Source organism: Streptomyces sp. NPDC007808, assembly GCF_042868655.1.
In the GTDB taxonomy this organism is placed as follows: domain Bacteria; phylum Actinomycetota; class Actinomycetes; order Streptomycetales; family Streptomycetaceae; genus Streptomyces.
In genome coordinates, this window is record NZ_JBIAEQ010000001.1 from 1372839 (window position 1) to 1430509 (window position 57671).

Genomic DNA, 57671 nt, shown 5'->3' on the forward strand with positions numbered 1-57671 from the left:
GCCCAGGCACTGGCCGAGACAGGCGGACCCGCGGCGCCCGTCACCGCGAACGCGGTCACCTGGGCACCACCCGCGTCTTGCACGGGCTTCGCCGCCGTCGGCGATGTGAAAGACGCTCTGGACAAGCTGGTGCTGAGGGCGGAGTTGCGGCTGTTGGGGGGTGACGGGCAGCATCTGCGTGCTCCGGCGAAGGTGTTGCCGCAGCCTGTGCGGGTGATCGTGGACAGTGCGTGTGGTCCGGTCGGGGGCCGGACGGTCACTGCGTCTTCGGTGGGTCAGGGCGGGATCGTGAAGGCCAAGGCGTCCGGGGAGTCGACGGCCCCGGCGGAGCTTCAGGGGGGTGCGTCGGCGGACGCGGTGACGGCGGGGGACGGTTCGGCGGCCTTTTGGTGGCAGCCGGATCCGGCGGCGTTGAGCAGCACGCTCACAATCGCTCTGCAGGGCGACACCACCCGGGCACCCGTCACCGTCACCGCCCAGGCCCATCCGACGACCGTGTCGGCGAACTCGGTCACATGGACACCTCAGGGGGCCTGCGCCGGCTTCAGCGGAGTTGGCAACGTCAAGACCGCGCTCGACACGCTGGTGGCCAAGGCGGAACTGCGGCTGCTGGGAGGCGACGGGCAGCAGCTGCGCTACGGCCTTCCCGTCCTGCCGGAACCGGTGCGGGTCGTCGTCGACAGCCCCTGCGGCCCGGTCTCCAATCAGACCGTGACCGCGACGGCGGGGCCGGGAGCTCTCGTCCGGGCCAGGAGTTCCACGGAGACGACCGCGCCCTCCGGCCTCCAAGGCGCCGCCGCGACGGCGAACGCCCCGACGGGCGCCGACGGCTCCGTGGCCTTCTGGTGGCAGCCGGATCCCAGCGTGCCGACGGACACCCTCAGCATCGGTATCGCGGGCGACACGTCGCGGGCCCCTGTCACGGTCACCGCACAGACATCGCGCACGCCCGGCGTGCACATCGCGAAGATCGCCTTCGTCGACAACACGGTTTTCGAGAACGACAAGGAGATCACCTGCGCACAGCTTGCTTCCGGCATCAGGGTGACATTGGACGGGGACATCGATCCCACCAGCGTCACCGGCAAGCCGGTCCTGCATGTCTTCCTGGATCTTCCCTGGCCCGTCTCCCAGGAGACGACCGGGTGGACCGTCGACAAAGAGATCGCCCTCCGGGCCGTGGAGATCACACAGCGCTCCAAAATCACGGCTGAATCACGGAAGCTCACCTGGTCGCCGCCGGTCAAAGTCTCCAATTGGATCAAGAACGACGTGCGGACGAAGCTGCCCAACCTCCATGACCAGGTGATTCAAGGAAGGCTCGTGATCGACGGGTGGGCCATCACGACCACCGGAGCCTCCCCGAAGCGGTACCTCAACTGCCATGCCGCCGCTGAGACGACGGACGCGGGAGGGCAGGCGGTCACCCGACTGGTACTGCCCACCGACAACGAGGTCATGGGAGGCACGTTCGTTCAGTGGTTCACCTTGAAGGCATAGCCGACGTTCGCCGGGAGAAACAGCCGGTGGCGCAAGGAGCGGGACATGAAGTGGATCGCCCCATTCATCAGTTCCCATGACATCGACGGCCCTGTGACGTTGGGCGGTTGGGGTCCGGACAGCAGTTGGCTTGCCGCGACCGGGGGCGGCGTCGTGACGGTGGTCGAGGCGGACACCGGAACGGCTCTCTGGACCGTAGGGCGTCCCGACAAGATAACCTCCGTCGCGCTCAGCGGCGACAAGAAAACCCTGGCATCCGCCAGCAGCGACGGTGCCGTCCAGGTCTTCGACACGGCCACGGGCGGGTTGCGCCGTTCCATCAAGCGGGCGGCACCGGTGAACGCGGTCGGACTCGGCCCGGACGGCGCGTGGGTGGCCATCGGCGGCATGGACGAGACCACATCGGTGTTGGAGGTCGCCTCGGGTGCCGAGTGGTTCCGGCTCCTGCACGACGGTCCGGTCAACGTCGTGGCCGTCAGCCCGGACGGCCTGTCGGTCGCCAGCGGCGGTGACGACCCCGAGGTGCAGTTGGTGAACGCCCGGACGGGGGCCGTGCGTTCCGTCCTCTCACACACCGGTGCCGTGACCGCCCTGACCTGGTCCCGCGACGGCACGATACTGGCCACTGGCGACGACAGCGGGGTCGCCCGCGTTTTTGACGCCGGCTCCGGGCGACCGCGTTCCGCCCTTGAGCACACCGGACCTGTGAACGATGTGGCAATCAGTCCCGACGGCATCTGGGTGGTGACCGCCTCACTCGACAGGACGGCACACGTCTTCCATGTGGATTCCGGCGCCGAGCGCTTCAGCAAGACCCACGACGGCGCGGTCCGGGCGGTGGCTTGGAACAAGAGCGGAAAGTGGGTTGGGACGGCAGCCGACAGCGGTGCACTGCTCTTCGACCCCGACACCGGCGAGGAGCGCTTTCGTATCGAGGACGGCCAAACGGTCCATACCATCGGCTTCAGCCCCGACGGACAGCGGGTCGCCCTCGGAGGCGGCCGCGGCACCGCACGCGTCCACAGCCTTGCCACAGTGCGGGAACTGTATTCGATCACCCATGAATTCCCTATGGGCGGTGTATGCCTCAGCTCGGACGGGCGGTGGCTGGCAAGCGATTACAACAAAGTCTTCGACGCTGTGGACGGGTCTCTCCGTTGCCGGCTGGAGGAAAGCAGTCGTTCGCTGAAATTCTCCCCGAACGGGAACTGGGTATCAGCTGGCCCGTTCGTGATGGACGCGAAAACCGGTGCGCGGCGATGTTACGCGGAGAATGGTGACATTAGTCTTGCGAAATGGAGTCCGAGAGGACAGTGGATTGCCACGTACGGAACCCGAGGGACGGATATTTCTGACCTTATTATCAGTGGATGCCTGCAGGTGTCCAATGCGAGGACAGGCGCCAAGCGTTGGCGGATATTCGAAGAGAACGGTAGGTCGATATGGGTAGATCTGCCGACCCCGTTCGCCTGGAGTCCGGATGGCCGGAAAATTGCTGCCTATACACCGGATCTCGGAAGGCCGTACTTCGACCCCGCGGGTCCTGTCCCGCCGTGGGACAACCCCCTCCTGCTGCTTGACGCCCGTACGGGAGAGGTGAATCTCCGTATTCCACACGGCGACGCCAAAGTGCTGTCGTTGGCGTGGAGCCCGGACGGCACGCTCGTCGTCACCGGTAGTGACACATCGGCTCAGGTTTTCGACGCCACCACCGGAGTTCGCCGACGGCTCCTCGTCGCAGACTTCCCGGCACGGTGGGTGATGTGGAGCGCGGACGGACACACGGTGGGCGTCGCGGGGGGTGCGGCCGACGGGGGCGGCGGACGGGCCTTCGCCTTCGATGCCCAGTCCGGGGCTGAGCGTTTCAGAGCGGACTTCCCTGGACTCCGGCTGGTCGAGTGGAGCCCGAACGGGAAACGCCTGGCCGTCGTGGGTCATCAGGGCGTCTTCGTACTCGACGCCACAACCGGATCCATGCTCCGCCGTCTCGGCGCGGATGAGGCGGCTGCCGCCCTCTCGTGGGACGGGGACGGCCGCTGCCTTGCCACGGTTTCGGATCCCGCTACCGAGGGCGCGCGGCCCACAGGCCGCGTGTACGACCTGGACGCCGTTCAGCCCGACTGACCAACCGGGAGGAGCACACCATGAGATGGCTCGCGAAATTCATCAGTTCCTACGCATGCGATGGCCCGGTGTCCGCCGTGGACTGGGGGCCGGCCGGCCGTTGGCTCGCAGCAGCCGGAGGCGCCTACGTGAAGGTGTTCGATACCGAGGCGAAGAAGATCGTCTGGTCCGCCACGCATGGCGGTGTGGTCAGTTCCGTCGCCTTCAGCAGGGATGGGAGCCGCGTGGTGTCAGCGAGCGGGAAGTCCGTTCAGGTCTTCGACGCGGCGACCGGCATGCTGCGCCGACGTCTTCCTCACACCGCGACGGTGAACGCCGTAGCCATCAGCCGCGACGGATCCTTCATCGTCAGCGGGGGCGGTGACGAGACCACACGTGTGTTCGAAGTCTCCTCGGGGGTCGAGCGTTTCCATGTCCTGCACGACGGTCCGGTGAACGCCGTCGCCGTCAGCCCCGACGGAAAGTCGGTCGCCACTGGGGGCGACGACCCGAAAGCCCAGGTCCTGAACGCCCAGACGGGAGCGGTGCGTTCCGTCCTGACGCACAACGGCGCCGTCAACGCCCTGGTGTGGTCCGGCGACGGCACTCGTGTGGCCACGGCCGCGGACGACGACGTCGCGCGGGTCTTCGACGCCGGCTCCGGGCAACTGCGATCCCAGCTGAGGCACGAAGCGCCCGTGAACGATGTGGCGATCAGCCCGGACGGCGCATGGGTGGCCACCGCTTCCGCCGACGGCACGTCGCACGTCTTCAACATCCACAGCGGAGCGGAACGCTTCAGCTGGAGCCAGGAGAGTCCGATACGGGCGGTGGCTTGGAGCAAGAACAGTAGATGGGTCGGCACTGCTTCCGACAGCGGCGCACTCCTCTTCGATCCGGTCAACGGTCAGGAGCGCTGCCGGATCGAGCAACCCGGGAAAGTGCACACCATCAGCTTCAGCCCCAACGGTCAGTATCTGGCCACAGGGGGAACCGACGACATCGCCCGCGTCCACAGCGTCGCCGCGGTGCAGGAGTTGTGTCTGATTCCCCTCGGGCAAGGGAACAATGGTGGTGCAGTGGCCTTGAGTCCGAACGGAAGATGGCTGGCATATGCCGCCAGTAACCGGGCCGCCACGGTCACGGACGTCCTAGACGGGTCGATCCGTTGTGTGCTCGCCGGCGGCGGCAAAGACGAGGCGGAGTTCTCGCCTGACGGAGAATGGGTGCTCACGGTTTCAAGGTCCTTCAACGGTACCGACGTCTGCGATGCGGCATCCGGTGCGCTTCGCTGCACGCTGGTGAGCAGTGGGGGCCGGCCCCTGGCTCGCTGGAGCCCCGATGGCCGGTGGGTGGCCATGTTCACCAATTTCAGCGGTGAGGCCTGGTCCTCGCAATGGGTGTCGGTTAAAAACGCCAAGACGGGGACCTCGCGTTGGGTGATCGAAGCACCGATGACCACGGATCTTGCCTGGAGCAGAGACGGAAAATGGCTTGCCGTCGGAAAATGGGACTCGACTGTGTGGATACTGGACGCGCGGAATGGAACGGAGCGTATCCGCATCGACCAGAACGACCACGTCAATTCATTGGCCTGGAGCCCTGACGGCGCACTCTTGGCCACCGCCACTTTCACGTCGGCGCAGATCCTGGACCCGGCCGACGGGGCCGAAGTTGCTCATTTGGCCAACGGCGTCTCACGGCAGGGGGTGTTGTGGAGCGAGGACGGACGTTTAGTGGCAGTGGTGGCCCAAGGGGTTGCGACCGAGGTTGGCTCGTGGCTCCATGTGTTCGACACCGAGACCTGGGACCGACGGTTCGCCATGAGACTCAGTGCCGCGTCCCAAATCGATTGGGGTGGGAACAGCCGTCGGCTGGCGGTGACGGCGGGCTACGGCCACGGAGTCACTGTACTGGATCCCCTGACCGGCGTCGTCGACTGCCATCTGGGACAAGGCGACGGCGTCATATCGACGAAATGGAATGCCGACTGCCGGGTCCTGGCGACGCTCTGCTCGCCGTTGTACGCGGGCCTCGGCAACAAACCGGACAGTATCCGCGTCTACGACCTGGATGCGGTCCAGCCCGACTGACCGGAAGGACCATGTCATGAGATGGCTGGCCACCTTTATCAGTTCCCACCAGTTCGACGGTCCGGTCACCGCAGTGGCCTGGGGACCGGACGGCCATTGGCTCGCTGCAGCCGGAGGCCGCGACGCGGCGGTGCTCGATGCCGCGTCGGGGAGGCCCGTCTGGTCCGCCCCGCACGACGGCGTGGTCGGCGCCGTCGCGGTCAGTGGCGACGGGAACCGCGTGGTCTCGGCCGGCGGGGACAATGCGGTTCACGTCCTCGACGCGTCGACGGGTGCCGTCCTGCGTCGTTTCCCGCACACGGCGGCGGTGAACGCCGTCGCGATCAGTCGTGAGGGGTCGTTCGTCGTCAGCGGGTGCAAGGACGAGACGACGCGTGTGTTCGAGGTCGAGACGGGTGACGAGCGCTTCCGAGTTCTGCACGACGGTCCGGTGCAGGCCGTGGCCGTCAGCCCGGACGGTTCGGCGATCGCAGCGGGCGGCGACGACACCAAGGTCCGGCTGGTCAACGTGCAGACGGGCACCGTCAGTTCCGTTCTCTCCCACAACGGTGCCGTCAACGCGCTGGAGTGGTCCCGTGACAGCGCTCGCGTGGCGACGGCGGCCGACGACGACGTGGCCCGGGTCTTCGACGCTGGTTCGGGGCAGTTGCTCTCCCGGCTGGAGCACGAGGGGCCGGTGAACGATGTGGCGATCAGCCCTGACGGCAAGTGGGCCGCCACCGCCTCCGCCGACAGGACCTCACACGTGTTCAACGTCCGTTCCGGCGCCGAACGCTTCAGCAAGACTCACGACGGCGTGGTCCGGGCGGTGGGCTGGAGCAAGGACGGCAGATGGGTCGCCACGGCCGCCGACAGCGGAGCGCTCCTCTTCGATCCCGAGAACGGTGAGGAACGCTGCCTCATCGAGCACACCAAGGCGGTGCACACCCTTGGGTTCAGCCCCGACGGACAGCACCTGGCAACCGGTGGGACGGATCGGACCGCACGCGTCCACGGCCTCAGCACCGTGCAGGAACTGTGCCTGATTCCCTTCGACCGGTCGCACCGGGGCGTCGTGTCCGCGAGCCCGAACGGGAGATGGCTGGCGTTCACCGCAGCCAGTACCGGCGCCGTGGTCAGGGACGTCCTCGACGGGTCGGTCCGCTGCCGGCTCGCGGGCACCGGCGACTCCGCCGCGTTCTCGCCGGACGGTGAATGGGTGCTCACGTCGTCGTCGAGCCTTCTGGCACCGATGACCGGCGCCTCCGTGTCGGACGCGGAAACCGGCGAACTCCGCTGCAGCGTCGTCGACGGCGCCGCAGCGCTGTTCGCCGAGTGGAGCCCTGACGGTCAGTGGGTGGCCGCGTGCACGACGACGGGCGAACTCCACCCGAGGAGGCTGCGGGTGTCCAACGCCAAGACGGGGGATCAGCGCTGGTCGATCGAGGCGAACGGAGCCCTGGCGTTGGCGTGGAGTGCCGACAACCAGTCTCTCGCCGTCGGCATGGCGGCCTCAGCGGTGCGGGTGCTCGATGCGCGGAACGGCGCCGAGCGGATCGAGATCGCTCAGGATGGCCCCGTGGAATCAGTGGCATGGAGCCCCGACGGAACGCGCCTGGCCACCAGCAGCCTCTCATCGGCGCAGATCCTCGACACCGCCACGGGGGCCGTGCGACACCGTCTCGTCCACGACGTCATCCCGCTGAAGGTGATGTGGAGTGCGGACGGGGAATCGGTGGCCGTGGTGGCCATCGTGCCGCTGGAGAATCTCTGGCGGATCCTCGTGTTCGACGCTGACACCGGAGCCCCGCGGTTCACCAGGGACTTCGGCCACAGCTTCAGGGACGCGGCATGGAGTGCGAATGGCAGCCGACTGGCTGCGGCGGACGAGCACGGCGTCGCCGTACTGGATTCCTGGACCGGTGCTGTCGATGTCCGTCTGGGACCGGACGACGATGTCTCCGTCACGTCCTGGGACACCGACGGGCGGGTTCTGGCCACCTTCTCCTCGGCGAGTTTCACGGCGGGCAAGCCCACCCACATCCGTGTTTACGATCTGGACGCGCGCCAGCCCGACTGAACGCAGGCCCGACTGAAACGAAGGGACGCTCAGAGAAGGTGGGTGACGTGCCGTCCCGCGGCATTCACGATGTCGATCCCGTCGGCAGCCAATGCGCTCGCCGGCGGCTCGGCCGTATGCAGGGACACGGTCGTCGTGGCCGGCGGCCTGCCCGGCAGTTCCAAGGTGATCTCGTACTTGGCCTCCTGGAGGAAGCGGGCTCCTCCCGGCGCTCGGAATCCGGTCTTCGGCGTGGGGTCCGGCCATGAGACACCGGTGGCCCGGAGTCGTACCTGCCCGCCCTCCCGGCTTGCCGTGTCGCGCAGTTCCCGGATGAACTTCTCTATGCCACGGTTCTGCCACTGCTGGTTCACCGCGCGAGGGCCGACCATGATGCCGGCGGCCGCTTCGTCCCCGAACCCCGGCCCCCACAGGTGCAGAAGCTGCCACTGCTTAGGACTGGGCAGCCCCATGCTGCCCAGTTCCCGGACCGACAGGACGGACGAATGCACGTTGAAGTTCGGTGCGAGCACTTGGTCGGGCCGGGCCCGTTGCGCCGAACGCGCGAGGGAGGGCTGGAGTGTCCCCTCTATCGTCACGACGAGGCTGCCCTGACGGTCCATGTGTGCCCTGATGCTTCTGATCGCGCCCGTTGACGCGATGCGCCAGTCGAACTCGGGAAGCACGCGCCGGGTCGCCTCGTCCATGACGGATCCCGACGCGATGCGGTAGCGGGCAGGCCGTCCGCGGGAGAGCGGCTCCCCGTAGGTGTCCATTTCCCGGATCACGGTCGTGACCGGTGTGCCCTGACGGTCGGCCCACGACAGTATGATGTGGTCGATCTCGTCGGGGCGCAGCCCCAGCGATTCGCCCCGTTGGACGACCTGCGCGACCTCGTCATACATCCGCCGTACCCCGGCCTGGGCTCCTGGAGCCAGGGCGGTGAACTCGCTGCGGAAGAGGTTACGGGCTTCGCGGGTGTGCAGGAACTGCCGGAAACGACGCACCCCGTACAAGTGCGTCAACCAGATGGCCTCGATGGTCGGCGCCCAGAACGCGCCGATCAGGAAGGGATCCGAGTAGAGTGCGCCGCCGGGTCTGAGGACCCGGGCCCATGCGGCCCACACCTTCTTCTGGGCCGCGGCCGCCTTCTCGATCGCGTCCCGCACCTTTGGACTGGCGTGTGCCGCCTGTTCGGACAGCCGAGCCAGGTCCCCCGTCTCGTGGAAGGTCGCGACCGCCTTCCCCAAGGAGACCTTCGCAGGCCCGACCGATCTCAAGGCGGCGCCGACAGCCGCCATATCGAGGCCCGCGCCGACGAGAGCCACGACCGCCCAGGCGATCGAGGGATCGTCCGAAAGGAGTCCCGCCTCGTGCAGCGACCGGCTCTCCTCGTAACGTCGGAATTCCTCGAAGGCCTGGTAGGCACTCAAGGCGAAGGCACCGGACGCCGCGACGACGGCGACCCCGCCCGTGCCACCGCTCAGCAGACCGAGCGCTATCGCCACGACCCCGACCAGGAACTGGGTTCCGACGTCGTCCAACTGGAGATCCAGAGCGTGATCGCGCACGATCGAGTCGAATACGGAACCGGCCTCGACGCCCTGCGCCGCATAGGCCTGCTTCAACAGGCCGTCCAGCGAGAAGACCCGGTCGGGGTTCTCCCGCAGCAGCCGATGCGCGCGGGCCACGTCCGACCGGCGCCTCGCGATGTAATCCTGTGCCGTACGTTGAGCTTGGTGCGGGCTGCCTTCCGCGAACGCCTTGCGGTCGAAGGACTTCTGCTCCAGAACGGGAAGATCCTTGGCCTCCTTCCGAACGAGGTCCTCCGCCTCGGCCCTCTTCGCCGCGGCCGAGTCGCGTGTCGCTGGATGAAGTGCCATGAGATCGGCGGCCTTGAGGGCCTCACGGGCGGGCCCCAGCCGACGGTGGATGTCCGTGGCGACCTGCGTCGAAGCGAGAAGGCGTTCCTGTTCCCACAGCGTGTGCTCGAACCTGTCCAGCAGTACGTGCCCCAGAGCGACTGCCTGCGCCCGGAAAACAGACGTGTAGGAACGCACCAGCCCCGCGAACTCCCCGATGCCGGCGAAGCCCTGGACTTTGAGGTCGTCGTCCAGTTTCCTCCGCTCGTCCTCCACCTGCTGTGTTCTCTGCGACGCCCCGAGCGGGCCGAGGGCCAGGCCGCTCACGGCGGAGAGGGCGTCTGAGAGGACAAGCTGGCGGTACCGGGCGTAGAGCTGTTCCCGACCGTGCAGACGAGACTCCAGCGAGCCCTGCTCGGCCTCCATGCGCCGCCGTTCGGCGACCTCCTCCTCGAAGCGGCCGACGGACGTCTCCAATGCCTCTAGGTCTGCCGCGCGCCCAGTCGAACGTTTCAGGAACTCCTCGCGCTGCTGCGGCGTGAGACGGGTGAGCCGCTCCGCCAGGGCGAGCACGCGCCCGTACTCTCGGAACTGGACCGGCTTGCGCTGATCCTTGGGGTCCGCTGTGAAGAGGATGGCCCGGACGTCCTCGGGGATCCTCTGCAAAGCCTCCCTCTGACGCAGCAGTTCGAACGTCAGCTCTGCTCGGTATTCCTCCAGCACACGGTCGTCCAGCGTCTTGGAGGAGGGCCCGCCGATGTGGGTCCGCTCGCGGAGCAGTCGGGTCGCCTCCGCGTCCAGCGCCCGGCGCTCCTCCTCGCCGAGCCCTTCGCGGACTGCCGTCAGACGGGTCCGCTCCTTCTCCGGTGTCGCCTGCAAGGACTGGTCGCGTACCGCGACCAGCACCATGCCCCGCGCGACGGCAGCGGCATCCGCCTTCGGAGGCGTGCCGACCCACTGCCAGTGTTGCTGCTCGCGCAGCCTTTTGGCCTGGGCATCGGTGGCCACGCCTCGGTATTGCTTGATGAATTCGACGAGGAGCTGATCCGAGTCCATCGTGCGGTTGATCTTCACGGCGAACTTCATGCGCACGGGCCGGGCGTCGACGTCCGGCTCCTCCGCCGACGCGTCATCGGGGTCCTCCTGATGCTGCACGAGCACCGTGCGCGCCGCACGCTGCTGCGCCACGTGCGCCAACTCGTGGGCGAGGAGACGCTCGTCCCCGGAGCCGCCGGTCCCGCGGCGGTCCTCCCGGACGTAGATGTGCTCGCCCACGGTCAATGCAGACGCTGCTTCCGCACGCGCCTGGCGGTCCGCTGTCGCGTCGTCGTGCACACGCACGCGCCCGAAGTCGTGTCCGAACCCGGCCTCCATCGCGCGCCGGAAGCCTGGTTCGAGCGGGGTGCCGCCTGCTCGCGGGGCCGCCGTGCTGCGGCGCTCCCGCCTGCGGTCCGGCAGCCCTGCCCGGGCGGGGGAACCGTGCAACGCCTCGGACGCCGCCCGTTCGGCCCTGATCTCGTCGGGGCGTGCGCTGCGCCGGGAACGGGCCGGCTCGGGGGCGGGGTGGCTCATCGCTGTTCCTCCCTGGTGATCGCAGATCTGCCGGCCTTGGCCAGTTCCCACCGCATCGCGGTGCGCACGTGCGCGGAGCTGACGGCGCTGCCCTGCGCGGCGGCGAGGTAGGCGGCGGACCTGGCGACAGCGGCGATCGCACCTCCCGTGAGATCCGTACCGGCCAGCTGCGTGGGGTCCAGGCCGTCGACCGGGACGTGCGGGGGGAAGGCGACCCGCCACAGAGCGGCACGCATGGCCCGGTCCGGATACGGGAAGTCGATCACCGTGCCCAGCCGCCGAGTGAATGCCGGGTCCAGGGCCGCCCGGGCGTTGGTCGTGAGGATGGCCAGGCCGCTGAAGGTCTCGAGTCGCTGAAGCAGGTAGCCCACCTCCAGGTTCGCGTACCGGTCACGGGCGTCACGCACCTCGGTCCGTCGGCCGAAGAGTGCCTCTGCCTCGTCGAAGAGCAGCACGGCGGAACAGTTCTCCGCTTCGGCGAAGACACGTCGCAGGTGCTTCTCCGTCTCGCCGATGTACTTGCTCACCACGCCGCTGAGGTCGATGTGGACCAGGTCCAGTTCGAGTTCGCCCGCCACGACCTCGGCCGCGAGCGTCTTGCCCGTGCCGCTTGGCCCCGCGAAGAGCGCGGTCGTGCCGACGCCGCGTGATGTGTGACCCGCGAAACCCCAGTCGTCGAGCACCTTGGTGCGGTGACGGACGGAGCCGACGAGAGCCCGCAGCTGCTCCCACTGGTCGACCGGCAGCACGAGGTCGTCCCAGGAGGCCCGTGGCACCACGACCTTCGCCAGCCCGGTGAAAGACGGCCGCGCGCGTTCCCTGCACGCCCGCCACAGCGGAGTTCCCCCGGCCGCTTCCCGCGCTGCGGCCTCCACGTCCGGAACCGCCAGGTCGAACACGCCCGCGGCGGTGTCGGAGTCCTCCACCGGAGCCCCCGCCCGCCGCAGGGCCGAGCTCAGCAGTGCGCGGCGGTCGGCCACGGGCAGGCGGGGGACGCGCACGAGGACTCCGCCCGCGTGGGCCACCGCCCGCTCGTCTTCGGACAGCAGCGTCGCGGGTGCGTCCAGTGCACTCAGCAGACGGGTGACCCGGCCAGTTTCCACCTCGTCGAGGCCGGTGACATCGATCGCCCAGGCCTGTCCGCTCAATACGGCTTCGCGCTCCATCAGCCGCAGCAGCCGCTCTCCGTCGAGCGGGCCGACGGGTATGTCCTCCCCGGCGATGACCAGCAGCCCCTGATTCCTTGAGGCTGCGGCGGCCGCGGCGATTGCGTCCAGGTTGGCGCGCTGGGGACCGTGCAGGAGCACGAGACGTCGCACTTTCCATCCTTGTGCCACGGCATCGGCCGGGCCTCGCAGCGGGCCCGGCAGTTCGGGTGGAGGCTCGACGGCGTGGGACACGGCCGCGAGCGCCGGATCCAAGTCGCCGGTGCCGGCCAGATGGTGCAGTACCCGTTCGTCGACGACCAAGGCGCTGCGGGTGGGCGAGCCGGCATCGCGCAGCTGAACCAGTCCCCACCGGCGCAGCGGTGCCGAGGGAGTAAGGGCGCTCCAGTGTGCCTCCGGCAGCTGAGCCAGCGCCGTACCGAAGCACATTTCCGGACTGCCGGATACCGCCTTGAGCTCCTCGGAAACGGCCGCCACGAACTCCGCACCGGCCGTCAGCAGCAGCACGGATCGTTCGAAGGCCGACAACCCGAACCCGTCCGTGAGCTGATCGAGGGCACAGGGCGAGGTCAGCCGGAGCCGGGCGGCCGCAAGAGCACGCTCGGTATCGCGTCGCTCGGCGTCCTGTACGTCAGCCCGGAGCAGCAGCCGCAGCACGGCGAGTTCCGCGATGAGGTACTCGCGGTTGGACTCCTTCCATGCCTGGGTAGGCGTCGGCTCCTTCATGACGGGGGGAGGGTGACCGAAGGAGCGCCGTAGGCCTCGCCGACAAGCTCGGGGATGCTCTCGACCCCGTCTACCTGGACGCGTACCAACCACTGGCCCTGCGGCACGCCCTCGCGGGACATTTCGAACGACGGCTGCGGGGGTGCGCCCTGGGCCGGCGGCGGTAGAACGAACGAGTACGCATCGGACTCGCCGCCGGTTCGGGACAGCAGAACCGTGGCGCGCTGTCCGGCCGCCAGCGGCGGGTTCACGATGACGGTGATGTGGTCGGCATCGGCGGTGGCCCGGGCGACGGTGGGCCGGACTGCGACGGCAAGCGCTTCGGAGGAGGCGACGACACGCGTCGGAGGCCGTCCGTCGGGACCGGGACGGGACAGATGCACCACCTGCACGCTGTGCAGGCCGGAAGGAACCGTGTCGTCGAGACGCACGGTGAGCGCGGCGGCTGTCGCACGGGGCAGGGGCGCAAGCAGGGCTGGTCCGACGCGCACCTTGGTGAGCGGGCCCAGCAGATTGCTCCCCCGCAGGGACAGCTCTCCGCCCGCCGCTGCGGGGCCGGCTCCGAGCGCCGGTCCGGCCGACGACAGACGTGGCCTACCGGCGGGGGACACGGCGAAGACCCGCTGCCGCGCCGGCAGGGCGGTTGTGGTGTTCACCTCGGCCTCCAGCAGGACCACGGTGGCCGTGTACGCCAGTGAGAGCTCGTATGGCGTCTGGGTGAACATGGACCACAGGCGGGAGAGTTCTTCCAAGGACTGCGAGGCCGCGGTGACCTTCACGGACTCGATCTGGTCCACCAGGTCCGCTTCCTTGAGGAACGTCGTCTCGACGGCATCCCCGTACGCAGCCATCGCCGCCCTGACGACCGCGGGCGTCAGCACGGGCGTACGAGCGAGAGCGGTGACGGTCCGACCCAGCAGGCGTTGCGCGTCAAGGGACGGTCCCTCGCCGTAGCTGGTGATGAGGTAATGCAGGTCCAGCGCGCAGACGGGGCGGCGGAGATACGAGCCGTCGTCGCCGCGAGTGGGCAGGTCGGAGAGGTTCCACGCGTGGTTCGGGGTGACCTGGTAGAGGAAGACGTTGATCCCCGCCGGGTGGACGAGATCGCTGACGCTCAGGCGGTCGGGACGCAGCGTGGTGACCCGGGTATTGCCCACCGCGCCCGGGTGCGGTGCCTGAAGCGCCCGATCGAGCACAAAGCGCACTGTGGACGTGACCGCGGCGATGGCGAGCGAGTTGCTCATCCGTACTCCTTCCTGCGCCGGTCCAGGTACCCGTCGAGGTCGAAACCCTCCGCGTCATGGCGGCGGCCGGGGGCTTCCGGAGCGGGCCGCACCACTTCCACCCTCTCGATGTGCACGTGAACGTCGGACGTGCTGGAGCGCTTCACCTCGTCGGCGCTGGGGCCGCGCATCCGACCCGGCACCACCAAGGCGTGCCCCGCTCCGGGCGGAGCGAGGGACGTGTCGTCCCGGGGATCGGGGAACTCGGGGCGCTCGGACGGCGGGATCACCCCCGAGGCGGTCAGAGCCGGTGCCACATGATCTCTGATCAGCTCCTGGAGTCCGGGCACGCGGCCCGTGGAGTGCCGTGCCTCGTCGCCAGGACCGGTGTCGGCGGCCGGGGCGACGGGTGGGGGCGGAGGAGGTTCGGCGTGGGGCGTTCGTTCGGAGAGATCGTCCTGGGAGCGCGGCCGGCGGTTGCCAGGGTCAGGGACGGTGTGAGCGTCCGGTACGACGGCCGGTGGGTTCGCCGTCCGGGCCCAGTGGGCTACTGCTGCGGTGCCCTCCGGCACCACCGTGGCGGGCAACTGCGCTGCTCTTTGCGGGATTTGCCCGGTGTCGGTGGTAGGGCCCGGGGCACTTGCGGTTGGGTTCTCTTGCGCCCTCGCTGGCGAGGTGGTGGGTGTGGGTGATGGGGGAGTGGGTGAAGCTGTAACCGGGCGCGGCGCGGCCACCTGGTCGTGTGGAGCGGGGCGCGCCCTTCTCGTCGCCGGAGTGGCCGACTGCTCCGCAGGACGGCGTCGGATGTCTTGAGACGTCGTCTGCTCCGGCCCGGCCGGGGTGGCGGCCGACCGGTGACCGGGGAGGAGATCCATGCCGGTACCGGTAGTACCAAAGGCCTCGTCGCCTGGCCCGGCCGCCACGTCGTGCACGCGGGGTGGCGCCGACGCCGTAGGGGCCGATGCCACGGCGTCCGTGTTCCCGGGCGCCGGCTCCGTCTCGGGTTCGACGGCGGGTCCGGTCGGCACGGGGGTTTGTGAGGCTGACCTGCCGATGGCCCGGAGGGTGGGGGAGTTGGCCGTAGAGGGGGAGGGAGCCGGCGTGTCAGCGCGAGAAGCAGAGTGTTCCGCGTCGTCGGGTCCGGTCGGACGCGGTGGCGGCGGGCGTGACTCCGCTGGAACCTGAGGCTCGTATCGCGGAGCGGGCTCCTGTTCTGCCGGGTCTGCGCGGCTGGACCTTCCCGTGGGTCGAAGGGCAGGGGCCGGGGGAAGCGCCTCGCTCGCGGCTTCCAGGGCACCGGGTGCCGGCGGCGGGGCCGGTCGGTCGTGTGGCAAGGAGCCCCACTCGACTGGCTGTTCCGTGGTGCGTTCGCCGTCGCTCGGGGCGTCGTGCTCCGGACTCCGAGACGCAGCGGCTGACATCGCTCCTATGTTGCCCCGCGTCTCCTCCGTCTCGTCAGCCCACGGCACTCCGGTACGGGTATGCGGCCCTGTCCTCCCCCACCTTTCGTCAGGCTCAGCGCCTAGGACGGACGGAGGCGGTCGGTCCGCGGACCGGCTGGGCGGCTCGAATCGTGAACGCCGATGCAGGCTCAACCGAGGCTCGGCGTCATGGGCTCGCACCGCCATGCGCGCGAAGAAGCCGTTCATCCCGGGCTCACCCTTCGGGCCTTTCATCCCGTCACCAGCGCGAGGTACGCGGTCCGTCTCACCGCCGTCATGGCCAGCACATCGCGCTCGCTCCAGCCGAAGGCGGCGGCCAGGGCCGCTACTTGTGACAGCAACAGGGGGGCCGCCGCGTCCACCTGGTCCCACAACAGAGCCCCGGGATCGAGAGCGACTCGCACCTCGCTGCCGCAGTCGGAGCACGCCATGCAGACCTGGGCGGCGGCGAACCCGGCCAAGTGGTCGGCGGCCGCGTCCACATCGGCGACCAGCTGCGGGGAGAGTTCGCCGGAAACCACCGGTGACCCGTCGGCGTGCCGCACACAGCGGGCGAACAACGCGGCAACCGCGTCGTCGGGCGGCACTTCGGCAACGGCTAGCAGATCACGGGCCGTCGGCGCGTTCACGGTGAAGGCCTGCACCTGCGCGGTCTTCCCGCCCTGCACGACAGCCGCCCCCTCTGCGTCGGCCAGCCGCTCGGTCAACTCGAACTCGGTCTCCAGGACCGCCGCGCACGCCTCGCACCGAGCAAGGCAGCGGACATGCCTGCCGAAGGCGGCTACGTGGGCTCGCACCGCCAGAACGGCACACGATCCGATGTCGAGGTCCAAGGCCGTGTCGAGATCCGGCGTGAGCCCCGCCCGGTGCACGAGTACGGCCACTCGCGCGGCCGGCGAGACCTCTGCCGCTTCGTCCCAGGCCGCGAGGAGAACGAAAGAATCACCCAGCATGCACGTCGAACCGGACGGCGGGACCCGATCCCCGCCCAGCGGGTGGTGGTGGGCCGTCACGGTTCGACGAACGAGAGCTCTGTGGGTTCGGTCACGGCGTAATCCCGTTCCCAGCCCTCGTTTTCCAGCTTGATGGTCTGGATCGCCACGGCGTTGGCGTTGGCATCGAGATCAGGAAGGGCCTGAAACTCCGAGACCCAACAGCGATACACCTTGTAGGCGAGAGTCACCTGCCCGGCTTCGTTGTACACCTCGATGATCACGTCCTTGCGGAAGTCTCTGAGAGCGGTCTCAGCGCCGAGACCGGAGCCCCAGTTCCACACCTTGTTCGCCCACTGCTCGAAGTCCACGTCGTGGGTCACACCGCGCTCAAGGGTGATCGCCTCGTACTCGGTGCGCCCAGGGGACTTACGACTGCTGCTCGGGTCGCCCCCGTGCCGGTGCTTGACGACCTCTGTGGTCCTCTTGAGCGCGCCGACCTTGCTCACGCCGGCGACGTATCTGCCGTCCCACTTCACACGGAACTTGAAGTTCTTGTAGGGATCGAACCGACTTGCGTTGACCGTGAAGTCGGGCATGGCACTTCCCTCCGCGCGTCACACCGCCGCCGCGGCTGTCTTCTGCTGAATGGCAATGACGACGAACTCCGTCGGCTTGAGCGGAGCAAATCCCACGACGATATTCACGATGCCCCGGTCGATGTCGTACTGTGTGGTCGTTTCCGCATCACATGCTACGAAATAGCCTTCGCGCGGTGTGCGGCCCTGGAAGGCGCCCTGCCGGAAGAGGTCCTGCATGAACGATCCCAGCGATGCGCGGATCTGACTCCACAACGATTCGTCGTTGGGCTCGAAGACCACCCATTGCGTGCCCCGGTAAAGGGATTCCTCAAGGAACAGCGCGAGCCGTCGGACCGAGACGTACTTGTAATCGTCGGCGAAGAGGTCGGCACCTCGGAGTGTGCGGGCACCCCACAGAACCGACCCGATCTGCGGGAACGTGCGCAGGCAGTTGATCCCCTGCGGATTCAGGGCGCCGCTTTCGCGATCCGTCATGGGCTGCGCGAGGCCGCCGACGCCGACGAGCGCGGCGTCGATGCCCGCAGGCGCCTTCCACACGCCGCGACTGGAATCGGTGCGCGCCATGGTCCCGGCGATCGCCCCGCAGGCGACGAAGGTACGGGTTGCGCCGCCGAGCAGGGGATCGAGGCTGCTGGTCCGGGGGAAATACAGAGCGGCGTTCCTCGCCGCTTCGCCCGCCAGGCCGAGGGCGCGCACCCATGAATGGACATCGGTCGCGGTCCTGGCTGCGGGAGGATCCACGATAAGGAACGCTCGCTTCCGCTGGCAGAGCGTGAGGGCCGACGCCCACAGGGCGTCTGGAAGGTCAGCGCCCGGCGACGAAGGGGGGAGGCAGAGGATGTTGAACAGGTCGGCCTTGTTCAGGCTGAACAGCCCCCTGTTGGCGGCGTCGAATGTCCTCGTGTCGTCGTCGTATTCGGCGATCGTCAGGTTCTCGCCGTCCGCTCCTTCCTTCGCGGCGTAGGTTTTCGCCTCAGGCCGCGCCGAGGCCTCGGGCGGCCTCTCCTCTCCGGGTTCGTCGCCCCCAGGCTCCGGGACGTCGACCTTCAACAGACGCGAAGCGCCGAGTACGGAATTGATCTTGCGGGGGGTGTCGTTGAGAGTGACGTTGAGGAAGGTCTCCCGGACGGTGGAAGCGGTGCCCTCAACCTCGTTGATCTTCAGATGGAAGAATTGGGAGGGGTCCGCCCCGGCACCCGTCAACTCGGTCGCTTCTTCGGCGCTCGGATGCGTCACGTCGACCCTCAGCCGGTTGCCCCACCCGCCCGGGCTCATCGCGGCCAGCGTCACCGTGTCGGTGAGTTGCAGCTTCGCCGGCTTCGCATCTTTGGTCAGGCGGACGACAAGAGCCGCCCCGCCCCCGTTCAGGTAGAAGTCCCGGACGGCATATCCGAGCGCACTCTCCCGCCACAGACCCCCGAATTCCTGCTGGAACTGAGAATAGGAGGTGATCAGGACCGGCTCTTCCACCGGCCCCATCAGAGCGCGGCCCACGAAGGCGGTCACGGAGGTCGAGACACCGGTGATCGCTCTGTTGCCGCTGGGAATCTCGGTGACGTAGACGCCGGGCGAACTCAAGGGAGGCAGTGGCATGATCACTCCTTCGGCAATGCCGCTGCAGCCAACTGTCTTCGTCGATGTGTCACCCGTGCGTCACTGCGATGTCACAGGGATGCGCTCCAAAGCGGCTGGTGCGTTTTGTGCTGGTCAGCGGCCTGTTTCGCCGCAGAGGTCTGTGTGTACGGATGTCTTGAGAGGGTGAAGAAGGCGGCGTCGTCGATTGTGTCGCGTAGTTGGTAGCTGTGGGTCGCCCGGCCGAGGAGACCCGCACACAGGGAGGCCCGGCTTTCCTGCCACAGCCCCACGACCGTGACACAGAGCCCGACGGCCCGTACGCCAGGAGCGCTCCTGCCGAGGGCGTCGACCCGCGCACCCGCCAGCCCCGGGTCAAGGGCTTGAGATCGGACGCTGAGAAGGCGGCCCGCCTTCCCGCGTCGTGCATGAACTCGGCATACAAGTCCCGCTGTGAAGGCCGGGGCGCTCTGTCTTCAAGGACGGCGCGGCGCCCTACGCACTGGTATCTCGTGTCCTGCCACCGCTTCGAGGTGGAGCGGGAGTCCAAGTCCTCGTTCGGAGCGAGGGTCGTGCCGGCCCTCGGACGGAAGACGGCCGCGCACCTTCACCACGGGGGTCAGGCCGGCGGAGTTCGCTTCGCGCGGCCGCGTTGCCACGGTGCCGCAGCGGGGAGATGGCCCAGCGGGGCCGACGTGCTCTGCGAAGCGCTCACCGTCTCGACGAGGGCGCCCGGGAGGGCGACGTCGGGGTCCGCTCCGAGGCCACCGCCGCCCTGCTCCGCATGGCCGAACTCCTCCACCGCATTACCGGATGGAAGCCGAGACCCCCTCGGCGCCGCTCCCGCACCGGTAGCGTCCGCGGGCACATCGGACACGTCCCCCCCGAGAAGACAAGGACTGCAACGCGTGTTTCTGTGATCGGCTGTGGTTACCTCGGCATCCCGCACGCGACCCAGGCGTAGGTCCCCGTAGTCGCGCATTGTCCGCTTCACCGCGTGGGCTCCGTAGCCCCGGTGCTGCAGACACACCTCCGCCCCGACCGCCCAGGAGCAACGCAGAACAGTGGCCTCGAAGGCCCTGTCGCCTCGCGCGACGCAGCATCGCACACCCGACGCCCGTTGTCTGGCCGTGGAAGCGGTTCAGTGGGTGGTTCAGTGGGTCCGTCGAGGGGCAGGGGCGTGGTGGTGGCGGACGTCCACCACGGACGGCGGCGTCGTTGCGGCGCACGCTTCGGCGCGGTGTCCGGCAGGGCGGTCAGGGCCGCAGCAGGGGCGGTAAGGCTGAGGCAGCAACCGCTGTGGTTCCTGGGTCCCTTCCGCACGGACGAGTGGCTGCTGCACGACCAGGTCTCCCCTTCGGCCGAGCACGGCCGGGCGCTCACCTGCGGAAGGCTGCTCGACAAGGGCTGGCGTCTGGTTGCCGCGCTCGCACAGGAGGGACCCATGCGCTTCGACCGGCCCCGGACGGCCCCCGGTCGGCGGCGCTGATCAGCCTCGGGGAACACGTGTAGGAGATGCGACCGCGCTGCGCAGTCCGCGCGGTGGATGCACGATGGTCGGCTGTCGGTCGGCTGCGGCCAGTTCGGGACATGGCGCCGTGGCACGCCTTGGCCAAGTCAAGTCGCCGCACAGACCACTCACCAGATCCTCAGGCCCTCATCGGCTGACCAGCCCACCAATGTGATGGACGTCGATCACGGCTGCCGAAAACCCTCGGTGCAGCACAGACGGCGGAGGGTCGCACGGGCGCGGCCCGACTCGTCTCCGGGGAAGTGTTCGCAGGAGAGCGGCGGGCTGCGGTAGGAGCGGCGGCCCTCCTGCTGCCGGCGGCGCGGGACAGCGACTTGCCGACAGCACGTTCAGCTTCAGCGGACCTGCCGTCGCCGCTCGCGCCTACCCCCGCTGCTCATCGCCGAGATCGCGCCGAACCGCTCCGCCCTGATCTTCGATCAGTCCGGCGTCGTCAGGGAGGTCCAGGACTGTGCCACAGTGCTCGCACAGCGGCCCATCCCCGGCCGGTGTGCCGCACGCCTTGCAGAATCGGTTGCCCTTGTCGGTCTCGGTCTCGTGGGTCATGGCTCTCCATAGGCTGGACAGTGATGGTTGCGGGAGTACCCATGACCTCGACGAGGAACCTCACCCGCAGAGCCGGCGCCCCGTCCCCCGGTCGCGGCGTCTGTGCCGTCCGAGCGGACCGTCATGTGCGTCTGGGCGGCGACTTTTCCCCCGGTGCCCATCCGGTCGGTCCGGCGTGATCGTCACGGGTCCCTACCGTCGCCGCATGCTTCACGCATCAACCACCTCATCTGCTCAGCGGACCCCGCGGGGGGCAAAGGCCCGCGCCCGCTGGTACTCAACGGGCTCCGCGGGCACGTCTCGTACATTGCGTGGAGCGACATCGTGGTCACCTCCGATACGTCACAGCCGAGGAAGCCCGCATCATGGCAGCCCGAGGGGCCCTTCATACTCGATCCCCCACGGCGCGAGGGCTGGTCTCGCTTCAATTGACTGCTTCAACTGTGCTGTGTCAAAGCTAATTTGCCGAAACCCGGCCGGGATGCGGGATCGCACCCGCAGGCGGAGGATGGAGTGGACGGGAGCTTGTCCCAGGCGCCGGGTGAGCTGCCGTCCGCCGCGGTGGCCCCGTGATGCCGCTCCGCCGCACTTCACGCGGCCGCCATCCCAGATGGCACTCGTCCAGTCCCGAAGTCGGGACGGTTCACCTTGCGGAGGCCCTGAGATGCCCGTGCTCTTCTTCGACATCGGGGCGACTTTGGCGGACGCCCGCGCTGAGGCCGACGGCACGCTCACGTTGCTGCCGCGGCCACGCGTTCTCGCTGTCCTCGACTCCTTCCGCGACATGCCCAAGGGCATCATTTCCAACCCCGGTACGGATGACGGTGCTGCCGAGAGGGCTGCCGTGGCCCTTCATTCAGCGTTCCCCGGCCGTTTCACCGACGCGCGCCTGGTCCACTGGGGTCCCAAGAACAACCGGAGTCTCTTCGACGAGGCGATTGCTGCAGCGACGGAGGTGGGCCGAGAGGGGGCGGGGGCCGCGGGGGCCGACGACTGCGTCTTTGTCGGTGAGGATTCCCAGGAACGCGCGTTCGCGAGGGAGGCGGGCATGCGCACAGCGGCTCACCCCGTCTTTGCTCCAGCCGCCGTGGAGAATCGTCCCGTTCTCTGGGCACGCATCGAGCTGCCGGAGGGCCGCGGACTGCCCGACCTGGCGGTGATCGCCGACGAGACCGAAGTCGTGCCGCTGCACGTGCCTTCAGAGCGGCTCGTGCTTGCCATGCTGAGCGCTCGCGGCGCCGAGGTCCTCGAACAGGCCGGATTCGCGGTCGACTTGCGGGGGCCCGTGGCGGAAACAGCGGCCTTCCTGGTCCGCGACGACCGCGCGTTTCCGTCTGCCGCGGCCCCAACCAGCGCCACGGCCGCAGGCCGCACGGCGACGTAAGCGGCGCTGCGCGCCACCTTGGCCTTTGGATTCGTTGCCGAGGAACTGTCGGGATCTGCGGCCCCGCCACCCGTCCCGCTGGGGCCCGCGCCGGGCGGCGTCTATCTCGCCGTGCCCGCCGGCATCCCGATCGAGGACATACACCTGCCGGGTGCGAAGCCTGGACACATCGAACGGCTGCTGCCGGACCCCGCGCTCCTCACCCGCCCCGGTGAGACATCGGCGGGAGGGGTCACGTTCCGCTCGGCGGCGGGTCCGGGCTCCCCCGCCTCGACCGCCGAGTCAGCCGGAGACGGCCGCCCCTCCGCATGGACCATCGCCGCGGTGCAGTCGACGGTGACCCCCGATGTGCTGCGTGATCATGTGGCGCGTATCTCCGGTGCCGCACCGCTGGTCGAGGGCGAGCCGCTGCGGGTCCGCAGCCGGGACGCGTCTGCGGAGGACAACCCTCGTGTCGTCGAGGCACTCGCACGACGTCTGTCGGACCTGGGACTAACGGTCCGGCTGCACCCCTTCCGGTGGCGCGGGCGGCAATTGTTCAACGTGGAGGCCGAACACGGTGTCGCCGGGGCCGATTCGGCCGTCCTCATCACCGCGCATCTGGACTCTACTGCGTCCGGCGGTGACTTCGTCGACGAGAGTGGTGAGCCACGACCCTATGATCCGGCCGTGGACCCAGCACCCGGCGCCGATGATGACGGAAGCGGCACCGCCGGGGTCATGGCAGCGGCCGAATGCCTCAGCGCGCTGCTCGCGGACGGCCGGGCGCCGGTCCGCACGGTGCGTTTCGTGCTGTTCAACGCCGAAGAGCAGGGCCTGGTCGGCAGCAAGTTCTACGCACGGGCCGCGGCGGCGGCAGGGGACCGTATCGCCGGCGTCTTCCAGATGGACATGATCGCGGGCCTTCAGCAGGGCAACATGCCCACCGTCGAGATCCACACCGGTTCCTCGGTGCCTGGTCCCGTGGTGGCCGCGTCCGACGCGCTCGGAGGTCTCGTCGCACGTACCCTCCCGGCCATCGATGCCGAAGTGACGGTCCAACAGCTCACGGGCCTCACCGACCCGGCGGTGGGCCGCAGCGACCACGCCAGCTTCCATGAGCGGGGGTGGGCGGCCGTCGCCGTCTCGGAGGACCTGTTCGCCACCCCCGACGGCCTGCCCGGCACCGGTACCCGGCAGTACCACACCCCCGGTGACACCCTTCTTGACCAGGACCACAGTACGCAGTTCGCGGCCACGATCGCCCGTTCTGTCACCGCGACCGCCCTGACACTCGCGGGCCTCTGAACGTCCGCACCGTCGGCATCGGGCCCGCGCGCTCGCGCGGCAAGGGGAACGGTCGGTACACAGTTGATCGACAAGCGGGACATGACCGACGACCGGCTGGCCAGCGTCGAAGGGGCCGATGCCCTGGTGCCCGACATGCCATGGGCCCTGGAGTACCAGCTGTGACATCCCCGGGCTCGGCGTACGGAGTCGCACAGTTCAACGACCCCGCCACGTCCGCATAACGCGGTAGTCGCCGGGTTGTTCGTCGGGCGACGGCCCCTCAACTGGCGCGCGCCGATCGGGACTGGCGCGCGCCGATCGGGATAGCCCGTCCAGGAACGACCGCCGCCACCAGCACCGCCGCCCCGGACCAGGTCCACGTCATCGCGGCCTTACGCAACGCGGCCGCCATCGCCTCGATCTCCTGGAGCATCGCTGTCGATCCTCAGGGCGGCACGCAGGGAACGATGCCTCCCGCGCAGATAGGCGACATCCTCTTGGCGCCGTCCCGGGCTGGGATCCCCAACGCTCCGGTCATGGGCATGCAGGTGGACGGGCACCGTCGTCTTGATGGGTAGGGCGCCACAGATATCGAAGTCGTCACGCACACGGCGGAGCGTCACGCACATGGCGGAGGGAGCCCTGCTCTTCCCGCCGCAGGCGAGTTCACGGCCAGGTCACCTGGGAGTGACACGTGTCCAGGGCGCCGACGCCGGCGCCATCGCGGTGCTGCGACAGCTCAGCCGGACAGCTGCGTCGGCAGGCCGCCGTCCGTGGCGGACGGCGGCCTGCCTCGATTCCTCTCTCACTCCCGCGCGACATGCTCCTTGAGCCACCGCAGCAACGCCGCGAACTCCGGGGACATGTCCGTGTCCGACTGGACGAGAACGGACGAGTGGCTGCCCTCCTCGACCGTGATCGAGTAGCTCAGGGCATCCGGTGCGCGGCTGCGGGGCGCCGGGGTCCCCGCAGCCGCCGCAGTTGTCGCAACGGCCGCTGCCACCAGCCGGGACAACTCAGCCGCAGCACTCTCGGGTAGGGCGTGGGTGTCCACCACGTCCGGCGGGAGGCCGGCGAGGACCGGCGCCGCCAGCCCGCCGCGCGTTGCCAAAGTGACCCTCATGGCACCTCTCAGCCGTCCGCCGCTTCCGCTGTTCCGCAGAGGTACCCGGCGTCGGCCGCCGGGCACCTCGACGTCAACCACCGGCCGTCACACGTCCCTTGAGCGCGGCCACGTCCCGGCTCAGCTCCTGCACCTGGGCCGTCAGCGCCCTGACTGTCGCGGTCGCGTCCCCGTTCTGGCCGGCTGTGCGATAGCGCGCCCTGGCGCGCCCCACCGTGACCCCGGTGATCGAGATGCCGACCTCCTGCCACGCCCCCAGCACGGCCATCTGTTCGGCGCTGCCGGAGTCGTACAGCTCTCCGGCCTTGCGGTACGTGGTGTCGGCGAACTCCTGGAACCGCGTCTCGCTGTTGGATGCTTTGAGAGCCTCGTACCAGATGAGTCCGGGTGCCTCCCACGAGTATCCGCCGATGGTGGCCGCCGTCAGGTAGAACGCCTTGTTCGGAATGCCGGAGTTGTAGTGCACGGCACCCCAGTCTCCCTCGTAGGTGTCCGGCATGTTGACGTACTTGGACATGTGGTCCGGCTGGGGGTCCTTGCCGTACTTCTCGGTGTTCCACGCATGCCCGGGAGCCTTCATCGACCGCAGCGCGTCGGCCTCGATCTGAGGCGTGAAAACCTCACGGCCGATCAGCCAGTCCGCCTGCTCGGCCGTCTGACTAAGTGTCCACTGCTCGACCATCGCCCCGAACACGTCCGACATGGACTCGTTCAGGGCTCCGGACTGGTTGTGATACTCGAGCCCCGTGGTGTGCTCGGTCACCCCGTGCCCCCATTCATGGGCCGCCACGGAAATCGAGTTCGTGAGGTCGGAGAAGACGCGACCGTCCCCGTCGCCGAACACCATGTGGCGCCCGTCCCAGAAGGCATTGCCGTACTCGAAGCCGTAGTGGACGTATCCGTCCAGGCGCATCCCGTGACTGTCGATCGAGTTCCGGGCGAACACCCGCTGGAAGAATTCCCGCGTCTTGCCGAGCATGTCGAATGCCTGGTTGACGGAGGCGTCGGTCGACTCCGGTCCGTCCTCGGACCGGGCCAGAACCGCGAAGGGCAGAGACGTGGTGCTCCGGCAGTCGTGAATCGTTCTACGAGCGTTGCCGGGAGTGGCGGCACCGGGGAAGGCTGCTCGGACCGCTCGCTCGCCCCGCAGGTGGGCAGTGGTGAGCATGGTGTTCAGCGCGGCCTGACGGATCTCGCCGTCATCGCTTTTCAGCAATCTTTCGAGCAGATACGGAGGGGTAATGCAGGGGTGTCGGAATTCGCTGGTCATCGCGGTACTCCTTGGACCAGGGGAAGTCTGTTCCTCGCTGCGAGGGCGTCCAACCTCGCACGCGGTCCGCCCGCGTGGGAATAGGGGCATGCGCCCGGTGCGGCCGAGCACGGTCCGCCGGGCCGGTAACCTTTTCATCCATCGCAGCGTCATGGCGTGAGCTGCCTCACGTGTTCCATCATTGCACGTTCCGGGATCGACGCCACATTGCGTTTCCCTGGTGTGAAGCGGACTCAAATTTGCGCTTTCACATAACACTTCCAACGGTTAATTCGCGCCCCCGGCTCGCTTCCAGACCGGCCGTCAGCTGCGCATGGTCGGCCGACCTGCCGTACGAATTGGGGCGGTGTGATCCTTTCGGGCACCCCGTCGAGGTTCTCGGCCCTTCCGATCGGGCGATGGAGTGGGCTGGCCAGCCAGTACGCTCCCGTCCGCGACACCTGCAGCCGGCCGAAGCTGTCCGGCCGCACTCGGAATTCGGTGCTCGACTCTGGTGAGGTCGTCGAAATCCTTTCCGCTGCCGCCAGGCCTTCTAGTGTCCGGACAGGAATTCCCGGCGCGATGCCAGAACTTTGACTCGGGCCCCTCAGGGGAGACGTCTTGAGCCCTGGTTACGGTACGGAGCGTTTCCTACGCATCCGGCTGGCCTGACGGCGTGCGATTCCGCCCCATGGGCTGCACGTCCGACTGTGACCAGACCCCTGTGACATTCCCTTTCCGTCCGGAGCATGATCACGCGGGTAGTCGGCCGCCCCACACATGCGGTGACGTCTGGCCGAGCTGCTCTTGCACCCTGTGATGCTGTGTGCGGCCTTCCAGGCGGACCAATGGTGGGGGCTTCGAACGGAGGTGAGAAACTTGGCGGCCGCTGATCCCAAAGCCACCCACGGAAATGCTGGTGGTGGGGGAGGAGACGGCATGCTCCTCCCACCTGCCCATGTTCATGCGCCCTCACGGCTTCCATATCCTGCTCGAATCGAGGCCGCCTTCACCAACGATGCGGGCGACGCGCAGCAGGTGTACGCCGACGACCGGCGGACGACCGGGACAGCCCTCTACACGCTGAGACCTGAACGCTTAGTTCTGAGCGACCTCGTCGGCACAGACGGGCAACCCGCAGGCACGTCGTTCACCGGGCCCCTGTTCTGCGGCGACTTCGAACGCGGCGGAACGGAGCTCCTGGACCCGGTGACGGTCGAGGTGCGGCACGTCGTTCACTTCCGGCGGTTCGACCACCATGCCGTCCGCCCCACGGACCTGACCTACCTGGCTGTCGGCAAGGGTGACGAGCGGCTGCTCGCGCACCTCGTCACCATGCCCCCGGACTTCGAGCACGTCGTTGCGATGCGGCAGGTTCCCGGTGCCTCGCGTGCCACCGACGAAGTGCTGCGGAAAGGGTCGGCCCTCGCGATCGCCGCAAGGCCCGACGGCCCGGACGACACTTGCGAGAGGGCGACCAGGTCACGGCGGGCTTCGTCCGCGACGGGTCGGTCGGAAGCGATCTACGGCTCGTCACGAGGCGGGAGTTGTCCCTCGAGGAAGGGGAGCTGGCAGCAGGTGAGCACTCACACTGAAATCCGGCGTCTCCGGCGTCACGGCTCGTCCTCGACGCAGCGGAACTCCGGGTCCGTGGATATGTCCGCTCCCGTCGGGCGGTGTGCGCATCAGGGTGAGGGCGGGTTTCTCCAGAGCGACCACCTGGCGCGACGGGTGCTGGCCTTCACGGCCCGAGGCAGACACCGCGCCTGCGCAGGGGCGGAGATATGCTGAGAATGTGAGGGTCGCGCTCCCCTGAAACCCGTGCAGGAGCGATGTCATGGACCTAGTTCCGGTCGAGATCAAGGTCAACGTCGAGGGCGATGTGCCCGGTGCGCTGTCGGCTCTCGGGAGTTCGCGGGGTGCACCGACCTCGCGCCGGATCTGGTTCGCCGAAGACCGGCAAGGGGCCGCCGAGGGGCGGGTCCCGTTGTTGGACAACGGCGTGATCGTGCGCTTCAGACTGGGCGGCGCATCGGAGGATCTGACGGTCAAGCTTCGTCCGTGCGACCAAGAGCAGCTGGTCGGTCGGTTCTCCGAGTCCTTCGAAGCGGGACCCTTCACCTACCGGATCGAGGAGGACTGGTCGAGGAACGGCCGCGTGCTGGCGGCCTCTCTGGTACGCGACTGCCCTCCTGGAACGCTGGGCGACGCGGTGGAGCGGGGAGCCGATGCCGCCGCGGCGACGGATGCGGTACAAAGCCAGTTCCTGCATGCTTGTGCGCCCTCCGTCCGACTCGACGGGTTGGTCGCGCTGGGGCCGGTCCTGTCGACGAAGTTCGAGGACGTCCCGCTCGACGATCTGAAGGCCGATCTGGAGGTGTGGTCGGTGACGGGCATGGAGTTCCTAGAGGTTTCGATCCGGGTGAAACCCAAGGACGAGGACGACCGGGAGACGTTCACGGCACGGGCCGAGCGCAAGCAGCGGAAACTCCAGGAGGCGGTGCGGGAACGCGGGGTGCCCCTCTCCGAGCACCCCGAGAACAAGACCCGCCGCGTACTCACCGCCTTGGTGGCGGCCGCCGGCCCGCTCGCGTGACCGATCCCCTCCCACGCCACGTCGTCACGCGGCCGGCACCTGGGGGTCCCGGACCGGTTTGCCGACCGTGTTGTTCGGCCCGCCCACCGAGCTCAGGACGCTCTGCGCCTGGTTGTCGACGAACTTGGTGAACGATGAACTCCCCGCGGAAGAGGACCAACCCCAGCACCGCGGTCAGCCCGCCCGCCGGCAGCCTGAGCAGGGCCAGCGCGATCGGCACGCTGTACGGCGTGGACGTTCCTTCATTGGCCTCAGTGACGCGGCGGCCGCCACGGAGGCGGCGATGATGCCGACGAACTCCACGACCGCATGGTCGTCAGAACTCGACGGTGATGAAGCCGTCCCTGTCGGCCGAGGCGGGCGCCAGTACGCGGCATCAGTACCGCTCCCTGACACTGCCGACGGGATACCCGGCGCGGCATCCTGATCCCGTGTGGGACGTCGTCACCAACCCGCCCAGCATCGGCCTGCTGTTCGAGTTCGAGGAAACCCGGATCATCCTCACTGGCGACGCGGACGGCCCGCGCCTGGTCGCCGCCATCCGGCCACGCGCCTCAGCCGAGGGCGGGCGGCGGCACATCAACGCCTTGAAAGTCGCCCACCATGGCCCACTCCTTTGCCGCAGATCGAGGACCAAGAACGGCTCGCGCGGCCGATACGACGTAGCGGCCGGGAGCCGCGGTTTCGACGAGCGTCCCGTCACGGCGCAGGTGCAGCCGGGCCCGGTCGAGGATCTGCCGCTTCAGCCAGTGGTTCGGGCCCTCGGGTTTCGTCGTGCCGTGTCACTGCGCGCCCTCCACCCAACGTGCGGCCGGATATCGACGCTGCAGCAGCGAAGCTCAGCAGCGCGTTCGGGGCCAAGCGGGAGATTCAGCAGCTCCCCGAGGTTCTGTGGGAGGGCGAGACGGTGGAGATGCTCGCCACCGGCGTCTACGGCAAGGGCAACGGCCTGGTGGCCATGACGAATCAGCGGCTGGTTTTCCTCAAGCACGGCATCATGTCGCAGCAGGTGGAGGACTTCCCGTACAGCCGGATCAGCTCCGTGCAGTGGTCGGGCGGCATGCTAATGGGGACGCTCATCGTGTTCGCGTCGAACAACAAGGCAGAGATCAAACAGGTTCCGAAGGATCAGGGCAGGATCCTGGCGGATGCGCTCCGCGCGCGTCTCGCCGACAGGGCCCCGAGTACTGCGGCTGTGGCGATGCCTCAGGCTGCTCCTGCCCCTGCTGGTGGGGACATTGAGCCTTTTTCAACTTCAAGGCCGGGTTGGAGATCGGCTCGTGTAGCCTCCGGCGCATGTCTTCCGCGCTGGACCACGCGATGATCGACAAGATTGCGGCCGAGATCGACGATGAGCTGATCGGGATGCGCCGCGATATCCACCGGCATCCCGATCTTGCCGGTGAGGAGCGGCGCACATCAGCACTGGTCGCCGAGCGGCTTCGCGCCGCGGGTCTGGCCGTCGTAACCGGCGTGGGCGGCCATGGTGTGGTGGCGGTGCTCGACGGTGCGGGTGAGGGCCCGACCGTCGCCTACCGGGCCGACATGGACGCGGTCGACGACGACGAACTGTCCGACTGTGCCTTCGCCTCGCAGGTCCCGGGGGCGGCCCACCTGTGCGGCCACGACCTGCACACGGCGATCGGGGTGGGTATCGCCTTGGTCCTCGCACGGCTGCGGAAGCAGCTGAACGGCCGGGTCGTCTTCGTCTTCCAGCCGGCCGAGGAGACCTGCGAGGGCGCCCGGGCGATGATCGAGGACGGGGTCCTGGAGCGGACCGCGCCGCAGGAGATTTACGCGTTGCACTGCGGCCCTCTTCCGGTCGGCACGCTCGCGATCGGGCCGGGTCAGCCGGGGCAAGACCGCTTCCGGATCGAGCTGTCGGGGGCGGACGCCGCCGACGACGCCAAGCGACTCGTCGCCATGATCGACAAATTGTCGACCGTCGGGCGTCCGTCTACGCCCGGACAACTCCAGCAGCTTATGGACGACATGCGAACCCCGGACGGCCCGCTGGCGCGCTTTGTCTACGCCCTGTCTTATTCGAGCTCGGGCGATGATGGCGCGCGAGTGCACGCCTATCTGCGGGCCTGGCCTGAGAGCCGGTACGCCGAGATTCGTGAGGAGGTGCGGCGCTGGGTGGATGCGATCCCCGGTGCGCGGGTGCAGTTCACCGAGCAGCCGTTTCCCGCCATGGTGTCCTCGCCGGACCTCAGCGCGACGGCAGCCACGTACCTGCGAGGCGCCCTGGGCGAGGACGCGGTCACGGTGCTGCATGCCGCGTATCCGTTCAACGGCGACGACTTCGCATACTTCCTGCACCAGGTGTCCGGAGCGATGTTCTACCTCGGCGTCGCCAACCCGGAAGCGGGCATCAACGGGGTCCCCCACTCCCCAGACTTCGCTGCCGACGAGCACGCGATCGGGATCGGGGTCCGCGCGATGGCGGGGTTCCTGTCACACCGTCTCGATGCCCTCGCCTGAGCTGTACCCGGTCGGCCGGGCAGCGCACCTCGCCAACGTGAGATGCAAGAATGCTCGCTGCCCGCGCAATGTCCTCGCGTGTGCCCATCGCATTCCCCTCCCTGGCCTGCACGTATGACAGGGCTCACCCGCGTCCGGCGGATGGGCCCTGACGCGTCACACGCCCGGCTCGGCCCCGTCGGACACCGATGCCACCGGCAGCAGGTCACGAGTCCGAATGGACAGTACCGACGGCCGTCGGCCGCCGTGAGTCGTGGGGTGTCCTGGCGCGGTCGATGCATGGGACGCACGCGAACAGCTGAACGCCGGCGCGGTCGCCCACCGGCCGCATGACCGCTGCCTCGCTACCGCAGACGAGGCAGGCGCGGTCGTCCGCCTGCGCGGGCGTCAACTGCTAGGTACGGTGCTGCTCATGATCTGGACTCCTTGATCGGAAGGTGTTTCGGATCAAGGCCCGTCCCGATGTTCACGGCACCGGTACGGGCCGTCTCGTCTCCAGGACGGAGACCGACGCGAGTCGGGGGCCGCGTGACCTACAGGGCACAGTGAGCCTTTTCTCCATCCTTAGTCTGAGCTGGCCAGATGGAGGGTGAGGACAGCCTGGACGAGGCTCGTGATTCGGGTTGTCGAGCAGCGGAGCTTGCGCAGGAGTGGCCAGGACTTGAGGGTGGCGATGGCCTGTTCGACCAGTGCCCGCACCTTCGCATGGGACCGATTGACAGCCTGCTGGCCGGTGGAAAGACGGTCCCACCGGCCGCGGTACGGGAGGCGGACCGTGCCGCCCGCGCCCTGGTAGCCCTTGTCTGCCCAGCAGGTGATGCCGGCCTGGGCGAGGGCGTCGATGATGCCGTGCTCGCGTGCGGCCCGAATGTCATGGACGGCGCCGGCCAGGGCTGGTGAAGCCCACAGGAGACGGCCCTTCGGGTCGGATATGACCTGCACGTTCATGCCGTGTTTCTTGTGTTTGCCCGAGTAGAAGGGCCGGTCGGCGGCGATCCGGTCGATCGGCAGCAGCATTCCGTCCAGGATCAGGTATGCCTTCATCGATGCAGCCCGTACTGCTTCGGCGAGCGTGGGGGCGAGTGCGGCCAGGAGTTCGACGGCCTCGGTGACGTATCGGTAGGCGGTGGTGGTGCCGATCCCGAAACCGGCCGCGAGCTGGGCGTAGGGCTGGCCGTTGCGCAGGTGGGTGAGAGTGAGCAGGGCTTGTCGGCCCGCGCTCAGGCGCCGCCATCGAGTTCCGAGAGCATGACGGTGTTTCCTCAGGCGGGCAGCGAGGAAGCGCAGGGTAGAGCTGGACACGTCGACGCCGGACGGGTAGACAAGCATTCGAAGCCTCTGGTGGAGACGGTTCTCTTGGTCGAAAACCCATCTACCAGGGGCTTCATCCGTTTGTCAGGCCAACTACCCAGCCCGCACAGGAGGTTGGAAAAGGCTCATTGCGTCTCGCCTGGCCACCCTGGACCAGCTGCGAGCGGCTGGGGCGATCACGGATGAGGAGTACCGGGACCGCCGGACGAAGATCCTGGACAGCCTGTAGGGGCGGTCGGTTCAAGACGGAGCCTCCGGCCAGGGATGTTGGCCGGGGGCTCTGTGCTGTCTGTGTGTTTCCGGGCGTGCCAGATCTGCGGCCCATGGTGAGGCATGATCGCCCGGATTGCAACTACTTCCGTAGTGGCTGCGGCCGGAGCCAGCAGTACTGCCAGTGCGCGCCCGGGTGCGGGTCCGTGCCGAACATCCGCAGCACGTACCGTTGCCGCTGATCTCCATCTGTCCGGGCGGGCAGCTGTGCTCGCCGGGCTGAACCGTCACTTCGCCGCCGTCGGCCGGGCCGCCCTCGATCCCAAGTCGCATGTCCACATCTGACCAACCGGCGCAACGCGCCGTTGGTTACTGATCAGCGCGTGGGTCGTCAGCCATCTCCAGACCATCCCTAAACGCATCCCCGTAAGCCCGATTCCCCGCAGGCGGATTCACCTCATCCGCCAGCCCAAGGCATACCTCCGGCGTCCGCGGGTCGTTCTGCCAATCACCGGGAGAGTAGCTCCAGTCCTCCCAGTCCGGTGCAGCTTTGGCGACAGCGAGACTGCACTGACGCTTGCTCTCGGCTTGGCTGAGCGAGGGCGACGCTGTGGGTGTCGGGGTGGCCGTGACGGTGACGGTCTTCGCCTCCGGCTCCCCACTGGACGAGCAGCCGGCTAGCGCGAGGCAGAAGACCGTGAGCAGGGCAACGCTGGTGCGGCGCATGACGTTCCCCCCGCAGGCGTGCCGTCGGACAGAAATCATCACTTCGCCAGCTCCCACGTCTCGCACCCGTTCGTCTCGAAGATCTCCCCCTTGTTCAGAGTCACCCGCCCGGGACCCTGCAAGATGTCGTTCGCGATGATCGCCCCCAGCTCGCCCGAGTCGTCCTTGTTCCGGGACCAGTAGCACATGCTCGTTGTCGGCCCTGAAGTCTTGTACGACCCAGCCTTCACGTCCTCGCCAACGAGATACGTGCCCTGATCGATCGAGGTGAGTGGCCCGGCCGGTTCCTCCTCGGTTGTCTCGATCTCCGGGATCGACACGTCCGGCTCGACGCCCGCATCGACGTCCGCCTCGGCTGATTCGAGGACCTCCATGGCCTTGTCGATGATCTCTTGGTCGGTCATCTCGACGGTGTGGGTGACGGTGACCGTCGGTCTCGGTGCGGCCTCACTGCTGGTGCCGTCGTCGCTGCTCGCGACGGTCGCCCCTGTGACGACAATGGCGGTGACGACTGCGGCGGTTGAGCCGATGATGACCCAGTTACGGGGCCGCTTCGGCGTCGACGGGGGCGGCGGCGGGAAGTCGGGCATGGGCGGTGGCGTGGTGTAACTCATGAGGCCCCCCAGGGCGTTTGTGCGTGATCGGCATCATCCAGTCCTGTGCGCTATGCGTGGAGGGGTTGTGTCCGTGTTGTGACATGCGTCGGCCCCGCCGGACGAGGGCGGCCAGCAGGGCCTGGTGCTGACGTTCTCCCAGTGCGGCTCAGGCGTCCTGCTCGCCGTTCGGCGCGCCAGGCACGGGCTTGGTCGGCTCGGGAAGTGGCCGCCCTTGCTGGCCTGGTAGGTCGTCTCGTAGGAACCGGGGCGGGCCGCGATCTTCTTGGCGGTTGGGAGCGGCCCACCTCGGGCTTAGTCAGGCGCCGCGCTGGCGGCGCATCTCGGCGGCGATGCAGTCGTGCGTAGCGCCGGCGTCAAGCGCGCGACCCATCGCCTCGGTGGCGATGTGAGGGTCGGTGCGGCAGTCCGGCCCACCATGCGCGAGCACCTCACGCGCGGCCTCTTCGATCGCCTTCTGCTGGTCCATAACGAGCACCTCCTCGGTGGTAGATGCGCGGGTAGACGGTCGGTAGATCAAGGTAAACGAGCCGGTAGAAGCGCAGGTCACGCAGCGGTAGATGGCTCGGTAGACGACTCCCGCGCCTCCACCGGGGAAGGGGCTTCGAGATCCCTCCTGCGCACCCTCCCCACGTCGGCACGCCGGCCACCTTCACGCCGCGGTCGACAGGCATCCCGAGGCGTTCCAGATGCGCGCGCAACTCGGTGACCGTTCGGCCCTCCCACTGGCCGTCCTCCTGGAGGTGGGCGAGGACGGCGCGGAGGTGTACCCCGGAGCCGCTCCCCATTCGGTTCAGCAGGAGGGTCCGGACGGCCTCTACATCGGGTACTGCTGGGGGCTCCTCGGAGGCCCCCTCCGGAGCCTCGCCGGAGGTCTTTCCTGCCCGCCAGGAAGCGAGCAGCCACCCCGCGGACAGCATCCACAGCAGGTTCGGAACCGCACGGACGAGCCGCCACAGAGCGGCTCCTACCTCGTACGTCCCGGTGTCCAGTGGCTCTACGTGCCGGTGTCCAGGCCGGTGGTCATGGTTCGTTCTCAGGAAGTCGAAGGAACTCGGTCCGCGCGGCGCGATCCCTGGTCGACCTGATCAACGCCCTGCACCGCCAGGGGCTCCAGTATCCGGGGGAGGCCTGTGGTATCTACAGCTACCTTACCCGCGCCGCCGCGGAGATGAGGAACGCCCTCAACCTCGTTGAGGGCTCCGTGCAGGAGATGCGCGCCAAGGGGCGCCTGCAGACCGACCTTCGGGGCGGTTCCCTCGAGGACGTGGTCCGGCAGTTCACCGAGTCCTCCCACGGAGCGCCGGATCTTGCGGGCGGGCTCGCCGGCAGGATGGGCAAGGCCTACTCCGCTGTCGGACACCTCGCATACATGGAGGCGCCCGAAGAGCAGGAGCCGGCATGGGGCGGCTGAGCCCGACCATCGCGGTGAGGGGTACCGCGTCTGCGGACGCAGTGAGCGAGGGCCGGGCCGGTGCCCGGCCCTCGTCTCGTCGCGCGTCTGCAAGCTGCTCAGCGGTATGCCCACTTGGCCAAACTCACACTGAAGACATCCACTAGTGAGTGAATACATCCAGGAAAATGTATGAATCACGTCCATTTAGTTAGTGGACTTGCTACAATAGAGGGAGAGTTGAGCACGTTTGGAGGATGAGTGAGCCAGGGTCAGGAGCAGCCCTCCGAGACTGCGATGAACGCAACCGAAGCCCGCAAAGAGCTCTATGCCCTGGTGAAGGCCGCCGAGGAGGACGGGGTCACGACCCTGATCCACAAGCGAGACGATCGCGCCCTGCTGGCACCGCTGGACCGGTTCCCGGCAGCACGGCAGGCCGACGCATTCCCCTCCCATGTACTCAGCGCGGCGCAGAAGGACTTCGGCGACCTGATCTCGCGGGCCGCGCACGGCCAACCGCAGGTGCTGCGCCGCAGCCGCACACCGGTCGCGGTGCTGCTGCCAGTCGACACCAACTCTGCTGCCCACGCGTCCGATCCGGCCGCGGCGATGGGCGCGGCACCCGCAGGAGGTTCGGTGAACAGGCCAGGCACTCAGGGGCGCGGCAGCGCGCCACGCAGGCTCGCCACGCTGGGCGACACCATCGGTTCCGTGCTCGCCTCCGGCCCCGCCAGCGGCCCCACGTTCGGACTGCCCGGCCTGGACGCCGCGGCGGGTGGCCTGCAGCCGGGGAGGCTGACGCTCGTCGCGGCGCTGCCGGCCGGCGGTGGAAGCCTGCTGGGGCTGGCTGCCGCGAGGAAGACGGCGCTCGTCGACGGCCGGAAGGTTCTGTACGCGGCGTCGGGACCGAACCGGGCCGACATCTTCCGCCGGATCCTCGCCGCCGAGACCGGCGGCGACTACCCGCGCCTGAAGCAGGGCCGCCTCACCGAGCACGAGCAGCAGGTCGCCGAGCGACTCCGCCAGCAGGCCTCCGTGCTCCTCATCGACGACGGCAGCGACCTGACTGCCGAAGCCATCGCGGAGACCGCACCGCACGTCCAGGATCTGGCCCTCGTGGTCGTCGACCGGCTCCAGGCCGCCCACAACGCCCGCCTTCCGCTGTCCGGCGACCGGCTTCCGGACGCCTCCCAGGTCCTCGCCACCCTCGCGCGCACCCTGCACGTACCGGTCCTCGCCGTCGTGGACAGCGCCGACCCCACGCTCCTCGGTCTCCTGGACGCCGACGTCACGCTGACGCTCGCCCCGACCAACGACCCTGCCAAGGTGCAGGTCACCATCGTGGAGCGGGACTTCGGCGTGATCGGCTCGGCATACCTAAGCCCCGATCTGATGCACGCCCGCTTCCTCGACGCCGGAGTCCCACCCGTGGTCGGCGCGAGCGGTGACAGGCCCGCCCCAAGCATCGGCACCGCTGTAGAGCGGGAGCTGGCCGAAGCCGCGCTTCCCTACACCTCCGGCGCCCAGCAGGGGCTGCCAGCCGCTGCCACGCATGTACTGGCCGCGCTGCGCACCGCGCTGGCAGGCGGCAACCAGAAGGCCCTCGCCGAACTCAGGCCGTCCCTAGCCCAGATGGCTGCCGCACCGCCGTCGTTGCCGGAGACCGCCGAGGGGCGCCGCCTCGCCGCCGCACTGAACGCCTACAACACCGCCGTGTCCGCCAGCACGCCCGGGAAGCCTGCTGCCGTCCAGCCCGCAGCGGACGACGCGCGCGTCCCGGACAACGAGGGTGATAACGAACGAGAGCAGGAACTACAGCCGGGGGATGAGGAAGACGAGCCGGACAACGCGCCGTTCCCCGCGCTGAAGCTCCTCAAGGACGCGGTCGGCCGCTCGAAGATGCACCCGATCAAGGTCATCCGTATCGAGGACCGGGAGAGCGGTCCGTGGCCGCTGATCAGTGAGCACATGGACGGCGAACCACGCTGGGTCCACCCCGATGTCACCAGCTCCCGGGTGCCCTACATCCGGGACAACGGCAGGCGTGTCCGCCGGGACAAGCTCGATGTCCCCCCCTCCTTCGGGTCGGGCGCGCTGTGCCTGATCGACCGCAACGGCAGCTACCCGTCCGCATGTTCCGCCGTCCCCCTGGCCCCGAACAAGCTGCTGCACACGGGACCCCTTGCCGCGTTCGACAAGGCCAGCGCCGGGATCTACCTCATCGACATCCCGGCCTGGCCCCGCACCGACATGCCGCACCCGCTGGGCCGGATCATCGAGCGGCCGGACGAGCACGGTCGCGTATGGGTCACCACCCCGCACATCAAGCAGTTGGAGAGGCTCGTGCGCGACGGCCACCTCGCCGCGATGCCGACCATCCACGACTCCTGGACCGGCAAGGCCAACGAGTCCCTGTTCAAGCCCTTCTACGCCGCCGCTCGACAGGCACGTATCGAGCTCGTCCAGGCCGGCGGCGAGCGGTACAAGGCGTACAAGACCCGGCTGTCGATCGCGCTGCGCCTGCTGTGGCCCAAACGGCCGGAACAGAAGTCCCCGTTCTGGCGGCCTGACTGGCGCATGAGCATGGTCGCCGAGGCCTCCGTCCGCCACTGGATCACGGCCTTCAAGGCGGTCCAGGAAGGCCACACACTCATCGCCCTGCGCAACGTCGACGCGGCCGTCTTCTGGACCCCCGACAACACCCCGCCCGCCACGTACCGGATCGGGACAGGCTTCGGCGAGGTCAAAGCCAAGTTCGTCCAGCCCGGCGACTTCATCCCCGAGGGTGACGACTGATGGCCGGACCCACCGGCCACGGAGAATCCCTCGGCGCCGCCCTCAACGACCTCCTGCGCACCCAGGTCACCCCCCGCCACCGACTGTCCTCGTACAACGCCAAGCACTGGCACGCCCAGCTCAGCCAGCTCACTGGAACCCACCGCGGCTACCAGGCCTTGGAAGAGGCTGGCCTCGACGTGACCGTCAAAACGCTGCTCAACTGGCTGTCCGACCCCGGGTACAACGTCCGCCGCAGCTACCGCGACCTCATTCACACCGCCTACGAGAACGTCGCCCTCGTCCCGGCCGAGCCGATCCCCGCCCGTTTCAAGGACGGCGACTTCGAGATCAGCGGCTGGGTCACCACCGGCCGCGACCGGCGCCAGCGCGGAACACGCGCCGCCGCCCCTCTGCGGATCGACGGCCGATCGGGCGACTGGAGCGCCATCGAGGGACTCTGGATGGCCGGCCAGCTCACCGACGACGACTTCGAGGACCACTTCATCGACGACGTCATCGTGCAGGACATCGGCGAAGGCACCGACGGCTGGACCTTCGACGGCGGCAGCTACTCCGTTGAACTCAGGTAGCCACACACACGGAGCGGTCGAACTGTCTGCCGCACACCATCACCGGCGTGCCTCGTTTCGCTTTTAGAGCTCCTAACGGAATGCGGCTCGAAGGCGGCGCCAGCAGATCAGCGAACAGGCAAGCTTGAGGAACGCCTCGTGGATGTCGTCGCGGATCTCCCAGCGGATCCGCAGGCGGCCGAACCAGTGCAGCAGCGCGATCGTCTGCTCGACCACCCATCGATCCCCAGGCCGGATCCGTGGTCGGTGCCGCGGCGGGCGATCACGGGCTTGATGCCCTTCGCCCAGACCTGGCGGCGGTAGCAGTCGTGGTCATAGCCGCGGTCTGCGTAGATCTCCCGGGGCCGCTGCCTCGGCCGCCCCCGCTTGCCCCGGATCGGCGGGATCGCCGTCAGAAGCGGCATGAGCTGGGTGATGTCATTGCGGTTGCCGCCGGTCAGCGCCACCGCGAGGGGGATGCCGGTGGCATCGCAGATCACGTGGTGCTTGGAGCCTGGCCGTCCCCGGTCGACCGGGCTCCGACCGGTTTTGGGCCGCCCTTGAGCGCCCGGATGTGGGAGCTGTCGATCACCGCCCTCGACATGTCCAGCCGGTCTGCCGCCCGCAGCTCGGCCAGCAGCACCTCGTGCCGGCGCTGCCAGACACCGGCGTTGTTCCAGTCCCGAAGCCTGCGCCAGCAGGTCATGCCTGAGCCGAAGCCCAGCTCGGCCGGCAGCCACTCCCACCGGATGCCCGTGTAGAGGACGAAGAGGATGCCGCACAGCACCTTGCGGCCCGGGTGCCGATGCCGGCGCTGCCGCACAGGCAGCAACGGCTGGATCCGCGCCCACAACTCATCGTCGATGAGCCACGGTTGGGGATCACGCTTCCTCACACCCAACCAACCGAGCCATCCAGCCGGAAGACACGCCCCAACCGCATTCCGTTAGGAGCTCTTAGGCGCCTCGTCGTTCGCGCCCTGCCGCAGAAGGCAGCGGACGGCTGAACGGTCGCACGCAGGGCGTGTCTCCGGGCTTGCGGCGCTTCGGTCATGCATGGCGGGGAGTAGAACGCCATCCGAGAGGGGCTGGCTCCCACACCTGCGGCTGCACGGGTACCTCCACCTCGCACGGGACCACCCAAGGCTCAAGGCCGTCCCGGCGGCAGGTGAGGATGAGGCGCACGGGTTGGCCCCGCCACCTGTCCCGCCACTGTTCCTCCGCGATGCTGGCGCGCCACCAGGGCGGCGGGTCCGTGCGCGTCAGGGTGAACGTCTGGCCCTTGCCCACGACCAGGGCGAACGGGGCGGCCGTCTTCCCTGCATGGTCCATCCCGTTCGCTGAGCGCAGGAACTTATATGGCCCCCAGAGCTGCGCGGCCAGCTGCTCGGGATCCACTCTCCGATCGCCGACCAATCGGGCGTTGTTGTCGCGGTCGTTGCTCTGAGCAATCTCGACGCGGATCTCATCGAGACGGCCCAGAGGGAGTGGACCGGCGAGATGCACCACCAAGCGGCGGAGATCGTCAGCGAACGGCGGTTCAATGGTGACCCGGAACTGCGGCGTCAGGTCGGCGTGCCAGCGTTTGCGCTCGATGCGTGCAACAGCATCGGCGGTGGCGTTGGCCCTGCGCGCGGCCAGCCACGCTCCGCCCGTGGCGATCGCGCTGAAGACAGCCGTCGTCCCGCTGATGATCGAAGCCCAGGGCGTTCCCATGACGCGGAGCGTAGCGGGCACGGGATCAGCGTGGGCTAACATTCTGGCCGTTGGCCGCCATCAGTCACGTCTCAAACGCCGAGCCAGCAGGAAGAGACACGCAGTCGAAGCAGGCGTCGAGGCGCCTGACTTGGGCCTTCGCCTCACCCGACAACCACGTGGCCCTGGCCCGGCGACGACTCCGCCGGCCCAGGCCACGTCTGACGTGCGAGCGCATCAGCTCGTCGAACTTCGGGTGGTACGGCTTGTACGTGTCCAGGTTGATGTTGACGGCCGCGCCCCGGCCCGCGAGCGCCTGCGTGGCCAGAGTGGTGATCGAGGTCTTCCCGGCACCCGTCTGCCCCGACACGATGATGGCCAGCGGCTGCTCCTGAGGCGTTCCGACCAACACGTCGGGCACGATCTGCTCACGGAAGATCCGGTCGTTGTCCGCTGCGAAGAGAACGTGCAAGGTGCGGTCGACCTCGGTCACGCGGTGCCCAGCAGCTCGGCAAGCACCCGGGCGCACTCGGCGGTGACCGCGTCAACCTCCGCCCGGTCGGCCGGAGTCAGGCTCCCGCGCCGGGCTGCCCACCCGCGCCGCTCGGCGGTCAAAGTCTCTACTCGCGCCGTGTCGGCCGCACTCTCCGCCTCGGCGATCAACCCGGAATAGGCGCCCACGACGTGGTTGATCCCCTCCAATGCGACCTCATATGCCGTGCCATCCTCCGCCGACCACGTGGCCGGTCCCAGGTTCTGAAGGACCGATTCAGGCTCCGCCATGACGTACCTCCCCTTCGGCTCCGTCACCGTGACGCGGCAGTCCCCGACGCCACGGGATATGCCTCTCGACTCTCGCAGACGCCATGCCCGAGCACGCGCCCTATAACCAGACCGGCGTCGCCCAACAACCATCCCCGCTCAGGGGCTGCGGACGAGGGTTTCCGGAGACGAACACTGCCAGGACCGCGGCGGGCTGGACCCCTGCCGGCGGCCTCCAGAGTCTCGGGCACAGTCGCGGTATTGGTGCCAGAGATGCCAGCTCCCCCGCTCCAGAAGTCCGTGAGTCACAGACCTACAGAGTTCCGGAGCCTGGAAGTGTCGATGGCCGCACCCTCTCGGGGTACGGCCCCGCCGTCCCGTTCAGCTTCGGTCCCAGCGGCGATCCGCTCGGCGAGGAGTTTGCGGGGCCTTTGGCGCAGGCACCAACCTGAGTGACGCCGTGGTGAAAGGGAGAGGTGCCGTGCAGGACGACTTACTGGTGGTGGGCTTTGACCTGGAGACCCGTCGGGAGGTGCACGTCGCCGAGCGAGCGCCGGAGCACTGGAAGCGACTCGGGTACGGCGGGACGGGCCAGCTGGTGTGCTTCTACTGCTTCCACGGCTTCGAGGCTCCGGCGGGCACTCGGGTGCCGCTGGTGACGCGGGGACGGCTGGGCGGAAAGGTCCGTCGGCACTTCGCGCACCCACCCGGGCAGGCCCCGACCGGCGGGCACAGCCCCGAGACGGTCTGGCATATAACGACCAAGCACACCTTGGCGGCTTGGGCGTGGTCCCGGCCGGGGGTCGACCGGGTGCGCCTGGAGCAGTGGACGGAGGACCGCGACCGGCGGGCCGACGTTGAGGTGCTGCTCGTGGACGGCACGAAGGTGGCGCTGGAGGCACAGCGCAAGCTCATGACGGACGACGCGTGGCGGGCTCGTCACCGGGACTATGCGCGCCAGGGCGTGGTCGACGTCTGGTTCTGGCGGCCGCGCGTGCATTTTCCGCATATCGTGCTCGACGAGGGCCTGCCGGTGTGGTTCTACTCCGTCTCCAAGCGGGAGGCTGCGACGTCGGTGGGTCGGGCACATGCGCGCGTGCACCAGTGGTGGCAGGCGCCGGATCTGTCGGTGTTCGGGCTGCATCACCCGCCGTGCGCGTTGGACGAGCTGGAGCGGGTGACGATGCCGCTCGGCACACTGGGTCTGGGCTCCTCCGGCGCGGTGCTGCCGGAGGAGCTGCAGAAGCGGCTGCGCGAGTCGCAGCAGGAGGCACGGGACGAAGCGAAGCGACGGTTGGACAGCGAGGCCCGGTACGCCCGGGCCGTCCGCGAGTCCCGCGAGCGGGCGGCCCGGGCTCCAGTGCCCGCGCCGCTGCCGCCGGTGCCGGCAGGCGGGTTGAGGTGCGAGGTGTGCCGCCGTCCCCTGGACCCGCTGCTGGCGAGGAACCGGCGCCACATCCTGTGCTGACCAGACACGCACCTTCGTTCAGGCCGGGACGATACGGGGGTCCGCGCTCACACCTCGCGGGCCCTTCGCTGTGGCGCCGGACATCCGGCCGGACGGTGCGATCGTTGGGCGGGACGTGGAGCTGAGCAAGTCCGGGGCCAGAGTAGAGCAGCACGCGGAAGCCGTGGCCGACGCGGTGACCCCGAGCACGTGGAGCACGGGCGCGGTCAAGGACGCGGCCGACGCCATCGACATGCTCGCCGAGGCCCTCGCGGCGTTCGACCCGGAGGCAGCGCGAACCTGGTGATCGAGGCGATCGCGTGGAAGTACCGCACCGGCCCGCCCCGGCAGGCCGTGCCCGAGCAGTACGGCTGCCGTGAGCGCCGGCAGACCATACCCGAGCAGATGGGCACCGCGCAGCGCTGAATACCACGACTTGTGAGGGCAAAGGCCCGGAGCGCTGATGCCCGGCCCGGCTGTCATCTATGGGTGTAGTCGGCCCGGCTTGGGCGCCGGAGCCCGCTCCGCAGCCGCGTAATTTCTCCGTCCTGTTGCCGTTGAAGGGTGTGGTTGCGGGCCCCGGCTAGCGCTCGACGCTGTTTCGAAGGCCCGGCTTCGTCGCCGGTCAGTCGGTCCTGGGCGGGTGATGTGCAAGGACCAGTCGCGGCGTCGGGTCCCTTCAGGTGGGGTTGCTGCTGCATTGCTGGGCGGATTTCGTATGGAGTGAGGTGGCTGGTACGGCCTGGAGTTGGTGGGTGGTGTAGGGGTCGAAGGTGCTTGTCTGATTGAGGGCAGTTGTTTTTCTTCGCCAGTGTTGGCCGGCTCGGTCGGTGAAGCCGACGATTGACGTGTCGGTGTAGAGCGACCAGTTGGTGAGGATCTCTGGCGGTTTGACCAGGATGCCGTCCTTGGAACGGTCGGACTCTGGCATGTAGACGATCTCTGTGCAGGGGGCCAGATCCGGCAGGGCGAGGACCATGCCCTCGTGCCAGATGTACACGGCGGTGACGGCGTCCTGGGATCGGTTCGCGATATGTGGCCGGGGTCCGTCTTCGGTTGCTGCAATCCAGAAGGTGACACGGCTTGCCTGGGCGCGCAGTTCTCGGTTGCCGTCCTCGCGGGACTGTGCCAGTTGGTCCTTCGCTGTTTGCTGGCTCCAGTAGGTGGCGACGGCTTGTGCCCAGAGGCCTCCGATTGCGGCGATTGCGGCGAGGGCGGTGCCGGTCACGGTGATGAGGTGTGCCCACTGGGTTTCCCGTATGCGCTGTCCGGCCCGTCGCAGCCGTGAGGCTTGGGGCTGCGCAGTCGCGTGCTGCTCCGGTAGTTCGGCCCGTAATCGCTCCCGGACACGAGTCGGGGCTGGTCGCTTTCGTGCCAGTCGCAGGCGTACCCGTCTTTGCGGTTCGTTGTTCATGTTCCCCTTTGAATGGTTCAGAGGACGACGCTGGCACATGTCAGGGGGCTGCGGCAGTCTCAGTGATCCGGCCGTTACGGAGGCGGGTTCGTCGTTTGTGTGAAAGGCGGTGTGTTTGCGGAGCGGACGCGGGGGTCTGTTGTGGCTCGGCCTTGCGCTCGTAGCGGCGGTGCAGGCGGCGGCAGCCGGCGAGCCAGGAGACCGTTCTCTCGACGACCAACGGTGTCGGCCGAGCCGCGTGGACGACTCGATGCCCTTGCGGGCGATGCGGTGGCGGATTCGACGCTCACGAAGCCATTTCCGCAGGTGGTCGTAGTCGTAGCCCTTGTCGGCATGGAGCTTGGCCGGGTGCGGCGGCGCGGGCCGCGGGGGGAGCGGATGGGCGGGATCCCGCGCAGGAGCGGCTTGAGGCCGAGGCTGTCGTGCAGGTTGGCACCGGAGATGCCCAGCGACAGCGGCACGCCGTATCGGTCGGTGATGAGGTGGATTCTCGAGCCCGGCTTGCCACGGTCGGTCGGGACACCGACCGCCGGCAGCCGGGCGGCGGCCCAGTGGTAGACGCGCGGGCCTTTGGCGCCGTCGCCGCAGGAGCGGCGTTCCCACGCCTCGTCGGGGGCGTCGGCGATGGCCTGGTCGATACGGCCGAAGGGAGCAGGTAGTTGCTGTGACTTCGGCACCGCCAGGACATAGCCGATCCCGGCCTCTTCCAGGGTGCGGCGCATGCGCCATTCCAGTCCGTAGGCGCAGTCGCCCGTCACCCAGGCGATCGGGAGGGGAGAGGCCAGGGCCCGCAGGATCATCCTGCGGGCCAGTTCACCCTTGGTTGCGAACCCACGACTGTCAGGGATCTTCGCCGCACGGCATCGGTCCGCATCGCTGGTCCAGGACTTCGGCAGATACAGCTCCCGGTCCACCAGAGCCCCGCCGCTGGAGGATGCGTAGGCAGCGAAGACTCCGATCTGGCAGTTCTCCGTGCGGCCGGCTGTGCCGAAGTACTGCCGCTGCACGCCGGCAGACGTGACGCCCTTCTTGAGGGAGCCGGTGTCGTCGATGATCAGGACACCGTCAGCAGTGCCGAGACGCTCGGCGACGTACTGCCGCACGTCGTCCCGGACCGCGTCAGCGTTCCCACGACGCACCGTTCAGCAGATGCTGGAAGCCAGCCGGTCCGCGGTGACCTGCGTACTCGGCGAGCTGCCAGCCGTTCTTCCGTTCCACCGGAGCCAGCAGACCACGCACGTAGTCCCCCATCCGCCACCGCAGATCCACCCGCGAGAAGCGGCCTGCAACCCGCGCGAACACCGACTCCAAGTTCTCAGCCCGCAAGGCGGCTACGTCCATCTCCACCATGCTCGGAACAACGAAGCCGACCAGCTCAGGCAACGATTTCCAACTGGAGTACTACTGATCTTTTCGTAAGTTCGGTGGGTTCGGTGGGTGGATGATCAGGCCGGTATGGGCGAGGAATGACCATGGCAGTCGGTGGTTGGCGTTGATGCGGTGGATGCCTTGCTCGGTGGCGTCGGCGACATCGGCGAGGTGGTCGCTGGCGAGGTTGGCGAGTTCACTCTTCTTGAGCGAGGACCACAGCAGTTCCACCGGGTTCAGCTCGGGAGCGTAGGCGGGTAATCGTTCCAGGGTGAGCCAGTCCTGTTCGGCGACCCAGGCCCGCATCGCCCGGCTTCAGTGGGCGGACAGGCCGTCCCAGACGAGGACCACTCGCTCGCCGAGGTAGAACACCTTCACCTGCTCCAGGACCTCGATGAGCCCGGCAGTGTCGTAGCTGCCGGGCTTGAGGTGGAAGCACAGGCGGGCCCCGCGATCGAGGTCGGTGGAGTGGTAGCCCAAGGCTCCGGCCATCGACGCGCGCTTCCAGTTCAGGCGGTGCCGCAGGAGCGGAGTCCGCCCTCGGGACGAATAGGGGCGGCAGAACTGAGGGAGCAGGGAGACGCCTGATTCGTCGAGGAAGACGATCCAGGCACGTGTGTTCACGGCCCCTTCTTGATGCGCGGCCACTCGTGCGCGATCCAGCGGGCGATTTCCGACTCGTCCCGCTCGACCGCCCGCCGCTCGGGCCGTTGCAGGCTCCATCCGAGCCGGCCGGTCAGCATCCGCCACACCGACGCCCTCGACCACACCACCCTCGTTGGCCGTGTGACGACCGCGCCGACTCGTTCCAGGGTCCACAGGTCGGCCTCGAAACCATGAGCCTGGGCGCCCTGCTCCAACGCGGCCCGGACCATCTCGACCTGGGTGTCGTCCAGCTTGGGTGGGCGTCCGGTGGCTGCCCGTCGCCGCAGGCCCGAAGCACCCTCTTGCTCCCACACCCGCCGCCAACGCCGCACACTCTCGGCACACACCCCCACCGCCCTCGCGATCTCCGCATTCGAGACACCGCCCTCAAACAACTCGACTGCCCGAACGCGACGCGCCTCCGCCAACTGAGGCCGCGACAAAGGAGGAAGGGAGGAGCCGGCAACCGAAGGAGAAGGTTGATATGGCACCCCGACAGCCTCCCACCCACACGGCCACCACACCCACCGAACTTACGAAAAGATCAGTAGGAGCGTGGGTCAGTAACTGTCACTGAGCGCGCTGGTTGGCCGCTGAGCGCCGTAGTTGGCCATTTCGCGCCCAGCGGCAAAGAACACATGTTCAGTCGAGGACTGCGGTGGCTTCGATCTCGACCAGATGGTCGGGGACGTCCAGTGCCGCAACGCCTATCAGCGTGGCCGGCGGGGCCGGGGTGATCCCCAGCTTCGCGGCTGCCCGGGAGACCCCTTCCAGGAGCAGGGGCATCTTGTCCGGGGTCCAGTCGACGACGTAGAAGGTCAGCTTCGCCACGTCTTCGAAGGAGCCACCGACCTCGGCCAGGGCGGTGCCGACGTTGAGATAGCTCTGCTCGACCTGGGCGGCGAGGTCACCTTCGCCGATCGTGACTCCCTCGGCGTCCCAGGCGACCTGCCCGGCGATGAAGACTAGCCTCGACCCGGATGCGATCGACACCTGCCGGTAGACGTCGATCTTGGGCAATCCGCTGGGGTTCATAAAGGTGATGGCCATGCTGCCTGTCTCCTCGTCCTGAGCGCCTGTGGGGGCGCGTCCGCGCACTCTCTTGTGGTTACTCAGAAACTGTAGGAGAGTGGACGCTGACGTGGAAGAACGCACTTTTCGGTGACTGGAGAACCTCATGGTGACCAAGCAGTTCACAGGCTCGCCCGAGGATGCAGACCTGGCGCGTGCTGGCTCCTTGGCGCGGGAGATCTTCGCCGACGTCGCCAACAAGTGGGCGTTCCTCATCGTCGAGGGTCTCGGTGATCGCACCCTGCGCTTCAGCGAGCTGCGGAACGAGATCGAGGGCATCAGCCACAAGATGCTCACCCAGAACCTGCGCATGCTGGAGCGCAACGGCCTGGTCGAGCGCACCGTGCACCCCACCGTCCCACCGCGGGTCGAATACACCCTCACCGAGCCGGGTCAAGCCCTGCGCGCAACGGTCGACGGAATGTGCGGCTGGACCCAGCAGTACATCGGTCACATCGAGGCCGCCCGCCGTCGCTTCGACGCCTGACGGCTGGCGCACGCGCCGCCCCCGCGGTCAAACCCGGTGCCCCCGCGCCGCAGGGATTGTGCCACCTGCCACGAGACACTCCCGGGGACGGCACGACCACGTACACCCGGGCCCATTTGATGGCCCCCGGGCCGCGTGAAGAAAGCCGCGCTCAAGCCTGTTGAGGTCGTCACGGCATCGAACTGCCTGAACGAACAGCCCTCTTGGGAGACAGGTTCGCGCCAGCCTCACGCCGGATCAGGCCGCTCAGACCCGTCAGAGCAATACTCGGATTCCGCGCCGTACATGATCACTAGATGAGCGGGACAGTAGCTGGCTGGAGATGGAGGGGGATCCAGTGCCGGAATCGGAGCAGGAACTGCGTGAGACGCACCGCAGCATGACCACAGACCTGGCCGCCCAGCAAGCCCGCGTTAAGGGACTGCCGCCTCCTGAGGCAGTGGCGGAGACTTCCGCTGGATGACGGTCAAAGCCGGCCGTGATGGGCTCTCAATCATCTGATGAGGAAGCCTGCAGGTGAGGAGGAGGCGGTGGCGGCATCGCTGGCCGGGGCGGGATCTATGGTGCGACGGCGGGCGGAGGAGAAGGCACGTCGGGCGCCTGAGGGTACCGGCCGGCCGGGCCCGGCACGCCGACCGGGGGTGGCGGAGGGGGTAGAGGGGGCGGAGCCTCACTGAGGGCCTGCAGTGGAGGCCGCCGGCACGTAATCGTGCGATGGTGCGCTCGGCCCGGCGGCGGGCGTGGGGCGCGTCATCGCGTTCGCAACGCAGCAGGATGCCAATGCGTCCGGCATTGCCGATGGGGAGTAGTCGGTAACCGAGCTCCTGAATGACCTCGATGAACCTGCGCTGCGCCGCTGCGTCAGCCCGGCCGATCAACAGCTCGACGCGGCCACGGCCATCGAGCTGCGTACAACCTCTTCGTCCTTCATCACAGGCGACGCCCAGCCCCGGGGGCCAGTCTTGTTCGATCACCTGCAGACTCCCTGGACGTATGGGCCGGTCACCTGCCCAACGCTCCCTGGGGCGTGCGCGGGCAGGCGGTCGATCGGCGCGGCACGTCGAACGAGCCCATCCGGCTCTTCCCCCTGGGGACTCTGGCCAGATGGCTGGGGCCCTTGGCGAGCGAGCGGGTGACAATTCGTCGAAGTCACCCGCCAGCGGGGCGCGGCCGCCAGGATGGGGCGGGTGACCACCAGTAGCTCAGACCTCTGGCATCACTATGGCCGCGCTGGCGCCGCCAGTGACTGGGCTGTCCCAGACGGCTTCTACTGGGCCTGGGGACAGGACGCCGGGCCCGGCGCGGAGGTCCTGGGCGACTTGGCCGGCCGCTGCGTAGGCGACCTCGGCGCCCGAGCTGCCCGGCACGCCGCGCACCTGAGGTTCAACACCAGCCGACCGGGGTCACCGCGGTCGACGCCTCACCCGCGCAGTACGCAATGGCGAGCGACCTGTACGGGTATCTCGCACCGCCTGCACATCGTGCACTCCGACGTGGTGTCTCACCTGAACGCGATGCCCGGCAGGTACGACGTGATGTACAGCATTTTCGGCGCCATCGACTTCGCCGATCCACGCGAGGTGTTCCCCGCTTCGGCCGCCGCGCTGCGGCCAGGCGGGAGGCTGGGGTTTCTCGACGCTCGCCCACTACCTATCCCACTGGGACCGTTGAAGTCCAAGTGCTTCAGCCATGCCGTCGAGGAGCCAGGACAGTTCTTCGGTGCAGTCCAGTGCTAGGGGCGGTTCGGTTGATGGCTCTTGGCTGGAGTCGCCGTCCAGGACCTTTCTCGCCTCCGAAGCAAAGTCCATGAGTGCCATTCGGACGCCGACGCGCTGCCGTCCGCAGATAGCGAGGTATCCGGCAACCGTGTCGTCGGCGGGACCGACTGTTCCGGTGACGACTGCCGTCATCGCTGTGTGGAAGAGGACCAGTCCCTCCTTGACGCGCTTGGCCGCTGGAAGCACGGATGGAGGCCTTTCCTGCGGCGCACCGGGTACGCCCTCGTGGAGACACGCGACTGGCTGTGGGATCTCACCGACCAGGCCCTGCGCAAGTATCCGTCCACCCTCTCAAGCACTTTGATCGGGCAGGAGGTCAGCCGCGGCGGCTTCGTGCGGCTGGAGCCACAGCCTGCGCTGGAGCGTGCGAGCCGCGGCTGATGACGGAACGCGGCACGGCCAACGGTCGACGCGATGCGCGAACTGGACCGGATCGCCGACGAGCGCGAGGCGCGGGCCGCCCGCGCGCGGTGACGGCCGGGGGATGGAGACCGCACCCGCACACGAGGGCGCTCGGCCCCCTGGACACTCGGCCCGGGAGATCGCTCCGCGCGTGAGAGGAGTGAGGACAGGTCTCGTGGCCCGTCCAGCAGCCTCGCGCGGGACGGCCGCGCCCCTTTGTCAGCGTCGGCAATCTCGTCAGGGCCGTTGTGCGCTGTCGGCGACGTGAGCGTCGAACCGCTCCGTCAGCACACGCAGCTCCTGTGCGGTGTCGTCGACCTTCTGTTCCGTGCGGGGCACCGTGTCCTTAATCGAGCCGCCCCCGTTCGGGACCAGTTCCGCCACGGCTGCGGCTATCCCCACGATGCGCCGGTTGATGCGCCACGCCCCACGGGCCAGCGCCCCGAGCGCCAGCAGGGCGCCCGCCCCACCGCCGAGGTAGATGAGTAGATTCACGGGCCACTCACACGCCTCTGTGCGATGCGGGGTCCAGGTTCGCCGGCAGTGTGGAGGCCGTGCCCTTCCGGCCGAGCCGCCCGGCCACCCACGACTTCGCCGCCGCCGCGACGACCGCGGCTGGAGCTGCCCACCACACCGGCAGCTCGCCGAGCTGGAAGACGGTCAGGCCGAGCGCAGCTTCGGCGCCGGTCCAGGCCCTGTTCTCGTATAGCTACGGCGAACGGACATGTAGCGCTACGTGATGCTCGGGGCCTGGCCGGCGTGAGGGCCGGTGGTACAGCGGTTGGCGGTAGCGGCCATCCCGCTTCCCTGTCGGTCTATCGAACTACCGACCGCTCACGGCCCGCCAGGGTGGTGCCGCTAGATGCCGGATTTACTGCGGCAGAGCCCCTACCGTGATCATCACGACCTGCGACGGGCCATTCCGGCCGCCGGGGCGAGGTGTACGCATTTACTGCGGCAGTGCCGGAAGGGTGGGGGCGGCGTGACGATCGAACCGGCGACCGAACGCGGGAGCGGGGGCGCACTTTGGTTGCCGCACGCTCGGGTCGTGCCCCTGTCCGCCCCGCCGTCGTCGTACACCGCGGCGGTCGAGCGGTACCTCACTGGCGCGGGCATCGCGAAGTCCTCCGCCCGGATCTACCGGATCTCGCTGACGACGTGGGGGTGGATGCTTGCCGGGGAACCGGCGCCGACCGGTCTGGCCCGCCGGGGCGCGAAGCCGCCCGTCCTCCCCGTCGCCGCGATCGACGATCCGGCGCTGCCGGAGGTCCTGGCGGAGCTGGCGGCAGCGCGGGCGGACGAGATGGACGCCGACACCGTCAACCGGGAACTGTCCATCGCACGCAAGGCGATCGGCTGGTGGCAACGCCAGGGCTGGATCGACGGAGACCCGACGATCGGCATCGAGCGGCGGCCGGCACCGCCGGACCGCACCAAGGCTCTCGCGGAGAACCAGATCACACCGCTCTGTGGCGCCTGGACGTCGCCCTCCGGGAGAAGACGCAGTGGAAGATGCTCTACGAGTCCGCCGCCCGGGCCGACGAGGTGCTGTGCCTCAACGTGGAAGACCTCCACCCGCAGGACAAGCGCGGGAAGATCACCGCCAAGGGCGGGGCGACCGAGTGGATTCACTGGCAGTCCGGCACCGCCCAGCTGCTGCCCCGACTCATCGCCCGCCGTACCCGCGGCCCGCTGTTCCTCACCGACCGCAAGGCCCCGGCCGGAACACCGACGCTCGACGTGTGCCCGGAGACCGGCCGCGCCCGGCTCTCCTACCGCCGCGCTGAGGAGATCTTCGAGGAGAACACCCGGCTGCTGGCCAACCCCCTCGCCTCACCCGACGACATCGAGGACCTGGACGGCTGGACGCTTCACCGGCTACGTCACAGTGCCCTGACACACGACGCGGAGGACGGCACCTCTACCCCGATGCTGCTGGCCCGCTCCCGCCACGCATCCGTCCGCTCCCTGGAGCGGTACGCCCGCCCCGGCGTCGACGCCGTCGCCCGACACGTCGCCGAACGCGACCTCGCCGCCCGCCGGAACCGCTGAAACTTCCAAGATCAACTATTGGCGACTTCTGGGCTCACCTCGGCGATACCCCTCTTCGGGAAGCACACCAAAGGCTCACTGATGGAATGCGGCACGGTACTGTTTGGGGCTCAATGGCGGAGACAACGCCAGTGCCGTGTTGTCGGCCACATGGCGGGTGTCGCGCATGCCGGTCAACGCACAGGTCACGCCCGGTGTGGAGCGAACGAACTGGAGTGCACGCTGTGCGTCTGTGGCCAAATGAGGCAGTGCGTGGGTGATCCAGCCGGGCAGGCCTGCTGTGCTGCGGCCCTGCAGCAACGAGGCGCTTGCCATAACAGTGATATCGAGGTCACGAGCGATATCGAGCACCCCGCGGTCGCTGTCGGCCAGTGACCGCAATTCGTCGAGCATCCCTAGATTCACGGGCAGTTGAACGAAGCGGAAGCGGTGAGCCTCGCCGCCGATCTGCCGGGCTGTGGCTTCCAACGATTTCAGCGACAGAGACCCGTCGAAGAAACCATCCCATGTTGCGATGCCGTAATGGCTGATCAAGCCCTCGCTCGCGGCTTGCTCAAGGCGCTCGAAGGCCCGCCGGATACGAACGCCGAAGGTAGATGCGTCGATGAACCGCAGTTGTGTTTCGGGGTTGTGCAGGTAGTACACGTCGACGCGCGTCAGGCCCAGGTTGCGGCGGCTGCGTTCAAGCTGGTCCATGAGGAATTCCGGTGCCATGCAGTGCGCGTCGCCGGCGATCTCCCCCTCTCTCAACAACTCACGCGACAGGGCTCCAGGGACGAGGTAACCGCCCTTTGTGCATACCAGCACGCCGTTACGGCTGCCGCCATCCTGCGCGACGAAGGCGCGGAGTGCAGCGCCTACGCTGCGCTCGGACCGTTGGTGACGGTAGTTCAAGGAGGTGTCGATGACGTTCACTCCGGCACGGAGTGCAGCTCGGACCGCGGAGAAGTATGCCGCATCAGTCTCATCGTCCATTGCACCTCGATAGGTGCCGATGCCCACGCTTGATAGCCGGAGTCCTTGGGCCTCGTTGTAGAAACCGACGGCGTGCTCACTAAATGAGGCCGCGAACTGATCCGTCCCCTTTCTGTCCGCGGCCCCATCGAGTGTGCCGGTCACCACCGGAGTCGCCGCCTGTACGAGTCTCAGGTGCCGTTGTGGCTCTGTGCAGGGCGAAGCATCCCGCCCTTTCATCAGATCGAGTTGACGCTCCAGGTCTTGCAGCTCGCCAGCGCTGAGCGACTTCCCGCTCCGCAGGCTGTCAAGGATTGAGCGGAGGCCAGGGTGGTGGACTTCCACATTCTCTTCCTTACCGGCCGAGGAGTTTCCTGAGTGCTTCGCTGGAATCCTCCACCATCCGCCTGACGCGGTCGTCAGCAGCGCCCGATGAAGAAAGGGCGTACCTGTCTGGGCAGGCACGGAGGAGTGTTTCGGCGATCAGTCCTCTGACGGAGGCGAATCGCTCAAAGCTCTCTTCGTTCCCGATCGAGTCGAGAGCTTCCTCGAAGGAGGTGAGGTCGTACCCGATCGTCTTCAGCACCGAGCGAGCACAGTCGAGTTCTCCTTCCAGGAGGCGAGAGAACTGCGGGAGGAGCTCGGCGTCGACGGTATGTGCTGCAGCCATCGATCGGACCATGGATGATTCCCGCCAGTACCGATCGAGAAGCAAATGCACAAATGAACCCTGGACGATGGGGTTTGAGTCGACGACTTCCAGTACCGAATGCAGCCAGTCGACCATTTGACGGCCGGCCAGTCCCAGCTCGGCCCAACACTGTTGGCGAAGCTGGTCGCCCAGGTAGTGAGCGCGGGCGAGTGCTGTATTCGGGCCGACCATTTCGACAGGCCCGTATCGTGCGGCGTACTGCTTGTCACCGGCCGGTTCCCGTGCCGCCCTCGCGAACAGTGCGAGGTGGGCATAGACGTGGAAGGCCGCGAGCGTCCGGTGGACATCCCAGTAGTTTCCACGGGTCGCGTCCGGCATGTTCCACAGCGAGTGGACCAATGGTGCCTCCGCCCGTGCGAAATCCGGGACGAGCAGAGTGTGCCCTGCTCGGATGTCGTAGAGCTGCTGATGGAGCGATTCGTGAAGGATGTGCTCAGCCAGAGCCCAGACGTTGGACAAGGTTCTCTGGCTGAGGAAGATCGTTCCACTGATCCGGAACTCAGAGCTGGACCGGGTCGTCGCCCATCGCCCGGAGGGGGAGAAGACGGCCACCAGGTGAGTGTGGCTCAAGACGCTACGGGAGACGTTCGGCAGCACCTCGTCGAGCAGCCTGACTGCGTCCGCCAGCACAGTCTTCTCGTCGTCGCTGGGGGTGTGGAGCGTGAGGCCGTAGTGAGCGTCCACGATGCTGCGGAATGCCTCAGTGAAGAGTGTGTCGGGACCGTCCTCGCTCCATACCCAGCCATGAAAGGGCTCCGGGCCCACCCGATCGCTCAGGGTGGGACCGATCAGTCCGGGAACCTCATTCTCAAGATTCTGGACGGCGCCATTGAGAATGGCATGGCAGCGTTCTGCGGGCATACCATACGGAATGCCGTCCTCGATCTGCACGTGCCGATGCTGGACTGCGCACCGAAACACGGTGTCACCCATGACCCGATAGCAGGTATAGGGATCCGTGTGGTCCAGGGCGTCGAGGATTTCACGAGCGACTGGCAGTCTGTCGGACATGCTTGCGAGTCGGCGCTTGTAGCACTTGTGAAGCTGACTCGTCACATACTCGGAGTTTCCGAACGGGTAGTTGGCGAGCAGTTCATCGAGCTCATTGACTGGCAGCTCCCTGGGAGCCGGTTTCGAGACGGTGCTCATGACGATTGAGACTCCTCTCCGGCTTCACGCCCTTCGTAGGTCTTGTCGAGGAAGCCCTTGAGCTCTTCGACTGATGTGTGGTGCTGTGAGTAGTGCGACCCCGGAGTCGAATGCGTGTCATGGTGTGTGGCTTCCGCGATTGCGCTGTTCTCGAGAAGGTCGATGTGCTGCTGAAGCTCTGCAACTTCTTCCAGCGTCAGAACCGACCTTGCCCGAAGCTTCTTCAGGATTTCGTTGATAGCCTGCGATGAATCGGCCATGACAAACTCCACTCTCATGACGAGCGAGAATTCTTCCTTGATTCGTGTAGGCGCGGCGTGGCCTAACAGTGTTCGCCCTCCTACCGAGCCAGTCATGAAACCGGAACCTCAAGGTCGGGAGCGAATCAACTGCCACCTGGAGTGCGGCTGGTGACTTCCTTAGAACAACCTAACTCGAACCTAGTGGAGCCGCACATCGGGTGACGCAGTGGAGTCCGTCCCCGAAATCAGTAGACGAGGCAACCATCGCGTATTTCCAGATTGAATTACCGTCAGCACCCTCGCGCCGACCGCACCGTGATCGTCTCACCGGGATTTCCTGTACCCCAACTACTCACACCCGGTAGCCGACACCCGCGAGTCCGGCGCCATCCGAGGACCGGGCACGGTGGCCGATGGAGTGAGGTCGAGCCGGTTGTTCATGTCGAGCTCGAACCGGCCGTAGGGGTTCACGTGGGTCCAGAACAGCGGGGAAAGCGCCCGCCGGTCGGCGGCAGTGAGCGTGTCGGCCCACTTCGGGTCGGCGAGGACCTGCTGCATCAGCAGCGTGTTGACGTGGACCAGGGCGGACTGGAGCAGGTGGAGCGCGAGCATGGACACCTCCTGGGACTCCTTGTCCTGGCCGGCCAGGTCGCCGTCCTTGCCGTAGAAGAGGTCCTTGTTCGCGCTGTTCCAGTTCTCCACGACCTGCAAGCCCTCGTGGATCTCCTGCCGCAGCTCAACGTCGGCGAGGTAGTCGCAGACGAACGCCGTACGCACCGCCCGCCCGAGCTCCTCGATCGCCTGGTAGGTGGGGTGCTTGGGGCCGCCGCGGGTGAAGCGGCGCAGGACCTGCTCGGCCTCGGCGGTGCCCAGGCGGAGCGCGGTGGTGTACTTCACGATCTGGTCGTACTGCTGGCGGATCTGGTCCCAGTTGATCGTCTTGGTGGACAGCACCGGCGCGAGGTTCGGCCAGTTGTCGTCCTCCCCGGCGGCCGGCCGGTACAGCCGGGCAGAGACGATGTTCTTCAGCCTCGGCATCAGCTTGAAGTCGAGCATGTGGGCGAAGGCGAAGCCGACGATGGACGCGCCGTGGGTGTCGGTGTACTGCCGGTCCACTTCCATGTCGGTGCAGTGCCGCAGCACGCCCTCGATCATCGAGGCGACCTCCGAGGCCGAGCAGGACTTGAGCTGGGAGTAGATGCAGACCGACTTCCGCTCGACGTGCCAGTAGATCATCACGCCGGGGCCGCGGTAGCGCTGGTGCCACTCGGTCATCAGGTTCGAGGACCAGGCACCGAACTTGCGGCTGTCGGAGGCGCAGCGTGCCGGAGCCCCACCACATCTCGTCGCGGGCGGCGAAGGTGGCGTTGACCAGCTTCACCAGCGCGGCACGCATGTTGGTCCGGTTGACGAACAGGTGCCGCACCCTGCGCAGCGTCGCCTCGGACTCGCCGTGCTTGCCAGTCACTGCGACCCGCTTGATGCCCATGTTGGTGCCCAGTCCGAAGAGCACCAGCAGCAGCCGTCGGCGCAGCACGTCCTTGGACAGGTTCTCGCGGGTGGCGCCCGAGGTGAACTCGGCGATGAAGTCGGTATCGAAATCGGCGTACTTCAGGATGTCCAGCAGGTCGATCGTGCCCCAGCGCCGTTCGATCTCGGCCTTGATGGCCACCAGGGACTCCGGCTCCTCCTGCCTGCCGCGCGGGGAGATTCTGATCCACGGTTCGCCGTCCTTCTTGACGATCGCGACCCCGCCCGTTGTGCCCTCGGCCAGGGCCTGCTCGAAGCGGTCCAGGGACGTCCGGAGCCTGCCCTGGAGCGCTGTGATGAATTCGCTGGCGTCCTGCGGCTGGCCCAGGGCGGCGTAGTGGACGTCCCGGTTGTCCTCGAAGTCGGCGGGCAGGTCGTCCTCCGGGTTGCGCCACCGGTTCGCGCCCACCACCCAGATCTCCCGACGGCGCAGCGCGTCCCGCAGACTGACGAGCACGCACAGCTCGTACGGGATGCGCTCGACGCGGCCCTTGTCGTCGACGACCGCCGCCCGCCACTGCTCGGGGACCACGCCCTCCAGGGGCACCGTCTCGGCCGGGTCGAAGAACGCGCCCTCCTTCAGCGGTTGCTCCAGGTACCGCTTGAGCAGGTCGATCGCGTCCATCACCGGCCGGTAGGCGGTGTTGTTGCACTTCAGCTCCAGCGCCTTCAGCAGCGGCGACAGCATCCGCCGCCAGTGCGCCGAGTACGACGACCGCAGCACGGTACGCACCCGCGCCTTGTAGCGGGCCTCGTTCGCCGCGGCCTCTGCCGCCAGCGCCTTGAGCGTCTTCTCCCCGCCAACCACCGGGAAGATCACCCGCCGCACCGTGCCGGACGGCTCCGACAAGGCCGCCTCCGCGACCCGCAGCAGCATCGCCTCCTTGCCGCGGACCTTCTTCAGCTCCGCCCCCAGCTCCTTCTCAACCTTCCGCTCCGCGCGGGTGTTGATCTTCAGTACGAGCTGGATGAACAAATCCACCAGCGAGTCGGTGATCTCCGTCTGCCGGACATGGCACAGCGTGGCCAGCAGCGTCAGCCGCCGCGGCGGCTTCATCCGCTCCAGGTTCGCCGGGTACTCCTTCGACGCACGGGCCCGCCAGGCGTCCACCAGCTTCTCCGACACGTCCGCGAACAGGTCCGTAGGCAGGTCCAGCCGCCGCACCCGCTCCAGCTTGTTCACCTCCGCAAGCAGGCTCTCCAGGCCCGGGGCGCCAGGGTCCGTCTTCAACTCGGTGAAGTGCGACCGCCCGCCCCCAGCCACCGCGCCCTCGCCGTCCGCGCCGTGCTCGGTGCCGTCACCCGCGATCAGATCTTCCAGCCGCGATCGGGTCGTGTGACTGAGCCGGT

48 protein-coding genes and 4 pseudogenes (2 of these 52 cut by a window edge) are annotated in these 57671 nt (G+C 68.0%); 22 read left to right on the forward strand and 30 right to left on the reverse strand.

The genetic code is table 11. The features are described from left to right. The 4 genes in view from ACFYNL_RS05900 to ACFYNL_RS05915 are tightly spaced (at most 45 nt apart) and all read left to right on the forward strand, a layout consistent with a single transcriptional unit that may run on beyond the window. Positions 1–1500: the 3' end of a DUF6519 domain-containing protein gene (locus ACFYNL_RS05900; RefSeq protein ID WP_388796990.1), read on the forward strand. The gene continues 2127 nt to the left of window position 1, outside the view; only the last 1500 of its 3627 coding nucleotides appear in the window; its start codon lies off the left edge, out of view; the stop codon is at positions 1498–1500. Positions 1501–1545: 45 nt separating this feature from the next. Next, positions 1546–3624 (forward strand): hypothetical protein, encoded by a 2079-nt coding sequence (locus tag ACFYNL_RS05905; RefSeq protein WP_388796993.1) that lies wholly within the window; start codon positions 1546–1548, stop codon positions 3622–3624. A 20-nt stretch (positions 3625–3644) separates the two neighbouring features. Next, positions 3645–5696 carry a hypothetical protein gene (locus ACFYNL_RS05910; RefSeq protein WP_388796996.1) on the forward strand — a complete coding sequence of 684 codons (2052 nt, stop codon included), beginning with the start codon at positions 3645–3647 and terminating at the stop codon, positions 5694–5696. 16 nt (positions 5697–5712) lie between these two features. Then, positions 5713–7755 (forward strand): WD40 repeat domain-containing protein, encoded by a 2043-nt coding sequence (locus ACFYNL_RS05915; protein ID WP_388796999.1) that lies wholly within the window; start codon positions 5713–5715, stop codon positions 7753–7755. A gap of 29 nt (positions 7756–7784) precedes the next feature. Here ACFYNL_RS05915 and ACFYNL_RS05920 read toward each other — a convergent pair whose 3' ends face one another. The 7 genes from ACFYNL_RS05920 to ACFYNL_RS05950 form a co-directional block, all read right to left on the reverse strand. Then, the gene (locus ACFYNL_RS05920) at positions 7785–11168 is read right to left on the reverse strand and encodes a DUF4157 domain-containing protein (RefSeq protein WP_388797003.1); all 3384 of its coding nucleotides are present in this window, start codon (positions 11166–11168) and stop codon (positions 7785–7787) included. Then, complete coding sequence (locus ACFYNL_RS05925; RefSeq protein WP_388797006.1) at positions 11165–13060, reverse strand: ATP-binding protein; 1896 nt, start codon at positions 13058–13060, stop codon at positions 11165–11167. Before ACFYNL_RS05925 ends, ACFYNL_RS05920 begins: the two co-directional genes overlap by 4 nt. Then, a complete protein-coding gene (locus tag ACFYNL_RS05930) occupies positions 13057–14304 on the reverse strand; it encodes a DUF4255 domain-containing protein (RefSeq protein WP_388797009.1) in 1248 nt (415 codons plus the stop codon). Before ACFYNL_RS05930 ends, ACFYNL_RS05925 begins: the two co-directional genes overlap by 4 nt. After that, positions 14301–14633: a hypothetical protein gene (locus ACFYNL_RS05935; RefSeq protein WP_388797012.1), complete on the reverse strand. Its 333-nt coding sequence runs from the start codon at positions 14631–14633 to the stop codon at positions 14301–14303. The genes ACFYNL_RS05930 and ACFYNL_RS05935 overlap by 4 nt, the downstream gene beginning before the upstream one ends. Before the next feature lie 1322 nt (positions 14634–15955). Further along, positions 15956–16678: a hypothetical protein gene (locus tag ACFYNL_RS05940; RefSeq protein ID WP_388797015.1), complete on the reverse strand. Its 723-nt coding sequence runs from the start codon at positions 16676–16678 to the stop codon at positions 15956–15958. Positions 16679–16734: 56 nt separating this feature from the next. After that, positions 16735–17256, reverse strand: coding sequence for a phage tail protein (locus ACFYNL_RS05945; RefSeq protein WP_388797018.1), 522 nt, complete (start codon positions 17254–17256; stop codon positions 16735–16737). A gap of 18 nt (positions 17257–17274) precedes the next feature. Then, positions 17275–18852 (reverse strand): phage tail sheath family protein, encoded by a 1578-nt coding sequence (locus ACFYNL_RS05950; protein ID WP_388797021.1) that lies wholly within the window; start codon positions 18850–18852, stop codon positions 17275–17277. A gap of 209 nt (positions 18853–19061) precedes the next feature. Here ACFYNL_RS05950 and ACFYNL_RS05955 point away from each other — a divergent pair, with 209 nt between their 5' ends. Together ACFYNL_RS05955 and ACFYNL_RS05960 are read left to right on the forward strand one after the other, a co-directional pair. Next, a complete protein-coding gene (locus tag ACFYNL_RS05955) occupies positions 19062–19751 on the forward strand; it encodes a DUF6009 family protein (RefSeq protein WP_388797024.1) in 690 nt (229 codons plus the stop codon). 260 nt (positions 19752–20011) lie between these two features. Beyond that, entirely contained in the window at positions 20012–20320 is a 309-nt protein-coding gene (locus ACFYNL_RS05960) for a hypothetical protein (RefSeq protein WP_388797027.1), read from the forward strand. A gap of 405 nt (positions 20321–20725) precedes the next feature. Here ACFYNL_RS05960 and ACFYNL_RS05965 read toward each other — a convergent pair whose 3' ends face one another. After that, positions 20726–20908 (reverse strand): hypothetical protein, encoded by a 183-nt coding sequence (locus ACFYNL_RS05965; protein ID WP_388797030.1) that lies wholly within the window; start codon positions 20906–20908, stop codon positions 20726–20728. A 664-nt stretch (positions 20909–21572) separates the two neighbouring features. On the opposite strand from ACFYNL_RS05965, the gene ACFYNL_RS05970 reads away from it, so the two are divergent. Both ACFYNL_RS05970 and ACFYNL_RS05975 read left to right on the forward strand, forming a co-directional pair. Continuing rightward, entirely contained in the window at positions 21573–22292 is a 720-nt protein-coding gene (locus ACFYNL_RS05970) for an HAD family hydrolase (RefSeq protein ID WP_388797033.1), read from the forward strand. 111 nt (positions 22293–22403) lie between these two features. Next, positions 22404–23579: a M28 family metallopeptidase gene (locus ACFYNL_RS05975; protein ID WP_388797036.1), complete on the forward strand. Its 1176-nt coding sequence runs from the start codon at positions 22404–22406 to the stop codon at positions 23577–23579. Between the two features lie 262 nt (positions 23580–23841). On the opposite strand, the gene ACFYNL_RS05980 is transcribed toward ACFYNL_RS05975, so the two are convergent. From ACFYNL_RS05980 to ACFYNL_RS05990, 3 genes are all read right to left on the reverse strand, one after another. After that, a complete protein-coding gene (locus ACFYNL_RS05980) occupies positions 23842–23994 on the reverse strand; it encodes a hypothetical protein (RefSeq protein WP_388797039.1) in 153 nt (50 codons plus the stop codon). 372 nt (positions 23995–24366) lie between these two features. After that, entirely contained in the window at positions 24367–24684 is a 318-nt protein-coding gene (locus ACFYNL_RS05985; RefSeq protein WP_388797042.1) for a protealysin inhibitor emfourin, read from the reverse strand. Positions 24685–24757: 73 nt separating this feature from the next. Continuing rightward, positions 24758–25900 (reverse strand): M4 family metallopeptidase, encoded by a 1143-nt coding sequence (locus ACFYNL_RS05990; protein ID WP_388797045.1) that lies wholly within the window; start codon positions 25898–25900, stop codon positions 24758–24760. 972 nt (positions 25901–26872) lie between these two features. Between ACFYNL_RS05990 and ACFYNL_RS05995 the strand changes: the two genes are divergently transcribed. The 4 genes from ACFYNL_RS05995 to ACFYNL_RS06010 all read left to right on the forward strand — a co-directional run bounded on the left by ACFYNL_RS05995 (position 26873) and on the right by ACFYNL_RS06010 (position 31013). Continuing rightward, a complete protein-coding gene (locus tag ACFYNL_RS05995) occupies positions 26873–27724 on the forward strand; it encodes a hypothetical protein (RefSeq protein ID WP_388797048.1) in 852 nt (283 codons plus the stop codon). 46 nt (positions 27725–27770) lie between these two features. Continuing rightward, a complete protein-coding gene (locus ACFYNL_RS06000; protein ID WP_388797051.1) occupies positions 27771–28529 on the forward strand; it encodes a hypothetical protein in 759 nt (252 codons plus the stop codon). An 805-nt stretch (positions 28530–29334) separates the two neighbouring features. Next, positions 29335–29853 carry a PH domain-containing protein gene (locus ACFYNL_RS06005; RefSeq protein WP_388797054.1) on the forward strand — a complete coding sequence of 173 codons (519 nt, stop codon included), beginning with the start codon at positions 29335–29337 and terminating at the stop codon, positions 29851–29853. Continuing rightward, positions 29826–31013 (forward strand): M20 family metallopeptidase, encoded by a 1188-nt coding sequence (locus ACFYNL_RS06010; RefSeq protein ID WP_388797057.1) that lies wholly within the window; start codon positions 29826–29828, stop codon positions 31011–31013. The genes ACFYNL_RS06005 and ACFYNL_RS06010 overlap by 28 nt, the downstream gene beginning before the upstream one ends. A 564-nt stretch (positions 31014–31577) precedes the next feature. On the opposite strand, the gene ACFYNL_RS06015 is transcribed toward ACFYNL_RS06010, so the two are convergent. Continuing rightward, on the reverse strand, positions 31578–32342 hold the full coding sequence (locus ACFYNL_RS06015) for an IS5 family transposase (RefSeq protein WP_388797060.1): 765 nt from the start codon (positions 32340–32342) through the stop codon (positions 31578–31580). 130 nt (positions 32343–32472) lie between these two features. Here ACFYNL_RS06015 and ACFYNL_RS06020 point away from each other — a divergent pair, with 130 nt between their 5' ends. Next, a complete protein-coding gene (locus ACFYNL_RS06020) occupies positions 32473–32553 on the forward strand; it encodes an SHOCT domain-containing protein (RefSeq protein WP_388797357.1) in 81 nt (26 codons plus the stop codon). A 745-nt stretch (positions 32554–33298) separates the two neighbouring features. Here the strand turns inward: ACFYNL_RS06020 and ACFYNL_RS06025 are convergent. Both ACFYNL_RS06025 and ACFYNL_RS06030 read right to left on the reverse strand, forming a co-directional pair. Then, a complete protein-coding gene (locus ACFYNL_RS06025) occupies positions 33299–33850 on the reverse strand; it encodes a hypothetical protein (RefSeq protein ID WP_388797063.1) in 552 nt (183 codons plus the stop codon). Positions 33851–34172: 322 nt separating this feature from the next. Beyond that, positions 34173–34343 (reverse strand): hypothetical protein, encoded by a 171-nt coding sequence (locus ACFYNL_RS06030; protein ID WP_388797066.1) that lies wholly within the window; start codon positions 34341–34343, stop codon positions 34173–34175. Between the two features lie 522 nt (positions 34344–34865). Between ACFYNL_RS06030 and ACFYNL_RS06035 the strand changes: the two genes are divergently transcribed. From ACFYNL_RS06035 to ACFYNL_RS06045, 3 genes are all read left to right on the forward strand, one after another. After that, complete coding sequence (locus ACFYNL_RS06035) at positions 34866–35288, forward strand: hypothetical protein (protein ID WP_388797069.1); 423 nt, start codon at positions 34866–34868, stop codon at positions 35286–35288. A 276-nt stretch (positions 35289–35564) separates the two neighbouring features. Continuing rightward, positions 35565–38063: a DnaB-like helicase C-terminal domain-containing protein gene (locus ACFYNL_RS06040; RefSeq protein ID WP_388797072.1), complete on the forward strand. Its 2499-nt coding sequence runs from the start codon at positions 35565–35567 to the stop codon at positions 38061–38063. Beyond that, positions 38063–38635: a hypothetical protein gene (locus ACFYNL_RS06045; protein WP_388797075.1), complete on the forward strand. Its 573-nt coding sequence runs from the start codon at positions 38063–38065 to the stop codon at positions 38633–38635. Before ACFYNL_RS06040 ends, ACFYNL_RS06045 begins: the two co-directional genes overlap by 1 nt. A gap of 72 nt (positions 38636–38707) precedes the next feature. Here the strand turns inward: ACFYNL_RS06045 and ACFYNL_RS06050 are convergent. The 4 genes and pseudogenes from ACFYNL_RS06050 to ACFYNL_RS06065 all read right to left on the reverse strand — a co-directional run bounded on the left by ACFYNL_RS06050 (position 38708) and on the right by ACFYNL_RS06065 (position 41091). After that, positions 38708–39509: pseudogene (locus ACFYNL_RS06050) on the reverse strand (IS5 family transposase). A gap of 154 nt (positions 39510–39663) precedes the next feature. Further along, positions 39664–40329, reverse strand: coding sequence for a hypothetical protein (locus tag ACFYNL_RS06055; protein WP_388797078.1), 666 nt, complete (start codon positions 40327–40329; stop codon positions 39664–39666). Positions 40330–40393: 64 nt separating this feature from the next. Further along, complete coding sequence (locus tag ACFYNL_RS06060; RefSeq protein WP_388797081.1) at positions 40394–40801, reverse strand: zeta toxin family protein; 408 nt, start codon at positions 40799–40801, stop codon at positions 40394–40396. Next, positions 40798–41091: a hypothetical protein gene (locus tag ACFYNL_RS06065; RefSeq protein WP_388797083.1), complete on the reverse strand. Its 294-nt coding sequence runs from the start codon at positions 41089–41091 to the stop codon at positions 40798–40800. Before ACFYNL_RS06065 ends, ACFYNL_RS06060 begins: the two co-directional genes overlap by 4 nt. Before the next feature lie 460 nt (positions 41092–41551). Between ACFYNL_RS06065 and ACFYNL_RS06070 the strand changes: the two genes are divergently transcribed. From ACFYNL_RS06070 to ACFYNL_RS06080, 3 genes are all read left to right on the forward strand, one after another. Beyond that, the gene (locus tag ACFYNL_RS06070) at positions 41552–42538 is read left to right on the forward strand and encodes a competence protein CoiA family protein (RefSeq protein ID WP_388797086.1); all 987 of its coding nucleotides are present in this window, start codon (positions 41552–41554) and stop codon (positions 42536–42538) included. A gap of 115 nt (positions 42539–42653) precedes the next feature. Beyond that, positions 42654–42824 (forward strand): hypothetical protein, encoded by a 171-nt coding sequence (locus ACFYNL_RS06075; protein ID WP_388797088.1) that lies wholly within the window; start codon positions 42654–42656, stop codon positions 42822–42824. Next, positions 42821–42943 (forward strand): hypothetical protein, encoded by a 123-nt coding sequence (locus tag ACFYNL_RS06080; protein WP_388797089.1) that lies wholly within the window; start codon positions 42821–42823, stop codon positions 42941–42943. The genes ACFYNL_RS06075 and ACFYNL_RS06080 overlap by 4 nt, the downstream gene beginning before the upstream one ends. Before the next feature lie 253 nt (positions 42944–43196). Here ACFYNL_RS06080 and ACFYNL_RS06085 read toward each other — a convergent pair whose 3' ends face one another. The 7 genes and pseudogenes from ACFYNL_RS06085 to ACFYNL_RS06115 all read right to left on the reverse strand — a co-directional run bounded on the left by ACFYNL_RS06085 (position 43197) and on the right by ACFYNL_RS06115 (position 46994). Beyond that, positions 43197–43745, reverse strand: a complete 549-nt coding sequence (locus tag ACFYNL_RS06085) for a hypothetical protein (protein ID WP_388797091.1) — start codon at positions 43743–43745, stop codon at positions 43197–43199. 226 nt (positions 43746–43971) lie between these two features. After that, positions 43972–44449 (reverse strand): annotated as a pseudogene (locus ACFYNL_RS06090) (IS5 family transposase); the annotation flags it as partial. Positions 44450–44476: 27 nt separating this feature from the next. Next, positions 44477–45272 (reverse strand): annotated as a pseudogene (locus tag ACFYNL_RS06095) (IS701 family transposase); the annotation flags it as partial. Between the two features lie 60 nt (positions 45273–45332). Next, positions 45333–45605, reverse strand: coding sequence for a transposase (locus ACFYNL_RS06100; RefSeq protein ID WP_388797094.1), 273 nt, complete (start codon positions 45603–45605; stop codon positions 45333–45335). Between the two features lie 9 nt (positions 45606–45614). After that, complete coding sequence (locus ACFYNL_RS06105) at positions 45615–45923, reverse strand: transposase (RefSeq protein WP_388797097.1); 309 nt, start codon at positions 45921–45923, stop codon at positions 45615–45617. After that, positions 45920–46468 carry a winged helix-turn-helix domain-containing protein gene (locus tag ACFYNL_RS06110; protein WP_388797100.1) on the reverse strand — a complete coding sequence of 183 codons (549 nt, stop codon included), beginning with the start codon at positions 46466–46468 and terminating at the stop codon, positions 45920–45922. The genes ACFYNL_RS06105 and ACFYNL_RS06110 overlap by 4 nt, the downstream gene beginning before the upstream one ends. 118 nt (positions 46469–46586) lie before the next feature. Further along, positions 46587–46994 (reverse strand): RidA family protein, encoded by a 408-nt coding sequence (locus ACFYNL_RS06115; RefSeq protein WP_388797105.1) that lies wholly within the window; start codon positions 46992–46994, stop codon positions 46587–46589. 127 nt (positions 46995–47121) lie between these two features. On the opposite strand from ACFYNL_RS06115, the gene ACFYNL_RS06120 reads away from it, so the two are divergent. Together ACFYNL_RS06120 and ACFYNL_RS06125 are read left to right on the forward strand one after the other, a co-directional pair. Further along, complete coding sequence (locus ACFYNL_RS06120) at positions 47122–47502, forward strand: winged helix-turn-helix transcriptional regulator (RefSeq protein WP_388797109.1); 381 nt, start codon at positions 47122–47124, stop codon at positions 47500–47502. Between the two features lie 1916 nt (positions 47503–49418). Then, positions 49419–49661 (forward strand): hypothetical protein, encoded by a 243-nt coding sequence (locus ACFYNL_RS06125; protein ID WP_388797111.1) that lies wholly within the window; start codon positions 49419–49421, stop codon positions 49659–49661. 258 nt (positions 49662–49919) lie between these two features. Here the strand turns inward: ACFYNL_RS06125 and ACFYNL_RS06130 are convergent, their stop codons facing one another. Further along, positions 49920–50177 carry a hypothetical protein gene (locus ACFYNL_RS06130; protein ID WP_388797114.1) on the reverse strand — a complete coding sequence of 86 codons (258 nt, stop codon included), beginning with the start codon at positions 50175–50177 and terminating at the stop codon, positions 49920–49922. A 1017-nt stretch (positions 50178–51194) separates the two neighbouring features. On the opposite strand from ACFYNL_RS06130, the gene ACFYNL_RS06135 reads away from it, so the two are divergent. Further along, a complete protein-coding gene (locus ACFYNL_RS06135) occupies positions 51195–51734 on the forward strand; it encodes a site-specific integrase (protein WP_388797117.1) in 540 nt (179 codons plus the stop codon). Positions 51735–51809: 75 nt separating this feature from the next. Here ACFYNL_RS06135 and ACFYNL_RS06140 read toward each other — a convergent pair whose 3' ends face one another. The 4 genes and pseudogenes from ACFYNL_RS06140 to ACFYNL_RS06155 all read right to left on the reverse strand — a co-directional run. Next, complete coding sequence (locus ACFYNL_RS06140) at positions 51810–53033, reverse strand: aldo/keto reductase (protein WP_388797120.1); 1224 nt, start codon at positions 53031–53033, stop codon at positions 51810–51812. A 10-nt stretch (positions 53034–53043) separates the two neighbouring features. After that, positions 53044–54549: a hypothetical protein gene (locus ACFYNL_RS06145; protein ID WP_388797124.1), complete on the reverse strand. Its 1506-nt coding sequence runs from the start codon at positions 54547–54549 to the stop codon at positions 53044–53046. Then, positions 54546–54809 (reverse strand): hypothetical protein, encoded by a 264-nt coding sequence (locus ACFYNL_RS06150; protein ID WP_388797127.1) that lies wholly within the window; start codon positions 54807–54809, stop codon positions 54546–54548. Before ACFYNL_RS06150 ends, ACFYNL_RS06145 begins: the two co-directional genes overlap by 4 nt. Before the next feature lie 330 nt (positions 54810–55139). After that, positions 55140–57671, reverse strand: a pseudogene (locus ACFYNL_RS06155) (Tn3 family transposase) (it continues 499 nt past the right edge of the window).

Coding starts and splice junctions, on each gene's coding strand:
- ACFYNL_RS05905 (WP_388796993.1), top strand. CDS start 1,546: ATGAAGTGGATCGCCCCATTCATCAGTTCCCATGACATCGACGGCCCT.
- ACFYNL_RS05910 (WP_388796996.1), top strand. CDS start 3,645: ATGAGATGGCTCGCGAAATTCATCAGTTCCTACGCATGCGATGGCCCG.
- ACFYNL_RS05915 (WP_388796999.1), top strand. CDS start 5,713: ATGAGATGGCTGGCCACCTTTATCAGTTCCCACCAGTTCGACGGTCCG.
- ACFYNL_RS05920 (WP_388797003.1), bottom strand. CDS start 11,168: ATGAGCCACCCCGCCCCCGAGCCGGCCCGTTCCCGGCGCAGCGCACGC.
- ACFYNL_RS05925 (WP_388797006.1), bottom strand. CDS start 13,060: ATGAAGGAGCCGACGCCTACCCAGGCATGGAAGGAGTCCAACCGCGAG.
- ACFYNL_RS05930 (WP_388797009.1), bottom strand. CDS start 14,304: ATGAGCAACTCGCTCGCCATCGCCGCGGTCACGTCCACAGTGCGCTTT.
- ACFYNL_RS05940 (WP_388797015.1), bottom strand. CDS start 16,678: ATGCTGGGTGATTCTTTCGTTCTCCTCGCGGCCTGGGACGAAGCGGCA.
- ACFYNL_RS05945 (WP_388797018.1), bottom strand. CDS start 17,256: ATGCCCGACTTCACGGTCAACGCAAGTCGGTTCGATCCCTACAAGAAC.
- ACFYNL_RS05950 (WP_388797021.1), bottom strand. CDS start 18,852: ATGCCACTGCCTCCCTTGAGTTCGCCCGGCGTCTACGTCACCGAGATT.
- ACFYNL_RS05965 (WP_388797030.1), bottom strand. CDS start 20,908: ATGACCCACGAGACCGAGACCGACAAGGGCAACCGATTCTGCAAGGCG.
- ACFYNL_RS05970 (WP_388797033.1), top strand. CDS start 21,573: ATGCCCGTGCTCTTCTTCGACATCGGGGCGACTTTGGCGGACGCCCGC.
- ACFYNL_RS05980 (WP_388797039.1), bottom strand. CDS start 23,994: ATGCTCCAGGAGATCGAGGCGATGGCGGCCGCGTTGCGTAAGGCCGCG.
- ACFYNL_RS05985 (WP_388797042.1), bottom strand. CDS start 24,684: ATGAGGGTCACTTTGGCAACGCGCGGCGGGCTGGCGGCGCCGGTCCTC.
- ACFYNL_RS05995 (WP_388797048.1), top strand. CDS start 26,873: ATGCTCCTCCCACCTGCCCATGTTCATGCGCCCTCACGGCTTCCATAT.
- ACFYNL_RS06000 (WP_388797051.1), top strand. CDS start 27,771: ATGGACCTAGTTCCGGTCGAGATCAAGGTCAACGTCGAGGGCGATGTG.
- ACFYNL_RS06010 (WP_388797057.1), top strand. CDS start 29,826: ATGTCTTCCGCGCTGGACCACGCGATGATCGACAAGATTGCGGCCGAG.
- ACFYNL_RS06015 (WP_388797060.1), bottom strand. CDS start 32,342: ATGCTTGTCTACCCGTCCGGCGTCGACGTGTCCAGCTCTACCCTGCGC.
- ACFYNL_RS06025 (WP_388797063.1), bottom strand. CDS start 33,850: ATGCCCGACTTCCCGCCGCCGCCCCCGTCGACGCCGAAGCGGCCCCGT.
- ACFYNL_RS06030 (WP_388797066.1), bottom strand. CDS start 34,343: ATGGACCAGCAGAAGGCGATCGAAGAGGCCGCGCGTGAGGTGCTCGCG.
- ACFYNL_RS06040 (WP_388797072.1), top strand. CDS start 35,565: ATGAACGCAACCGAAGCCCGCAAAGAGCTCTATGCCCTGGTGAAGGCC.
- ACFYNL_RS06045 (WP_388797075.1), top strand. CDS start 38,063: ATGGCCGGACCCACCGGCCACGGAGAATCCCTCGGCGCCGCCCTCAAC.
- ACFYNL_RS06055 (WP_388797078.1), bottom strand. CDS start 40,329: ATGGGAACGCCCTGGGCTTCGATCATCAGCGGGACGACGGCTGTCTTC.
- ACFYNL_RS06065 (WP_388797083.1), bottom strand. CDS start 41,091: ATGGCGGAGCCTGAATCGGTCCTTCAGAACCTGGGACCGGCCACGTGG.
- ACFYNL_RS06100 (WP_388797094.1), bottom strand. CDS start 45,605: ATGCGGGCCTGGGTCGCCGAACAGGACTGGCTCACCCTGGAACGATTA.
- ACFYNL_RS06115 (WP_388797105.1), bottom strand. CDS start 46,994: ATGGCCATCACCTTTATGAACCCCAGCGGATTGCCCAAGATCGACGTC.
- ACFYNL_RS06120 (WP_388797109.1), top strand. CDS start 47,122: ATGGTGACCAAGCAGTTCACAGGCTCGCCCGAGGATGCAGACCTGGCG.
- ACFYNL_RS06135 (WP_388797117.1), top strand. CDS start 51,195: ATGCTCTACGAGTCCGCCGCCCGGGCCGACGAGGTGCTGTGCCTCAAC.
- ACFYNL_RS06145 (WP_388797124.1), bottom strand. CDS start 54,549: ATGAGCACCGTCTCGAAACCGGCTCCCAGGGAGCTGCCAGTCAATGAG.
- ACFYNL_RS06150 (WP_388797127.1), bottom strand. CDS start 54,809: ATGGCCGATTCATCGCAGGCTATCAACGAAATCCTGAAGAAGCTTCGG.